This window comes from Gemella cuniculi DSM 15828, from assembly GCF_000425665.1.
GTDB lineage: Bacteria > Bacillota > Bacilli > Staphylococcales > Gemellaceae > Gemella > Gemella cuniculi.
This window is the reverse complement of the sequence record NZ_AUDW01000011.1, coordinates 1-57,671: the sequence shown is the minus strand read 5'-3', so window position 1 is coordinate 57,671 and position 57,671 is coordinate 1. Positions and strand designations below refer to the sequence as shown.

General features: G+C 28.8%; 48 protein-coding genes. 36 read left to right on the top strand and 12 right to left on the bottom strand.

What is annotated here, in order from left to right; all coding sequences use genetic code 11:
• Positions 1-53: 53 nt before the first annotated feature.
• The 6 genes from H612_RS0101795 (at position 54) to H612_RS08910 (ending at position 6,775) form a co-directional block, all read left to right on the top strand.
• Positions 54-1,049 carry a DUF2232 domain-containing protein gene (locus tag H612_RS0101795; protein ID WP_027129908.1) on the top strand — a complete coding sequence of 332 codons (996 nt, stop codon included), beginning with the start codon at positions 54-56 and terminating at the stop codon, positions 1,047-1,049.
• 1 nt (position 1,050) lies between these two features.
• On the top strand, positions 1,051-3,003 hold the full coding sequence (locus H612_RS0101790; protein WP_051210088.1) for a DHH family phosphoesterase: 1,953 nt from the start codon (positions 1,051-1,053) through the stop codon (positions 3,001-3,003).
• Between the two features lie 111 nt (positions 3,004-3,114).
• Positions 3,115-3,561, top strand: a complete 447-nt coding sequence (rplI, locus tag H612_RS0101785; RefSeq protein ID WP_027129906.1) for a 50S ribosomal protein L9 — start codon at positions 3,115-3,117, stop codon at positions 3,559-3,561.
• Between the two features lie 21 nt (positions 3,562-3,582).
• Entirely contained in the window at positions 3,583-4,944 is a 1,362-nt protein-coding gene (gene dnaB, locus H612_RS0101780; RefSeq protein ID WP_027129905.1) for a replicative DNA helicase, read from the top strand.
• A 183-nt stretch (positions 4,945-5,127) separates the two neighbouring features.
• Entirely contained in the window at positions 5,128-6,102 is a 975-nt protein-coding gene (gene sppA, locus H612_RS0101775) for a signal peptide peptidase SppA (protein ID WP_027129904.1), read from the top strand.
• 10 nt (positions 6,103-6,112) lie between these two features.
• Positions 6,113-6,775 carry an RDD family protein gene (locus H612_RS08910; RefSeq protein ID WP_035500139.1) on the top strand — a complete coding sequence of 221 codons (663 nt, stop codon included), beginning with the start codon at positions 6,113-6,115 and terminating at the stop codon, positions 6,773-6,775.
• Between the two features lie 194 nt (positions 6,776-6,969).
• Here H612_RS08910 and H612_RS0101765 read toward each other — a convergent pair whose 3' ends face one another.
• Together H612_RS0101765 and H612_RS0101760 are read right to left on the bottom strand one after the other, a co-directional pair.
• Complete coding sequence (locus tag H612_RS0101765; RefSeq protein ID WP_027129903.1) at positions 6,970-7,806, bottom strand: DegV family protein; 837 nt, start codon at positions 7,804-7,806, stop codon at positions 6,970-6,972.
• A 260-nt stretch (positions 7,807-8,066) separates the two neighbouring features.
• A complete protein-coding gene (locus H612_RS0101760) occupies positions 8,067-8,912 on the bottom strand; it encodes an aldo/keto reductase (protein ID WP_027129902.1) in 846 nt (281 codons plus the stop codon).
• Between the two features lie 264 nt (positions 8,913-9,176).
• On the opposite strand from H612_RS0101760, the gene H612_RS0101755 reads away from it, so the two are divergent.
• Entirely contained in the window at positions 9,177-10,937 is a 1,761-nt protein-coding gene (locus tag H612_RS0101755) for a 1-deoxy-D-xylulose-5-phosphate synthase (protein WP_027129901.1), read from the top strand.
• A gap of 217 nt (positions 10,938-11,154) precedes the next feature.
• Here the strand turns inward: H612_RS0101755 and H612_RS0101750 are convergent, their stop codons facing one another.
• Entirely contained in the window at positions 11,155-14,388 is a 3,234-nt protein-coding gene (locus H612_RS0101750) for a YhgE/Pip family protein (RefSeq protein WP_027129900.1), read from the bottom strand.
• A gap of 583 nt (positions 14,389-14,971) precedes the next feature.
• On the opposite strand from H612_RS0101750, the gene H612_RS0101745 reads away from it, so the two are divergent.
• From H612_RS0101745 to H612_RS0101705, 9 genes are all read left to right on the top strand, one after another.
• On the top strand, positions 14,972-16,882 hold the full coding sequence (locus tag H612_RS0101745) for a BglG family transcription antiterminator (protein WP_027129899.1): 1,911 nt from the start codon (positions 14,972-14,974) through the stop codon (positions 16,880-16,882).
• A 15-nt stretch (positions 16,883-16,897) separates the two neighbouring features.
• Positions 16,898-17,338 carry a transcriptional regulator GutM gene (locus tag H612_RS0101740; RefSeq protein ID WP_027129898.1) on the top strand — a complete coding sequence of 147 codons (441 nt, stop codon included), beginning with the start codon at positions 16,898-16,900 and terminating at the stop codon, positions 17,336-17,338.
• An 18-nt stretch (positions 17,339-17,356) separates the two neighbouring features.
• The gene (srlA, locus tag H612_RS0101735; protein WP_027129897.1) at positions 17,357-17,908 is read left to right on the top strand and encodes a PTS glucitol/sorbitol transporter subunit IIC; all 552 of its coding nucleotides are present in this window, start codon (positions 17,357-17,359) and stop codon (positions 17,906-17,908) included.
• Between the two features lie 12 nt (positions 17,909-17,920).
• Entirely contained in the window at positions 17,921-18,931 is a 1,011-nt protein-coding gene (gene srlE, locus H612_RS0101730) for a PTS glucitol/sorbitol transporter subunit IIB (RefSeq protein ID WP_027129896.1), read from the top strand.
• Positions 18,932-19,033: 102 nt separating this feature from the next.
• Positions 19,034-19,390 carry a PTS glucitol/sorbitol transporter subunit IIA gene (locus H612_RS0101725; protein ID WP_027129895.1) on the top strand — a complete coding sequence of 119 codons (357 nt, stop codon included), beginning with the start codon at positions 19,034-19,036 and terminating at the stop codon, positions 19,388-19,390.
• Between the two features lie 13 nt (positions 19,391-19,403).
• Positions 19,404-20,201 (top strand): SDR family oxidoreductase, encoded by a 798-nt coding sequence (locus H612_RS0101720; protein WP_027129894.1) that lies wholly within the window; start codon positions 19,404-19,406, stop codon positions 20,199-20,201.
• Between the two features lie 197 nt (positions 20,202-20,398).
• Positions 20,399-21,061: an HAD family hydrolase gene (locus H612_RS0101715; RefSeq protein WP_027129893.1), complete on the top strand. Its 663-nt coding sequence runs from the start codon at positions 20,399-20,401 to the stop codon at positions 21,059-21,061.
• The gene (locus tag H612_RS0101710; RefSeq protein ID WP_027129892.1) at positions 21,054-21,728 is read left to right on the top strand and encodes a transaldolase family protein; all 675 of its coding nucleotides are present in this window, start codon (positions 21,054-21,056) and stop codon (positions 21,726-21,728) included. Before H612_RS0101715 ends, H612_RS0101710 begins: the two co-directional genes overlap by 8 nt.
• Positions 21,729-21,906: 178 nt before the next feature.
• Positions 21,907-22,902 carry a D-2-hydroxyacid dehydrogenase gene (locus H612_RS0101705; RefSeq protein WP_027129891.1) on the top strand — a complete coding sequence of 332 codons (996 nt, stop codon included), beginning with the start codon at positions 21,907-21,909 and terminating at the stop codon, positions 22,900-22,902.
• A gap of 189 nt (positions 22,903-23,091) precedes the next feature.
• Here the strand turns inward: H612_RS0101705 and mscL are convergent, their stop codons facing one another.
• The 4 genes from mscL to H612_RS0101685 all read right to left on the bottom strand — a co-directional run bounded on the left by mscL (position 23,092) and on the right by H612_RS0101685 (position 31,480).
• Positions 23,092-23,469 (bottom strand): large conductance mechanosensitive channel protein MscL, encoded by a 378-nt coding sequence (gene mscL / locus H612_RS0101700; protein WP_027129890.1) that lies wholly within the window; start codon positions 23,467-23,469, stop codon positions 23,092-23,094.
• A 581-nt stretch (positions 23,470-24,050) separates the two neighbouring features.
• Positions 24,051-24,578, bottom strand: coding sequence for a DUF948 domain-containing protein (locus H612_RS0101695; protein WP_027129889.1), 528 nt, complete (start codon positions 24,576-24,578; stop codon positions 24,051-24,053).
• A 52-nt stretch (positions 24,579-24,630) separates the two neighbouring features.
• A complete protein-coding gene (gene murC / locus H612_RS0101690) occupies positions 24,631-25,944 on the bottom strand; it encodes a UDP-N-acetylmuramate--L-alanine ligase (protein WP_035500137.1) in 1,314 nt (437 codons plus the stop codon).
• 334 nt (positions 25,945-26,278) lie between these two features.
• The gene (locus H612_RS0101685; protein ID WP_027129887.1) at positions 26,279-31,480 is read right to left on the bottom strand and encodes a hypothetical protein; all 5,202 of its coding nucleotides are present in this window, start codon (positions 31,478-31,480) and stop codon (positions 26,279-26,281) included.
• A gap of 492 nt (positions 31,481-31,972) precedes the next feature.
• On the opposite strand from H612_RS0101685, the gene H612_RS0101680 reads away from it, so the two are divergent.
• The 3 genes from H612_RS0101680 to H612_RS0101670 all read left to right on the top strand — a co-directional run bounded on the left by H612_RS0101680 (position 31,973) and on the right by H612_RS0101670 (position 36,238).
• Positions 31,973-32,584, top strand: a complete 612-nt coding sequence (locus H612_RS0101680) for a ribonuclease H1 domain-containing protein (RefSeq protein ID WP_027129886.1) — start codon at positions 31,973-31,975, stop codon at positions 32,582-32,584.
• A 176-nt stretch (positions 32,585-32,760) separates the two neighbouring features.
• Complete coding sequence (locus H612_RS0101675) at positions 32,761-34,521, top strand: ABC transporter ATP-binding protein (RefSeq protein WP_027129885.1); 1,761 nt, start codon at positions 32,761-32,763, stop codon at positions 34,519-34,521.
• Positions 34,511-36,238, top strand: coding sequence for an ABC transporter ATP-binding protein (locus H612_RS0101670; RefSeq protein WP_027129884.1), 1,728 nt, complete (start codon positions 34,511-34,513; stop codon positions 36,236-36,238). Before H612_RS0101675 ends, H612_RS0101670 begins: the two co-directional genes overlap by 11 nt.
• Before the next feature lie 61 nt (positions 36,239-36,299).
• Here the strand turns inward: H612_RS0101670 and H612_RS0101665 are convergent, their stop codons facing one another.
• The gene (locus H612_RS0101665; protein WP_027129883.1) at positions 36,300-36,617 is read right to left on the bottom strand and encodes a DUF1904 family protein; all 318 of its coding nucleotides are present in this window, start codon (positions 36,615-36,617) and stop codon (positions 36,300-36,302) included.
• A gap of 423 nt (positions 36,618-37,040) precedes the next feature.
• Between H612_RS0101665 and H612_RS0101660 the strand changes: the two genes are divergently transcribed.
• From H612_RS0101660 to H612_RS0101650, 3 genes are all read left to right on the top strand, one after another.
• Complete coding sequence (locus H612_RS0101660; RefSeq protein ID WP_245570432.1) at positions 37,041-37,418, top strand: VanZ family protein; 378 nt, start codon at positions 37,041-37,043, stop codon at positions 37,416-37,418.
• 88 nt (positions 37,419-37,506) lie between these two features.
• On the top strand, positions 37,507-38,181 hold the full coding sequence (locus tag H612_RS0101655) for a response regulator transcription factor (RefSeq protein WP_027129881.1): 675 nt from the start codon (positions 37,507-37,509) through the stop codon (positions 38,179-38,181).
• 7 nt (positions 38,182-38,188) lie between these two features.
• Positions 38,189-38,455, top strand: a complete 267-nt coding sequence (locus H612_RS0101650; protein WP_027129880.1) for a UPF0223 family protein — start codon at positions 38,189-38,191, stop codon at positions 38,453-38,455.
• 159 nt (positions 38,456-38,614) lie between these two features.
• On the opposite strand, the gene H612_RS0101645 is transcribed toward H612_RS0101650, so the two are convergent.
• Positions 38,615-39,373: a class I SAM-dependent methyltransferase gene (locus tag H612_RS0101645; protein ID WP_027129879.1), complete on the bottom strand. Its 759-nt coding sequence runs from the start codon at positions 39,371-39,373 to the stop codon at positions 38,615-38,617.
• Positions 39,348-39,914: a 5-formyltetrahydrofolate cyclo-ligase gene (locus tag H612_RS0101640; protein WP_027129878.1), complete on the bottom strand. Its 567-nt coding sequence runs from the start codon at positions 39,912-39,914 to the stop codon at positions 39,348-39,350. The genes H612_RS0101645 and H612_RS0101640 overlap by 26 nt, the downstream gene beginning before the upstream one ends.
• A 140-nt stretch (positions 39,915-40,054) precedes the next feature.
• Between H612_RS0101640 and H612_RS0101635 the strand changes: the two genes are divergently transcribed.
• From H612_RS0101635 to guaB, 11 genes are all read left to right on the top strand, one after another.
• On the top strand, positions 40,055-40,414 hold the full coding sequence (locus H612_RS0101635; protein ID WP_027129877.1) for a GntR family transcriptional regulator: 360 nt from the start codon (positions 40,055-40,057) through the stop codon (positions 40,412-40,414).
• Between the two features lie 10 nt (positions 40,415-40,424).
• Positions 40,425-40,580, top strand: coding sequence for a hypothetical protein (locus H612_RS08905; protein WP_169515550.1), 156 nt, complete (start codon positions 40,425-40,427; stop codon positions 40,578-40,580).
• Positions 40,555-41,427: an ATP-binding cassette domain-containing protein gene (locus H612_RS0101625; RefSeq protein ID WP_027129876.1), complete on the top strand. Its 873-nt coding sequence runs from the start codon at positions 40,555-40,557 to the stop codon at positions 41,425-41,427. The genes H612_RS08905 and H612_RS0101625 overlap by 26 nt, the downstream gene beginning before the upstream one ends.
• Positions 41,420-42,802 (top strand): ABC-2 family transporter permease, encoded by a 1,383-nt coding sequence (locus H612_RS0101620; RefSeq protein WP_027129875.1) that lies wholly within the window; start codon positions 41,420-41,422, stop codon positions 42,800-42,802. The genes H612_RS0101625 and H612_RS0101620 overlap by 8 nt, the downstream gene beginning before the upstream one ends.
• A gap of 589 nt (positions 42,803-43,391) precedes the next feature.
• Positions 43,392-44,588, top strand: coding sequence for an ATP-binding cassette domain-containing protein (locus tag H612_RS0101615; RefSeq protein WP_051210086.1), 1,197 nt, complete (start codon positions 43,392-43,394; stop codon positions 44,586-44,588).
• Positions 44,588-45,412, top strand: a complete 825-nt coding sequence (locus tag H612_RS0101610; RefSeq protein ID WP_027129873.1) for an ABC transporter permease — start codon at positions 44,588-44,590, stop codon at positions 45,410-45,412. Before H612_RS0101615 ends, H612_RS0101610 begins: the two co-directional genes overlap by 1 nt.
• A gap of 30 nt (positions 45,413-45,442) precedes the next feature.
• The gene (locus H612_RS0101605) at positions 45,443-46,624 is read left to right on the top strand and encodes a helix-turn-helix transcriptional regulator (RefSeq protein WP_027129872.1); all 1,182 of its coding nucleotides are present in this window, start codon (positions 45,443-45,445) and stop codon (positions 46,622-46,624) included.
• Between the two features lie 224 nt (positions 46,625-46,848).
• Positions 46,849-47,616, top strand: coding sequence for a type III pantothenate kinase (locus tag H612_RS0101600; protein WP_027129871.1), 768 nt, complete (start codon positions 46,849-46,851; stop codon positions 47,614-47,616).
• Between the two features lie 52 nt (positions 47,617-47,668).
• Entirely contained in the window at positions 47,669-48,544 is an 876-nt protein-coding gene (hslO, locus tag H612_RS0101595; RefSeq protein ID WP_027129870.1) for an Hsp33 family molecular chaperone HslO, read from the top strand.
• A 110-nt stretch (positions 48,545-48,654) separates the two neighbouring features.
• A complete protein-coding gene (locus H612_RS0101590; RefSeq protein ID WP_027129869.1) occupies positions 48,655-49,245 on the top strand; it encodes a xanthine phosphoribosyltransferase in 591 nt (196 codons plus the stop codon).
• A gap of 15 nt (positions 49,246-49,260) precedes the next feature.
• A complete protein-coding gene (gene guaB, locus H612_RS0101585; RefSeq protein WP_027129868.1) occupies positions 49,261-50,724 on the top strand; it encodes an IMP dehydrogenase in 1,464 nt (487 codons plus the stop codon).
• A gap of 43 nt (positions 50,725-50,767) precedes the next feature.
• On the opposite strand, the gene H612_RS0101580 is transcribed toward guaB, so the two are convergent.
• Positions 50,768-52,111, bottom strand: a complete 1,344-nt coding sequence (locus tag H612_RS0101580) for a sodium-dependent transporter (RefSeq protein ID WP_027129867.1) — start codon at positions 52,109-52,111, stop codon at positions 50,768-50,770.
• A 610-nt stretch (positions 52,112-52,721) separates the two neighbouring features.
• Positions 52,722-54,173, bottom strand: a complete 1,452-nt coding sequence (gene aldA, locus H612_RS0101575) for an aldehyde dehydrogenase (RefSeq protein ID WP_035500132.1) — start codon at positions 54,171-54,173, stop codon at positions 52,722-52,724.
• A gap of 370 nt (positions 54,174-54,543) precedes the next feature.
• On the opposite strand from aldA, the gene gnd reads away from it, so the two are divergent.
• The 3 genes from gnd to H612_RS0101560 all read left to right on the top strand — a co-directional run.
• Positions 54,544-55,956, top strand: coding sequence for a decarboxylating NADP(+)-dependent phosphogluconate dehydrogenase (gene gnd / locus H612_RS0101570; protein WP_027129865.1), 1,413 nt, complete (start codon positions 54,544-54,546; stop codon positions 55,954-55,956).
• The gene (gene zwf, locus H612_RS0101565; protein WP_084167228.1) at positions 55,928-57,319 is read left to right on the top strand and encodes a glucose-6-phosphate dehydrogenase; all 1,392 of its coding nucleotides are present in this window, start codon (positions 55,928-55,930) and stop codon (positions 57,317-57,319) included. Before gnd ends, zwf begins: the two co-directional genes overlap by 29 nt.
• 153 nt (positions 57,320-57,472) lie before the next feature.
• On the top strand, positions 57,473-57,671 hold a 199-nt coding region (locus H612_RS0101560), incomplete at its 3' end, for a helix-turn-helix domain-containing protein (protein WP_027129863.1).

Genomic DNA, 57,671 nt, shown 5'->3' with positions numbered 1-57,671 from the left:
AGAGGTATTTTTACTCACCAAGTTCTTAATAAAATATAAAAAGGAGTGTTAAATTGGACGATAACATTTCACGAAAAATAAAAGAAGAATTAGAAAGGTTACTTACTAATAAATTTTTCTTTAGAGAACCTAGTAATAATAAGGTAGTTGCTTATGCTGTAAGTTTTATACTCTCAGTTGTACTAGGTGCACTATGTCATGTTGAAATAATTGCAGCCTTTTTATCAGTTTTTCCACTTACATATGTTCTTGGAGCAAAAGGTGAGAAGGTCTATATACCCTTAGTAATTATAGGAGCATTAATATTATTGTTTTTATCAACACCACACATGTTGTTTTGGTTTGTAATGCATATGTTGCTCTCTTATATAATGTATCAAATAATAGTAACACGAAATTCTAAAATAGTTATGGTTATGTCAGTTTCAACTTTTTTATTTTTAGGGTTAGGAATTTATTTAGTATTATTAATAAAATATGGGGTTATAAGTATTAATAAAGATAGAATTTTAGAACTAATTAATAGTAATATAGATGCTATACTTGCGACTAATCAAGGTATAGATAAGAATTTATTGTTATCAAATTTTGAGAATTTGCAAAAAACTTTTCCAGTTACGATTTTTATATTTATATTAATTTATAGTTTAGGGTTGGTGCAATATACACTTTCTATGCTTTCAAAAGAGTATATTATAATTCCGACGTTTCCTAAGTTTAGTAGAGTGATGTTGAGTACGAGAGCAGGATATATATATATAGGTTTCACTTTAATAGAGTTACTTTTAAGAATACAATTAGGAGAAAACTCATACAACTTTTGGTATATATTGGTTCAAAATGCTACAAGTATTTTAGCATTAGTATTTATTTTGAACGGATTATTTACAGCATTTTTCTTTTTAGAAGAAAAGAGCTCTTCTAAGGGTTCAAAAATTTTATTGGTGATACTTATGTTTTTGGTGAGCTCGTTGTTTGAATTGATAGGTTTTGTTGATAGTTTATTTAAACTTAGAGAAAGTTACATAATTATGAGGAAAGGAAGATAGTATGGGTATAGAGAGAAAATATGAATTGACTATTTTAGCGATATTTATATTAGGTGCCATTTTGATAGGTGTATCTAGTGTAGTGAGTTTGGTAGTATACTTAGTAGTAGGGATTTTTATGCTCATTCCTTTTTATTACCATAAAAAGAACGTTTCAGAGCAAACTGTAAGGTATATTAATAAACTAACCAATCGTATAAAAGATTCTACGGAAAAAGGGATCAATAAATTTCCAATTGGTATAGTAGTTGTAGATGAAAATAAAAATATAGAATGGGCAAATAATTTTATTTATAAAAATATTAAAGTTGAAGATATAAAGGGTGTTAATATTTTAAAATTGATGCCAGAGTTAGAAAAATTATTTGATGTTGAAACGCCTGTTGATAATCAATTTGAAATTTTTGGTAAACATTATAAAGTTAATTATCAAAAAGATAGTGGCTATATTTATTTCTTTGATATAACTGAAACAAAGGTTGTGATGCAAAGGTTTCGGGATACAAGACCAATTATCTTAAATTTAAGTTTAGATAATTATGAAGATGTTTATGATTCCCTTGATGATGAGGTAGCCAGCAGATTAGATGCAAATATTGTTGTTACATTAACAGAATGGGCCAAGAAAAATAGTATTTATCTAAAAAGAATAGATGAAGATAGGTTTATAGGTCTTTTAAATGTAAAAGATTTAAAAAAAATAGAGAAGGATAAGTTCCAAATTTTAGATTCAATAAGAAATTTAAAAGAAGATTTTGATGCACCAATTACTTTGAGTATAGGAGTAGGAATGGGGACGGATTTTCTTCCTGAGTTAGGAGAACTTGCTAAAAGTTCATTAGATCTTGCTTTAGGACGTGGAGGAGATCAAGTTGCTATGAAGGACGTTGATGGAACTATAAAATTCTATGGAGGAAAAACAAATCCTCAAGAAAAGAGAACACGTATAAAAGCAAGAGTAGTTTCGAATGCATTGGCTGATATAGTAAATGATAGTGATAAAATTATCGTTATGGGGCATAAACGTCCTGATTTTGATGCTATAGGTGCTTGTATAGGTATATGTACATTTTCAAAGATAATTGGAAAGGAATGTTATATAATTTTAAATGAAAGTGATCAAGATGAAACTATAAGAAAAATTATGTTGGAGATAGAAAATACAGATGATTTGCTATCAAAAGTATTTGTTACTAGTGATGAAGCCTGGGAGCTTATGACACCACAAACGACATTAATAGTAGTTGATACTTCTGATGCGTCACGTGTTATAGATGTAGCTATTTTATCAAAAGCTAATAAAAAAGTTATTATTGATCATCATAGACGTGGTGAGGATATAATTACAAATCCATTACTAACATATATAGAACCATATGCTTCATCAGCTTCTGAACTTATAGCTGAATTAATAGAGTATCAAACTAAGATTGAAAAAATCACTCCGTTAGCAGCTACAGTTATGTTAGGTGGTATTGTGGTGGATACTCAAAACTTTTCTATAAGAACTGGTTCTAGAACTTTTGATGCAGCGGCATATTTGAGAAGTAATGGGGCAGATCCAACTAAAGTAAAAACTATATTGAAAGAACCTATTGAAAACTTCATGAATAGAGTAGAAATTATTAATAATTCTATTCAAAAAACTGATGAGATAATAATTGCATGTGCTCCAAAAAACAAAATGTATACAAATGTTATGTTGGCACAGAGTGCAGATTTACTTTTAACGCTTAAGGGAATAGAGTGTAGTTTTACAATTGGGTATTTAGCAGAAGATAAAGTTGGCATTTCAGCAAGATCTTTAGGAAGTATGAATGTTCAATTAGTTATGGAAGAACTTGGAGGTGGAGGACACCTTGCTAATGCTGCGACACAGATAGAAGGAATAGACTTAGATGAAGCAGTAGTTCGTTTAAATAAAGCTATTGATAAAGTTTTGATACAGCAATAATGATTTTAATTTCAGATTTTATGACAATTTGGAATGTCAAAATAGAGTTTGGATTTACAATTTATTGAAAGTTATAAAGATAATATATTGAAGAAAAAGGAGTTTTTAGTGATGAAAGTTATTTTTTTAGAAGATGTAAAAGGAAAAGGTAAAAAAGGAGAAGTTAAAGAAATTGCTGATGGGTATGCAAAATTTTTATTAACTAATAAAAAAGCCGTTGCAGCAAATAATGCTAATATGGCAGCTTTGAAAGGTCAACAAAAAAGAGTGGAAAAAGATAAACAAGAAGAGTTAGTTCAAGCTAATTTGTTGGCGAAACAACTTGAGGGGATAGAAGTGAAAATTTCTGTTAAGGCAGGAGAAGGAGGTAGATTATTTGGTTCTGTTTCTTCTAAACAGATTGTTGATGAGTTGAAAAAGCAACATGATTTGAAAGTTGATAAGAAAAAAATAGATCTGCCACAAGGTATTCAATCTTTAGGATATACAAATGTAAAGATTAAGTTACACAATGAAGTACAAGGAACTATTAAAGTTCATGTGGTGGAAAAAAATTAAAGATAATGTAGAGGTGGGAGTATGAGATATCATATAGATTCTGTTATTATGGCAGAACAATCTCTTCTTGGTGCTCTTATGCAAGAGCCTGAAAAGTTAGTAGAAGTAAAAGCGACTGTTGATGTTGAGGATTTTTATGATGGGCGAAATAAGGATATTTATAGTGCTATTTTACGCTTAGACGAAGCGCAAATAATACCAGATACCACTACTATATTTGAAGAAATAAATGGTAGTGGGGCATTCAGAAATGTGGATGCCTCATTATACATAGTGGATATTTACGATATAACACCAGGTTCTCGTAATATAATGCATTATGCCAATCTTGTTAAACGTTATTCTATTTATCGTGAAATAAGAGCTGCTCTTTTGAGTAGTACAGAAGAAATGAACGAGGGGAATGCAGATATAGATTCTCTAACTTCAACTTTGTTTGATCAAGTAGAACGTGCTATGGAAAGAGCTAAAACATCACATTTCAAAAATATGAAAGATGTAACTGATGAAGTATTCAAAGAAATTTTGGCAAGAATGTCAGGAGAGGGACAAAATATTGCTACACCAACGGGATTCAGTACATTAGATCAGTTGGTAGGACTTGGGAAAGGTGATTTAGTTATTTTAGCTGCACGACCATCTATGGGGAAAACTGCATTTGCATTAAATATTGCATTAAATATCGCTGGAAAAAATCATCGTTCAGAAGAAGAGAAGAAAACTGTGGCACTATTTTCATTAGAAATGGGGGCAGATCAACTTGTTTCTAGGATGATTTGTAGTGAAGGTATGATAGACTCTGATAAAATTAAAAAAGGGAATCTTGATAAAGATGATTTATTTAAATTAGAAACTGCAGTCCATTTTTTAAACCAAAAGAATATTTTTATAGAAGATAGTGCATTTATTAAGGTAAATGAAGTTAAGGCAAAATGCAAGCTATTAAAAAATGAGCATGGACTAGACTTAGTTGTTATTGATTATTTACAGTTACTTCAAGGTAGTAAAAGAACTGATAATCGTCAACAAGAAGTATCGGAAATTTCAAGAAGTTTAAAGCAGATGGCAAGAGAATTGGAATGTCCAGTTATTGCACTTTCTCAATTATCACGTAGCGTAGAAGCAAGGCAAGATAAACGTCCTATGATGAGTGATCTTAGAGAATCTGGGAGTATTGAGCAAGATGCAGATATAGTTTCATTTCTGTATAGAGGAGACTATTATAGGAGAGAGGATGCAGACGAGGATGAAATTCAGGAAACTAGTGATGTATCAACAGTGGAAGTAATAGTTGCCAAAAACAGAAATGGTCAAACAGGTACAGCTGAGTTGGCATTTATGAAACGATACAACAAATTTGTTGCCAAAAGTTATCATGAATAAAACATAAAAGCAGTATCGGGGATGGTGCTGCTTTATGTGAATAAAAATTTTAATAAAGTATTGTGTTTGATTGAGTAGGGTTAATATCCAACTAGAGGTGATAATGAAATACTAGGTAATTTACTATAAAATTTTTAAAACACATTGACTTTAGTACAAATAATAATTAAATGGAGAAAAAAGATGAATAAAAAAAATAAAAGATTATTTTCAATAATAACAGTTGGAGTGTTAGTTTTATTTTCTTTATTAAAAGGAACGTTATCAACAAGTAGTAAGAAAACAGAAGATAGTACTAGTAGTAATTATTTGTGGTCATTTGTGCAAAATCAATCTGTTACTAAATTAACACTGAAAAATGGAGATAGTAGTGAAGTAATTCAAAAGATTTCTGTTAATGGTGAAATTGGGTCAGAGATGATAAATAGTTATTCTAGATCATCAATTTTGAATCAAATAAGAGCGGCAAAAGAAGATCCAAGTGTTAAAGCAATATTATTATCAGTTAATACACCAGGTGGGGGTGTTTATGAAACGGCTGAACTTTATAAAGAACTAGCAGAAAGTGGAAAAGATGTATATGTTTCAATGAAAAAACAAGCTACTTCTGGAGGATATTATATTTCCATGGCTGCTAAAAAAATATATGCTAACGAAGAAACTACAACAGGTTCAATTGGAGTGATAATGAGTTATGTTTCTGCACAAAAATATCTAAATGATAAAGGAATTAAGCAAGAAACAGTTCGCTCTGGAGAACAAAAGGCTGTCGGAGGATTTGCTGAAGACTTACCAGAAACAACGAGAAAAATTCTTCAAGAGCAAAACAAAGAATCTTTTGATAGGTTTGTTTCTGTTATTGCAAAAGGAAGAAATATGAGTGAGGATGAGGTTAGAAAACTAGCTGATGGGCGTACATATAGTGGGGTGCAAGCTGTAAACAATAAACTTGTTGATAAAATTGGAACAGAAGAAGATTTAGTCAATTTTATAAAAGAAGAAAAAGGTTTGACAAATCCTAGTGTAGTAGAAATAAGAAGTGATAAAACTACTGAAAATTTAATTTCAAGATTTATTAAAGCAACAACCAAAGCAATTGTCTCAGAATTAAATAATGAAGCAACTTCTAATAAAGTAGAAAAAAGTTATTTAGGTTAGGAGGATTTATATGGGAAATAAAGAGTTAAATTCTAATAACCAAAACTTTGAAAAAATAAACCAAAAAGAAGTTTTGAAAAATATAACTGTTAATCAAAATTTAGAAGAACAAAATAATTTTAATGGAAATGACCAGTCTAATCTTACAAATCAAAAAAATGATTTTTCATTACCAACTTCTTTAAATGATTATCTAATTTTATCGAAAAACTTTTATGCAGGATTTTGGTTAAGATTTATAGCATATATAATAGATTTAGTGGTTATACTTTCTATATCTAGTTTGGTAAATACATTCTCGTTTAATTTGTTAAATATAAACATCAATGTTCCTATAATAGGAGAAAGAACATTAAGTTATATAATCATAATGTTTAGTTATTTTATTATAATGACCTATTTTTTTTCACAAACACTAGGAAAAATTATTATGAAAATTAAAGTAGAACCTAATAAGAGTGGGAAATTAACTTTTAGTGAAGTTTTTTTCAGGGAAGTAATAGGAAGATTATTAACTATAGCGTTGGTATATCTTCCATATTTGGCAGTAATATTTAATTCTAAGAAAAAAGGATTACACGACTATATCTCTGATACTGTTGTTGTTAAAGAAGATTTTTCTAATTTAAGAAGTCAGATGAATAAAAAAATAGAAAGTATGAATCAAAACTAAAAAAGAATTTAAATATTAAAACTTGTAACTCAAGTGAGAAAAGGATTCGTTCTTATTTTACTGACTTAATTTGAAAGGTCCCAAATAAAAATTATTTAAGACAATAGATAATAATTTTTGAAAAATTCAATAAAAAATATATAAAATCTACTACAGTATACTATTTTGATGTAGTAGATTTTATTATAAATATTTTACTTTTCATATTGTAAATAGCCTATCCCTACTGCTTTAGGACCAGCGTGACTACCAATAACAGGAGAAACTATTTCGGTAATAATTTCAATATCTCCAAATACCTTTTTTATAGCATCTTGTGCTTTTTGTAATAATTCATCGTTAGTATATAAAATAATAAGTGTTTTAGGATTCTTTTCCTTGATTTCTTCACATATTTTGGTAAGAGTTTTATTAATTCCTCTATGTTTGCCATTGACAGCTAACAGACCATCTTTAATGGTAATTATAGGAAGAATATTTAAAAGGTTTGATAGAACGAATTGAGCTTTAGTAAGACGACCACCTGCATAAAGATGTTCCATAGTTTCCACTGTTACTAAGATATTTTGTTGATTATAAAGTTTATAGTATTCATCTTCGATTTGTTCATAAGAAATTTTTCCGTTTGAAAAATCTTTAATAATTTTTTCTACGGCATAGCCAACAATTTTTGCTAATTGCTTGGTATCTATTATTTTAATATCAATATCACTTATAAGATCTCTAGCTTGAGAAAAGGATGAGTAAGTACCAGATAATTTATTTGAAATACTAAAGGCAACGATACGTTTGACGCCGCCTTGTTTTAAGTCTTCAAATACTTTTAAAATTTTCCCGACAGATGGTTGGCTAGTACTAGGTTTCATTCCATCGTTAATTTTAGAATAAAATTCTTCAGGAGTAATGGTTACATTGTCTTCGTAAACCTCATTATTCAATCTCACTTCTAAAGGAATTATAGTAATTGGATTGTTTTCACAAAATTCTTTGCTGACTTGTAATGTAGAATCACATACAAAAGCTGTTTTCATAATTAATTTTTTACCTTTCTATTTATAAGATAATATTTTTAGTAGTTTTACTACAATATAATAATATACTAAAAAATAAATTTTTTCAAATAATAAATTCAAAAAAAGGTAACTATTTATTATTTTTTTTTTAAAATAAAAACTTTTATTTCAATATTTACAGTTTTTATAAAAATAAAAAGAGATAGAAAAGTTACTTTTAATATCTCTAATTATATTTTTATTTTTTACGGAATTATTGTACGTTCTGAAAATAATTGTTAGTCTGCTTTTCTTGAAGCAAGATTTCTAATAGTATCAGGATTTTTATGGTCAAAAAATTGACTTTCCCCTCTGTCAAGATTTGATATTTTTTTTATATCTTCTCCATCTAATTCAAAATCAAATACATTAAGATTCTCTTTCATTCTTTCTGGATTAGATGATTTTGTAAGAACTACAATATCTTGTTCGACAAAGTAGCGAATAATAATTTGAGCAACTGATTTTTTATGTTTATTAGCAATATCAACTAACGTTTTATTAGAGAATATATTATCTTTCCCACGTGCAAAAGTTGACCAAGCTTCAATAATAGCTCCTTCTTTTTTTAATAATTCTACATTTTTCTTTTGTTGGAAAAATGGATTTAATTCTATTTGATTAATTACAGGTGCTTCTGTACTAAATAAAGATAAGTCAACAAATTTATCAACTCCAAAATTTGAAACACCAATAGCACGAATTTTACCCTCATTTTTAAGTTCTATCATTGCACGCCATGCACCAAAAGTATCATTATAAGGCTGATGAATTAGTAACAGATCAACATAGTCTAAATTTAATTTTTTTAGTGAATGTTCAAAAGAACTACGTGCATTTTCATAGTTAGTATTGTTTATCCAAAGTTTTGTTGTAATAAATAATTCCTCACGAGGGACACCCGAGGCTTTAATACCCTCTCCTACTCCTTTTTCATTCAAATAAAGTTGAGCAGTGTCAATGTGTCGGTATCCAGCCTTAATAGCATTTGCCACAGCATCTTTAGTTTCTTCATCACTAATATTAAAGACGCCGAATCCTAAAATAGGAATATTAACCCCGTTATTTAGCTTTAAAGTTTTCATAGTAAATCTCCTTTTATAAAGTGATATAATATATTACAATTATATAATAAATATTAATAGAAATAAAATAATTAATAAAGAAAATAAATAATAAGGAGCATGTATTCAATGTTTAACTTATAATAAGAGATACTACATAAAAGATTAGTAAAAAATGATTTTACGAATATATATATAATAAAAATATATTAAATAATACTTGACTTAGAGTTAACTCTAAGAGGTATACTAAAATGTAAAGAAAAAAATTAGGAGGGCTTTTAGATGATTTTAAAACAAATTAGAGAGCCAAAAGATTTAAAAAAATTAACAAATGAACAATTATATACGTTGGTAGATGAAGCTCGTACAGCATTATTAGAAAAAGTAAGTAGTCATGGTGGACATAATGGACCGAATTTAGGCGTAGTGGAAATGACGATTGCACTTCATTATGTTTTTAATTCACCAGTAGATAAATTAATTTTTGATGTATCTCATCAAAGTTATATTCATAAAATGTTGACTGGTAGACAATATGCATTTACAGATTCAACACATTATGATGATGTTTCTGGATATACCAATCCAAAGGAGAGTGAACATGATTTATTTACAATAGGTCATACTTCTACATCTTTGTCGCTAGCAAGTGGTGTTGCAAAAGCACGAGATTTAAAAAAAGAACAAAGTAATGTTGTAGCGGTAATTGGTGACGGTTCATTGTCTGGAGGGATGGCTTATGAGGGATTAAATACGATTGCTACTACAGGGACAAATACTATTGTAATAGTTAATGATAATGATCAATCAATTGCTAAAAATCCACAAGGTGGAATTTATACAGCATTAAGAAATTTAAGACAAACAAAAGGAAAAGATGAGAATAATATTTTTAGGGCATTAGGGTACGAATATTTTTATTTGGATGAGGGAAATGATTTGGAAAAATTAATTGCGTTATTTGAAAAAGTAAAAGATGTTACTCACCCTGTACTACTTCATATACATACAGAAAAAGGTAAAGGTTTTGCTCCAGCTGAAAAAGACCACGAAACTTTCCATGCAGGGGGACCATTTAGCCTTGAAACTGGAAAATATATTTTATCTGACACAGATAAAGACACTTACAACAGTGTAACTTCAAAATATTTGGCAAATAAAATTAAAAAAGATCCATTGACGGTAGTTGTGAATGCTGGGACACCTATGATAGTATTTGATAGACAACAACGAAAAGAGGTTGGTGAGCAATTTATAGATGTTGGTATCGCAGAAGAACAAGCAGCAACTATGACAACAGGGCTTGCTAAAAATGGAGTTAAACCAATTTGGGCGGTATTTTCTACATTTTTACAAAGAACATATGATCAACTATCACATGATATGGCATTAAATAATCAGGCGGGTGTGGTTTTAGTTTATGGAGCATCAATTAATTCAATGAACGATGAAAGTCATTTAGGATTTTTTGATATTCCGTTTTTAGCCCATATTCCAAATTTTGTGTATTTAGCACCAACTAATAAAGAAGAGCATTTAGCGATGTTAGATTGGGCTATTGAACAAAAAAATCATCCAGTAGCAATTCGTGTTCCGGTTGGACCTTTAAAAGAGGTAGGAGAAATTGATGAGACGGACTATTCAGTACTAAATAAAAATAAAGTAACAAAATCTGGGCGTGAAGTAGCGATATTTGGTTTGGGTAATTTTTATGAATTGGCAGAAACAATAGCAGGAGAATTATTTAAAAAGTATAATATAGGAGCAACTGTGGTTAATCCAAGATATATTACAGGTTTGGACAATGAACTTTTAGATTCATTAGAAAAGAATCATAAATTAGTGGTAACGCTTGAAGATGGGATATTAGAAGGTGGATATGGTCAGATGATAGCAAGTTATTTAGGAAATTCTAACCTTAAAGTACAAAATTATGGAATCAATAAACAATTTCATGATCGTTATAAACCAGAAGAGTTATTGGAAGAAAATGGGATTACGGTAGATAATATTGTTAAAAATATTATTGATGTTTTAAAATAATCTAATAAAAGTGAATAAAATTAATAAGTGTTTTAATTTTATTCACTTTTTCACTGTTAGATTTTGTAAAAAAGTAAGATAATGATAAAAGAAAATGGTTTGAAGAGATCGCCTGAATAAATAAAATATGGTTATCCGGAGAACGATTTTTAAATAGATAAAATCTCTCAAAACATGTTAAAATTTTGAGAGATTATTTTAGTTAATAGTTTTAAGTTTATACCAATGAATTCACAACTTTATTTTTCTTATTATATACAACATAGGTAAGAGCTAAGAATATAACCCCTAATATTCCTAAAATAAGAATAGCATTGTTGTAAATACTATTTGTAAGTCCACCTAACACTGCATGTCTAACTGCCATATCACCATAGTAAACAGGAGTGAAAGGAATCAAACCACTATATAGTGTTGGCAGCATTTCTTTGGGGAATAATGGAGTAGTTAATACAAATTGTAAAGCGACAAAAGCAATACCAATTCCATTTCCAATTTTTCCGAATGTAAATGATAAGAAATGCATTATTATCATAAACACGATAGCAGAAATTAATAATCCAAAGAAATACATTCCAAAATATTCCACAGAAAAATTAAAGAATAGTTTCATGACGATAACTTCAATAATTACTTCCAAGAATGCGAATAATAACATAACTAACAATTTGCTTGTAAACCACGAAGTAGTAGAGATATTATTTTCTTTTTTATGAATTGGATAAAGAATGTTAAATGCTAATGCACCTATTAATAATCCAAATACTAAGAAGAATGGAGCCATTGCATTACCATAGCTTGTTTCAGAACTAATATCAGAAATATTTGTTTTAATTGGGTTTGCTAACATTTCAGAATTCTTGTCCCCAGTGTTGGCTGAATTTAATCGTGTAGAGCCATCAGAAAGTTTTTCAGTTAATGTAGTTGAACCATCTTTAAGCTTTTGAACACCATTAATAAGTTCAGGAGTTTTATCATAAAGTTGATTAATTCCATCAGCTAAGCGTAATGCACCGTTTTGAAGTTTAGGAGTATTAGTTGCAAGTTTTTGAACTCCTTGTGCAAGTTCTCCAGTAGTAACAGTAGAGATAAGTGTATTAACTCCATTTTTATACTGTCCAAATCCGTTAACAAGAGCGGGTGTTTTTTCATTTACCTGAGAAAGGGCTTGATATAATTTATTAGAACCGAAACTAAGTTTTTGAACACCATTAATAAGTTTAGGAGTTTTAGCTTGCATATCTGTCAATCCTTTATAAAGTTGTTTACCACCATTATCCAGTTTTTGAATACCGATAGTGAGTTCAGGAATTTTTGAATTGAGTGTAGCAAGCCCCGCATTTATTTTTTTGAATCCATCTTGAATTTTAGGGGTATTGTCCGCAAGTTTTTGAACCCCTTGTGCAAGTTCTCCGGTAGTCATGGATGTAGTTAAACTATTAACACCATTTTTATATTTTTCAAATCCACTTGTAAGTTGAGGTGAGTTATCAACAAGTTGTTTAATCCCATTAGCTAATTTTCCATTAGTAAGAGAGGTAACAGTTTTATCGACACCAGCTTTGTATTGAGAAAAACCGTTAGTTAAGGTAGATGATTTTTCATTCATTATAGACAATCCAGCCTTTAGTTTTCCACTACCATTGGCCAATGCTGTAACTCCAGATTTAATTTTAGAGTATCCAACAATAGAAGCGTTAAGCTCAGACTCTAATTGGTTAACATCTACAGCTTCTACTTTTTTACTTAAAGATGCTAAAGTTTTAAGTGGATACTTAATATTTGAGTATTTAGATGAAATATTATTTAAGATAGCAGAAAGTTCATCTTTTAACTTGCTGTTGTTGTTAGAAATTGTTTTTCCATTATTATTGTTGATGTCAGTTTGTGCTGCAGCAAGAATATTATTTTTTTCAGCATCTGTTAGAGATGTTGAATCGAGTTGCTGTTTTAGAGAACTAAAATTAACTTTTGTAGGTGTAGCAGGATTGCTAACGTCTAGTTTGTTTATGGTTGCTTTTAAGTTTTCAAGTTGGGTATTTAGTTCTTCGAAATTGTTAGAAAGCTTACTATTTATTCCTCTAAGGCTTATTTTTAAGGCTTTAAGTTTACTTGCAAGCTCTTCAATTTTTTCTTTTTTATCAGCCAACTCTTTATCGGAAGGCAATTTGTTGTTCAAGGAATTTAATCCATCAAGTATTTTTTCAGAGCCAGCAAATAGTTCAGGAACGCCTTTACCTAAAAGTGAAATTCCATTTTCTAATGCTGAACCACCTGTAGTTAGTTTTCCTAACTCCCCTTGATTGGAGATGAGTCCCTGATTAATTAAATTAACACCACCAGTATATTTAGAAATTCCATCAGCAAGTGAATCTCCACCTGCGGTTAATTTATTCAAATCATCTCTTTTTGAAATTAATTTTTCGTTAAGTGTAAGAAGACCGTTGGTATAAGTCAATAATCCATTTTGAAATTCATTTCCTCCATCATTAAGTTGTTTGACACCATTAACAAGGGTATCTTTATTTTGATTAAGAGTGTTTAAACCATTTGATAATTGACCTGCTCCATTTTGTAATTGCTTGACACCATTAGCTAATCTTTGTCCTCCATCATTAAGTTTAGTAAGACCATTGCTTAACTGTTTAGAACCGTCTGTAAGCTGTGGTACGGCACTAGATAAAGAATTAACACCTGATGCAAGAGTATTTCCTCCTTCAGCGAGTTTATTTAAATCGCCTCTTTTAGCAAATAATTTTTCATTGATAGTAAGGATACCATTAGTGTATTGAAGTAAACCATTTTTTAATTGGCTACTTCCGTTATTTAATTTACTGATTCCATCACTTAATTTTTCTCCTCCATTATTGAGTTTAGTAAGACCATCACTTAGTTGGCTAGAACCGTCAGCAGCTTTTTTTAGAGAAACTCCTAATTCGGAAAATTTATTGTATAAAGTAGTGCTATAAGTTTTTACAACTTGATCTTTTACAGTGTTTGTTAAATTAGAAGCAACAGTCTCCATAATTTTTTCCCCGTTTTTACTTTTGGTAAAGTTAGTCTTAAAATCTATGTTCATTTTTTGGGGATTTTCATTAGAAAGTGTAGTTGCATTTTTAGAGAAGTCCTTTGGGATAGTAACTACCATATAATAATCACCTTCACGTAGTTGTTTATCAGCGGTAGCTTTGTCAACAAATTGCCAATTAACTTTTTTATTCTCTTTGAGTTTATTTACCATTGAGTTTCCAACTTCAAATTTTTTTCCTTCGAATTTTACACTTTCATCCATATTAACAACACCAACTTTTAAATTTTTCGTATTGTCATAAGGAGTCCATACCGATTTTAAAAATGTTCCTGCATATAAAATCGGAATTAAAAGTGTAATAGCCATAGTTATAAGTAATTTTTTACTTTTAACTAGCTGTTTAAATTCTTTTTCTATCATAATTTATCCTCCTTTAAGAAATATAGATTAATAAAATTGTATTTTTTATTATTAATCTTAATAGTTCTTTGAAATAAAACTGTGTAATATAGTTTTTATACTACGTAGGTTATTTTAACTCTTATTTAACTAAAAGTCAAAATATTTTCTGTTAATAACGAACTTTATAGTTTTAATTAGTGAGTATAAAAAATATAATGGAGATAAATAAAATAACTTTTTAAAATGAAAAAAATATATAAAAGTAAGTAAAATAAAGTTTTTTGTAAGAAATTTAAAAGTTTAAGTAATCTAATAAAAAAATATATATTGATTAAATTAATTTTTTAAATTATATTGAAAAATTAATTAGTTGGATAAGGAATAAATACTTGTTTCATAACGGAAAAAAAAGGTTTATAATATATATATTACAATTTGGAAATTAGTAATTAAAGAGGAGTAAAAAGATTTTATCGTTATCTAAACTAGTTTTGAAAATATATCCTTTGGTAAGAAATAAAGCGTTTTTCTCTTTAAGAGAAAATGACTGTATTAATTTTTAATAAGTGACAAAGTATAATGAATGTAGGTGGTGAAGTAAATGGAGATTTTTAATTACGACAATAGAAGTTTGAGACTTCTTAATATGTTAGAATCGAATTTTTTAGTTCAAGAAAAATATTTGATAGATGTATTAAAAGTGAGTGCAAAAACTATTAGTAATGAAATAAAATCTTTAAATGAAATATTTGAAACTTGTGCATATATAGAAAGTAAAAATTCAATTTTTAGTCTTTATATAATTAAACTGGAAGAATATTTAGAAAGAAAAAGAAAAATTTATGAAGCTGGTGAAAATTTCGACTCTAGCAAGGTAAGATTAGTATATATTTTTAAAAAATTAGCCTCATCAAAAGAAAGTTATTTAATAGATGACTTGGCTTTTGAGATGATAGTCAGTAGAACGACTCTAAATACTGATTTGAGGAAATTGAATGATATTATAAAAGAATATAATCTTATAATAAAAGGAAAACCAAATACAGGTATTAAAATAGTTGGGTCTGAAAAGGATATCAGAATTTTTATTTTGGAAAATATTTATAACTATGTGTATAAGGAAGATATTTTTGACAAAGATGATAATGATTTTTTTGATAAAATGTTTATAAAATACAAGATTGATGAACAAGCAAAAGGTGAGTTTTTAAAATACTTAACGCTATCATTGGATAGATTTGCGAATGGAAATAATCTTGATTTTGAAGAAACTTTATATGATGAATTACTAGAAAGTTATGCAAAAGACTTTATTATTGAGGTTTGTAATTATGTTCTTAGAAAATATAATATAGACTTATCAACTGATGAAATCAAATTTTTAGCAATTTGCTTCGCTACTATGAGAGTTCCTACTAAAATAACGAAAATAAGGGAAAACCTAAAATATACGGAAGAATATAAAAAATTAGTTCAAGAAATTTTAGAAATAATTGTTTATGAATATGGACTTGAATTTGATACTTCAGATATTATTGAAGAATTTATTTATCATATTTACTTTTTAATGGAAAGATTAAAATATGGTGTTAGATATAACAATAATATGAAAGAAAAGATTAAGGAGCAGTTTCCTGTTTCTTATAAAATAGCAAAAACGGCAAGTACAGTTATTTATGATAAGTACGGCTATAATGTTTCGGAAGATGAAGTAAGTTATTTAGCAATATACTTTGAAACATTTTTGAAAAAAATAAAAGTTCAAACTGAAAGTCTTAAGGTTTTATTGGTGACAAATTCTGGACCAGCTTTTAGGAAACTTATGATTAAAGAATTAGAAAATATAGTGACAAATTCTGAGATAACTACAATCACCACTTACGAAAATGTAGTGTATGATAATTTTGATCTTATAATTTCAACTGTTAACAAAGAATTTTCTACAGATGTCCCTGTCATTTTTCAGAATGAAATTTTAGATAGCATTTATTTGAGAAAGGAAATTAATTTTTTGCGCTATGTCAATAAGATGAGCACACCAATAATAAGAGGAATGGAATCTGTACTTCTAAGTTCAATATCAGAACATACATTTTTCAAATGTGACTCTACTAAAACTTACCGAGAGAATTTGGAGATAATGATAGAAAAATTATATTTGGAAAGTATGATTGATAGTGAATTTTTAAGTAGAATAAGGGAGCGTGAGCAAAAATCTTCTATGATTTTCGCAGAGAGTGTTGCTTTCCCACATACGGTAAATAAGATAGAAAATAGTTTAATTATTGCTCTAGGTGTTAGTAAAGATGGTTTTAAAGATAATAAAGATTTGAAATTGGTATTTTTGGCGTGTGTACCGACAAACGAGGAGCGAGGTTTACTTTTGGCAAAAACCTATGATGAGCTTATTTCTATTATTAAAGATAAAAAATTAATTGAGGATATATCAAAAATTGATGACTATAATTTGTTGGTAAATTATTTTATTAAGAATACGAATTTATATAGATAAACTTTAGGAGGACTTATGAATATTTTAGTTTTAGGAATACTCTTTATTTTGGCATTTATCTTACAATATGCACTTACCTATGTTCAATTAAATAGCTTTAAACGAAGTTATAGTAAACTAAGAAAACATGGTAGAGTTGTTATTGGGAGAAAAAAAGGTGCTGCACGTGCAGGGGCGATAGTGATGCTGGCGATAGATAATAATGATAAAGTTATCACTGGTGAAGCTATGCAAGGTGTTACTGTTCTTGCGAGATTTAAAAACTTTGATTATTTTAATGGTTTAAAAGTTGGAACAATAAGTAGGGAAGATTGTAAGGCTATTAAGCTATCAAAATCTTTAACTAGTGCAGTATTAGATGGTGTTTTGAATTTCAAAACAATTTCTGCAGGTGGAACTGTTGATCCTGTTGATAGTCCATTTGGAAAATTAGCAAAAAAATTAAAATTTAATTAAATATAAAAGGAGGACAATATGGATTATATTGTTAAAATAGCTTCAGGCTTTACAGGTTTATTCGATGAAGGTGCAAAAACCTTCGTAAGTTGGGTAGGAGGAATCGTACCGAAAGTATTATTACTTCTTGTTTTTATGAATGCTTTAGTTGCCTTTATAGGACCACACAGAGTAGAAAAATTTGCTAGAGTTTGTTCTAAAAATGTTATTTTGGCCTATGGTATTTTACCATTTATTTCAGCGTTTATGTTAGCAAATCCTATGGCATTATCAATGGGTAAATTTTTACCAGAACGTATGAAACCAAGTTATTATGCTTCAGCATCTTATCATTGTCATACTAATAGTGGTATTTTCCCACATATCAATGTAGGTGAAATTTTTATCTATTTAGGAATTGCTAATGGTATTACACAATTAGGATTGGATGTTACACAATTAGCCTTAAGATACTTACTTGTTGGATTGGTAATGAACTTCTTTGCAGGATGGGTTACAGATTTTACAACAAAGATGGTTATGAAACAACAAGGAATTGAGTTAAGTAATAAATTAAAAGTTCAAGATTAGGAGATATAAAAAATGACATACGGAACAATTAAAATTCAAAAAGGTAGTGGTGGTTTCGGTGGGCCTTTAATAGTTACTCCAAAACCAGGTAAAGATAAAATTTTATATATTACAGGTGGTGGTGCTGAACCTGAAATCGTAGAAAAAATTGTTAAATTAACAGGAGCTACACCAGTTAATGGTTTTAAAACATCAGTTCCTGATGAAGAAATCTTTTTAGCAATCATTGATTGTGGAGGAACTTTGCGCTGTGGAATTTATCCACAAAAAAGAATTCCAACTGTAAATATTATGCCAGTTGGACCTAGTGGACCACTTGCAAAATTTATCAAAGAAGATATTTATGTTTCAGCGGTAGGATTAGATCAAATTTCTGCAGCAGAAGGAAGTGAAAGCGTAGAAGTTGTAGCTGATGAAACAAAAGAGGAACCAAAACGTGAATTTAAATATAGTGCTGATAAAAAGGTTTCTCAAAGTCTAGCAGAAAATTCAAAATCGTCTGTTATTCAAAAAATAGGTATGGGTGCTGGGAAGGTAGTTCATACTTTATATCAAGCAGCAAGAGATGCAGTGCAATCTATGATTACAACAATTTTACCATTTATGGCATTTGTTGCAATGTTAATTGGTATTATTCAAGGATCTGGATTTGGTAACTGGTTTGCAAAATTATTAACACCCCTTGCAGGAAATATTTTTGGCTTAATAGTTTTAGGATTTGTTTGTTCTATTCCATTGTTATCAGCTCTACTTGGACCTGGTGCCGTTATTGCACAAATTATCGGAACATTAATTGGGGTAGAAATTGGAAAAGGAAATATTCCACCGCAATTAGCATTGCCAGCATTATTTGCAATTAATACTCAATGTGCTTGTGATTTTATTCCTGTAGGGTTAGGTCTTGCTGAAGCAGAACCAGAAACTGTAGAAGTTGGTGTAGTTTCAGTACTATATTCAAGATTTATAATTGGGGTACCTAGGGTTATTGTAGCATGGCTAGCTAGTTTTGGAATGTACTCATAAAATTTATAGAAAGCGAGTTATTCGCTTTCTACATTTACGACATAGTCGACCGAAAAAAATTCTAGGAATATATTCCTAAATAAGATGCAAAGGAACGATATTATGATTATTTATGAAAATATAGTAAAAAGTAAAGGAAATCTAGTTGGAGAATTTGGTGATGGAATGTTTATTTTATTTGGTGATAATGCACCAGATATGTTGAAAGATTATTGCTATGGTATAGATGTAATTCCAACTAATGCTAACATAGAAGTTGGTCAAATTTTAACAGTTGATGGTGAAAAATTTGAAATACTTGGAGTTGGAGATGTAGCAGAAAAAAATTTAGTAGACTTAGGGCATTTAACAGTACATTTTTCTGGTGATTTAGAAAATTTATTGCCAGGAGCAATAGTTGTAGAAAATAAAAGTTGTCCAAAAATAGATATAAATACAAGAATAACTATAGAAAAATAGGAGGGAAAATATAATGAGTTGGTTAAATTTGACAGGTAAAACAGTAATAGTAACCGGAGGTGCTTCAGGAATAGGGGCAGCAGTGGTGGAAGAATTTTTAAACCAAGGTTGTAAAGTAGTAGTTAGTGACTTGTCAGAAAAAGAATCAAATAATGAAAATTTATTGTACGTAAAATGCGATGTAACTAAGAGAACCGATGTGAAAAGTGTAGTAGAAAAAACTCTAGAAAAATTTGGAACAGTAGATATTTTGGTTAACAATGCTGGTATAAATGTTCCGAGACTTTTAGTTGATAAAAAAGACCCAGAAGGTAAATACGAATTTAGTGATGAAATATACGATAGAATTATGGACATTAATGTCAAAGGATTATTTATTTTTTCACAAGAAGTTGGACGAATAATGGTGAAAAATGGTAATGGGGTAATTGTTAATATGTCTTCAGAATCTGGTTTAGAAGGTTCAGAAGGACAAAGTATTTATGCAGCCAGTAAAAATGCGGTAAATTCTCTAACGCGTTCATGGGCAAAAGAATTAGGAAAATTAGGAGTAAGAGTAGTAGGAGTAGCACCTGGCATTTTAGAAGCAACAGGACTTAGAACATTAGCTTATGAAGAAGCACTAGCATATACTCGTGGTGTTACGGTAGAAAAAATTCGTGAAGGATATACTAGTACTAAAACAACTCCGCTAGGTCGTGATGGAAAATTATCAGAAGTAGCAGATTTAGTAGCATACATAGCAAGTGATAGAGCAAGTTACGTTCACGGTGTTACATATAATGTAGCTGGTGGAAAAACAAGAGGGTAATAAAAAAAATATGGGTTACAAATCGAAAAAGTAGAATTCGAGAGTAACTCTATTTTTATATTTTTTAAAGAATCTAAAAATAATGAACTTATAAGAAGCGTTTGCAAAGAAGTTATTTTTAAATTATAATTAGAATATTGGAAAAAGAATCTTTATTCTGATTAAAGTAAATAAATGTGATTTTAAAGGAGAATAAAATGAAAATAGAAGCGGTGTTATTTGATATGGATGGATTAATGGTTGACACGGAAAGTTTGGCTACAAAAGCGTTTATAAAATCTGCCAAAGAGCAAGGATATAACATGTCAGAAGAAGAAACTTTTAAAGTTTTAGGTTTTACAAAAGCAAGTATATATTTATTTTGGGAAGAATATTTTAAAAATTCAAAAATTGATGGAAGAAAACTTGTAGACGATCATTATGAATATATAGAAAAAGTATTATTTTCGACTGGACCAGATAAAATGCCATTTGTAGAAGAGTTATTGAAATATTTAAAAGAAAATAACTATAAAATTGCTGTAGCTTCTTCATCAGACTTAGATCATATAGAAAATAATTTAGAAAAAACAAATCTTAAGCAATATATTGATAAAATTGCTAGTGGAGCAGAAGTGGAAAATGGGAAACCTGCCCCAGATGTTTTTCTTCTAGCAGCTCATCGATTAGGAATAGATGCGAAAAATTGTTTGGTATTAGAAGACTCTAAAGCAGGGATAAGAGCAGCAAAAGCAGCAGGTGCAACTGCTTTTATGGTTCCAGATATGGTTAAGATAGATGATGAGTGTTTGAAAACAGCGGATAGAATAGTGGAAAACTTAGGAGAGGTAATAAAAATATTGGAGGAAGAAAATGAATAAGATTTTATTAGATAGTGCAGATATAAAAAAAGCTAGTGATATAGAAAAATACTATAAAATAGCAGGAATAACAACTAATCCAACAATATTATCAAAAATAGATATTTCGTTAGATGAAAAATTAAAAGAAATAAAAGATTTTACGTTTGGCAAGTACGAAGTTCATATACAGACTACCGAAAATTGTGTAGAAGGAATTCTAGAAGAAGCAAAAGTTTTAAAAGATTACTTTGGTGAAAAATTTTTCATAAAAATACCTGTAACAAAAGAAGGATTAGAAGCAATCAAATTATGTGATGAAGCTGGGATAAATGTCACGGCTACTGCGGTATTATCTTCAATGCAAGCATTAGCAGCAGCAAAAAATGGAGCAAAATACGTAGCACCATACATAAATAGAATGGAGAATGTAGGGCAAGATGCAGAAGAGGCTATTATAGAAATAAGAGAATTGTTAAAAGAATATAAAACTGAAATATTAGCAGCAAGTTTTAAAAATGTAAAACAATTAAGAAATATTTTACTTTGTGGAGCAGAAGCAGCAACTGTTGCACCTGAAATATTAGAGGCAAGTATATGGCATCCATATACTGACAAATCAGTTAATGACTTTGAAAAGGACTGGAAAAATAAGTTTGGAAATAACAAAATTATAAGTGCAATATGAAGAATTCAATAAGAAAGTAGATAAAAAAACAAGAAATTTTTTAATATAATTTAAAAATATTAAAAAAGGTTGCGAGTTTTATTTTTTGTGATAAAATTGAATTATGAAGATAATAAAACAAAAAATTGCGAGAGAGCTAAGTTTTGTAATAGTTCTACATAGTTAGGAGGATATTAATATGAAATTAGTAGTATTTAATTTAAGAGAAGATGAAAAGAGTGCGTTAAAAAACTGGATAGCAAATCATCCTGAAATTGATGTGGATGCTTATTCAGAAGAACTAAATATTTCTAACAAGCATTTATTAGAAGGAAAAGATGGAGTAGTTCTTGCCCAGAATAAGCCTTTTGAAAGTGAAGTATATGAATATGCTAAGGGGCAAGGTATAAAAGTTTTTGCAACTCGTTCAGCAGGATTTGATATTTACGATTTAGAGTTGATGAAAAAATTAGATATTAAAATGACTAATGTTCCATCGTATTCTCCTAATGCAATAGCTGAACATGTATTAACATCAGCACTTCGTATTAGTAGAAATACTAATAAAATTCAAAGAAGTATTGAAAATCATAATTTTACTTGGAATCCTGGGATTTTATCACGAGAATTAAGAACTTTAACAGTTGGGGTAATCGGGACTGGAAGAATAGGAACTCAAGCAGCAAGATTATTTAAAGCACTAGGTGCTAAAGTTATTGGTTATGATATCTATCAGAATGAAGCGGCAAAAGAAGTTTTAATTTATGTTGATAATTTAGATGAACTTATTTCTTCATCAGATATAATCACAATCCATATGCCAGCAATAAAAGAATACAATCATATGGTAAATGATGAATTTTTGTCAAAAATGAAAGATAACTCTATACTACTGAATGCAGCAAGAGGTATGTTAGTTGATACTCGTGCTTTACTTCGTGCTTTAGATAGTGGAAAACTATTAGGAGCAGGATTAGATGTTTATGAAAATGAGAGTAAGTATGTACCTAAAAATTTTGAAGGAAAAGAATTTGATGATGAACTTTTGCAAATATTAATAGATAGAGATGATGTAATTTATACACCACATACAGCGTTCTATACAGAGACTGCAATTCAAAACTTAGTAGAAGGTGGTTTAGATTCTGCAGTAGAAGTAATAAAAACAGGTGCATCAGACAATATTGTAAATTAAAGTAAAAGGGAAGAGTATAAATTTTTATACTCTTCCCTTTTTTTAAAATCGAATTTTATAAAGTGTTATTTTAAGTGAAAAAGAAAGTAAGTTTCATGTATAATACAATAATAAAAAACCAAGTAAAGTTTTTTTACTTGGTTCTAGGATAGAAGTAAGATAAGACATCTACCTTACTTTTATTATGTGTTATTTTCCTTCTTTTAATAAATCACGGATTTCTTTAAGAAGTTCTTCTTTAGAATCAACTTCTGGAGCTGCTTCTTCAGTTTCTTCTTGTTTAGACATTTTGTCTTTAGCACTATTAATACCTTTAACAAATATAAAGATAGCGATAGCCGTAATTAAGAAATCAATAATAATTTGGATAAAGTTACCGTATTTAATACCATTCCAAGCGATATCACTAAAATTAGGTTTAGCTGGGAAAAGAAGGGCGATAAGTGGCATCATAATGTCAGTTACTAATGAACTAACGATTTTTCCAAAAGCTGCCCCCATAATTACCCCAATAGCAAGATCTAATACGTTACCTTTAAAGGCAAATTTTTTGAATTCATTTAACATAATATTTTTTCTCCTTTATAAAAAATTAAAATTACATCCCTACATATATTATAAAAAATCAATATAAAATGCAAATGATATGCATACTTTTTTATAAAAAATATTATAATTATTTATTTCCTCCTAGTACTTTGTCTTTAACTAATAAAACTTTAAGTAAAAGTTAAGCTTTTTTCTTTCTGTACTTTGAGCAACAAAGTCATTAGATATTAATTTAATCAATTGTGAATATACCTTACTATTAAATATATATTCTTGAGTATATTTATGCATGCTAGCATTATTTTTAAATTTTTCCAATTTTTATAAAAACACTTTTGTTATTTAAAATATAAGATAGTTAAAAAATAAGGAGAGGGTGAAAGATGAAAGAAAATAAGAAGAGATAACAAGTTTAAACCACTTTTTATAGAATTATGATTTTTAAGTGGATTGATTTAAATATTAGATTCTTTTTGTATATACTTAAGTAATCTTATGAAATAACAATTATACCTATTTGATTTGCTAGTAAAATTATGCAATGTTAAAAAATAAAACCCTACAGTAAATTATTTTACTGTAGGGTTTTATTAATAATTTTATATTAGATTATCTTTATCTTTTTGATTCTCTTTTTTAAAAAATTTGTTTAGAAGTTTTGAAGCTTTTGCTTTATTTTCTTCAACTTTTTCTGCCATATCTTCAACTTTTTTGTCAGTATTTTTTTTGAAACCTGTTACATTATTTTTCATATTGTCGACTGAACTTTGAAGATTATTGATAGATGTTGCTAAGCCTTCTGCTGAATTAAATAAAGGATCTAATTTTTCCGATTTTACTTGAATATCTTCTGCGAGAATATTCGTATTTTGAAGCAGAATATTTGTTTCAACCATGATAGGTTCAAGATGTCCTTCAACTTTTTTTATAGTTTCGTTTAAATCTTTTGCAAGGTCTAGTGCCTCTTCTGCCATATCAGTAACATCTTCAATACATTCAGTGGCAGATGTAACAGATTTTCTGACAGTACCTAAAGTTCTAGCTGCACTAATGCAAACAATAAGAACACCCAACCCTGATAGAAAAATTCCAGCATAAGCTAAAACAAGCCAATTAATATCTAGCATTTACATTCCCTCCTTGAGTTACTACATTAATTATATTTTAAGATAGAATTAATTACAACTGTTTGGTTGATTTTTTTTCTAAAAACTTATGACAAATTTTATTAATATTGCCAGCACCCATGAATAAATAAACGCTATTATTAAAATTAAGTTTATCAAAATCTTCTTCACCACGAATAATATCTGAATTAGGGGTTACTTTTTGTAAATCTTCAATTCCAACAATTTTCTCTTTTTCGCGAACAGAAGAAAAAATAGGAGAAAGGAATACTTTATCGGCAGTTAACAAACTTTCAGAAAATTCATTCAAGAATTTTGCTGTTCTACTGTAAGTATGTGGTTGAAAAATAGCGACTATTTGCTTGTCAGGATATTTCCTACGTGCACTATTAATTGTTGCTTTTATTTCACTAGGATGGTGTGCATAATCATCTACTACTACATTATCATCTATTTTATGTTCACTAAATCTTCTTTCAGCAGGTTTATATAAATCAAGAGATTTTTGAATTTCTTCTATATTTATATTATTAATATCGGCAATAGCGATTGCTGAAGTGGCGTTTGCTATATCATGAAGTCCAAAAATTGCCATTTTAAATGTTGCAAAGTATTTTGAATCTTTATAGATATCAAAAGTGCTATATTCAGAAGAAGTAGTTAAGTTTTTTATTTGGTAATAATTTCCATCGTTAAAACCGTAAGTAATTACTTTAGCGGTTGTAGGTTTTAATTTAGATGCAAGTCGATCATCCCCACAAACAACTACCGTGTCTTTAACTTGATTTACAAAACTTTGAAATGCATCAAACATATCATTTTCATCATTAAAATAGTCAGGGTGATCAAAATCAATATTTGTTACGATTGCATAGTCGGGATGGTATGCTAAAAAGTGACGATAATACTCGCATGCTTCGGCAATAACATAATCAGAATTTTTTTCTCCATGACCTGTTCCATCACCAATAAGGAATGATGTAACAAAATTATGTTTGAAAATATTACTAACCATTGTGGTTGTTGTAGTTTTTCCATGTGCACCAGTAACAGCGATAGATGGTGTATCACTTAAAAGTTTCCCTAGAAATTGTGCGTATGTATAAATTTTTAAACCTAGTTCTTTGGCACGAATGCATTCAACATGTGTTTCATCAAAGGCATTTCCCAAAATAATTTCGTATCCTTCTTTAATATTTTCTGCACTGTAGTAAAAAATAGGAATATTTCTTTGATCTAATTTTTCTTGTGTAAAAAAGTAGGTAGTTTCATCAGAACCTTGGACAACATGTCCCATGTCATAAACTATTTGAGCAAGAGAGCTCATTCCAGATCCCTTAATACCTATAAAATGATAATTACTCATTATTATTCTCCTAAAAATTTCGTTGATTCAAATAAAAAATTAATAAAAAATTGACTTTTAAAAATTTTTATAAGCACTACAATTCTACCTTAAAATAGAAAAAAATTCAACTGTTTACACTCTAAACGCAGGTGTAATAAATAAAAATATTAATGATATTTTTTTAAAGTTAGTAAAAAAATACATTATTTTATAAGTACATAAACAGGATTAAAGAATTTAAATTTTCTTTAATCCTGTGTGAGTTTGAAATTTTAGAATTTTTTGCTACATCGTGAACTAAATAATATTATAGTGCCAAGATGTATTAATAAATGTTTAATTTAATTAGAAATTAACGTTTATTTTTTCTTGTTAGCAGAAGCAAGCCGCTTAAAGCAAGAACAAATGCACCAGCAATAGCTGTATTGTAATTTTGCAAACCAGTTTTGCTTAATATTTTTTGTGAAGTAACATCATTAGACGTTTTATTATTTTGAATACTTGCTAATGAATTTCCTGGTGTTTGTGTTTGATGAGTTCGAGCTGTTTCATCCTGAGATTTTCCTTGAGAAGAATTTTGTTTTCCTTTGTTACTATTTTCTGGATTTTTCTCAGAAGGAGTTTTTTGTTTTTTAATTTTACTATTAGAAACAATGGCAAATTTACTAAAATGATTTATTTCAAATTTTAAAACATTTCCTTCTACTTTGGAATTTATAAGTTCTAACTCACCGGTTTCTTTTATGTGATAAACAGAAACATCTTTTTCATCAGATTGAAGAACTATTGCAACAGTACGTTTTGCATTTGAATTAACAACTTTATTATTTTTATCAACAAGTTTAAGATCTAAAACTCTGACTTTATTGGTTGAAGGTAATTCTAACTTATCTAAGATATCCTTGATAAGATTGTTGTCTTTTACTTCTGTGGTTTCAAGTTTAGCAGCAGGTGTTTTGGTTTGGAATTCAACTTTAACACCATTTTTCAAATCTTCAAAAATTTGTTGTGCTATTGGTTTGTCATTATTATTGTTTCCAGGTTTGTTTTGATTATCATCCTTTGGAGGTGTTTGCTTGTCAGTATCATTAGAATTGTTTTTGTTATTTTGATATTCTGTTAAGGCAGTTCCAAGTTCTACAATAGCTTTTTTTATTTCCTCAATAGATTTTGAATGTTCATATGTTTCTTTAGCTTTTTTTACAGCTGTTTTAAATTTGTTTAATGCTTTTTGATTGATTTTAGGATTTTTACTATCATCAGCAATTAAAATGTCAGCAGCTTGAAGTGGTATGTATAAATCTAATTTAGCTGACTCTAATGCTTTATCTTTTTCTGAAGGATTTTCAGGTTTTTTTGGTGTATTTGGATTTTTTGGATTAGGAGTATTAGCTGATGGTAAGCCTTTAACTGCATTATTTAATGATTCTAATAACTCTTTTCGTTTATCTGTTATATTCCTAGTTGTTTTTGCTTTTTCGATAAATTCATTAGTTGCCTCGATAGCTTTTTTAACTGGTTCTTTTTGTGCATCCGTAAGGTTATTAGCTTTTAATCTGTCATTAGCGATTTTAACGGCATCTTCTAATGCAGAGGTGTTATATCTAAGTAAAGTGTAGTAATTTTGAACGTCTTCAAATAATTTTTCTATTTCAGAAGATTTTGGATTATTGTGTACGAGTTCTTCTAATCTATCAATTTTTTCTTGTAAATATTTTTCTACTCTATTTAGGCTTTCTTTACTATAATTGTTTCCTTTTTTGTCACTCTTGAAGTTGGCTTCAGCTTCTGCATTAGCAGTTCTAAGTCTTATTAATAAATCATATTGCAGTTGAATGCTGCGAAGTTCATTGAATGCAGTGGTAATTTCTTTTTCTGTAGCATTATTATTTTTTAAAACACTCTGTGCTACGTTAACTTTTTCGTTAAATTTATTCACAATGGTCATATCTTTCGGTATTCTAGCCGACTCAAATATTCTAGTCCAACTTTCATAATACTTACTAGTTGTAGCTTTAAATAGTTTTTGAAGTTCTTCTTTGTCTACATTATTTTGATTATCTTCATTATTCGGATAAGATAATGATAGAATTGCAGCATTTGAGTGTGCATTATTACCAAAAATAGTGCTACTTGCATAAGTATTAACTTTCATGGTGTTAGGTTTTCCAGTTACTGGAATTCTAACTTTAGTAGGATATTCGTAAGTTTTTGTTTGTCCATCATATGTAATATCTACATTACTTTTGCTTAATACTTCTACGTTTTCTACTTCAGTATTACCGTCAAAGGTAGTTAGTTTACTTAATACAGCAACAGGTTTGTTATTATTGTACATAGGTTGAAGAGAAAGTTCGATATAGCTTTTACCATTTTCTGTAATGTAATAAGCATCTTTAAGTACGGAATTTGCTATAGAAAGTTGATCGGAATTTATTTTTTTCAATTCTGCTCCTATTTTTACTCTATTGTCTTCGGGGCGATTGTTATCTGGCTCATTAGGTTTTTCATCTGGACTTGGTTTGGGAGTAGGAGGTGTTTGAGAATTATCCTCTCTATCTTTTGATTTATTAAAGGTTTCTATAGCAGCACTTAATTTTTCAAATGCTTTTTTTATTTCTTCGGCACCAGCATTATCTTTATTAGCGATTTTTCTGGCTTCTGCCATTTCGTTTTTTAGTGCATAGAATGCTTCCTCAGTTTTATTTCCGATAGTAATAGCTTCTGCTTCTTTTATTTTATTTTGTAAATCTTCCTTACTAATCACTTTATCCTCTTTAGGAGGTACTTTAGACAAATCCTTAATGGCAAAGTTTAACTGCTCTGTATAATAGTCAGTAAGATTAGTATTGACTTGGTCATCAGTTCCATGAGAATCAGGAGTAAGTTTAGTATGTTCAATATATTTCTTTATTTTATCAATAAGTTTTTGAAGTCGTAGCTTAGCCTCTTCATTATTACTTCCTTCGGCAAGTTTTTTCTCTGCTTTTTTAACCTCCGCTTCAAGTTTTGTTGTATCTATTCTTAGGTAATCACTAAGTCCTTGAAGTTGACCGGTTAATTGATCTATAGTTTTATAAACTATAATTTCTTTAGTTATTCCATGTTCATCAGTAGATGCTTCTTTAGTTCCTTCAATATCGCTATTATCAAGTTTTTTAATTTTATCTTCAAGTTTATCTAATCTAGATTTCACATCGATTTTACTTTCTTTAGTATAGTCGGTGTTGTTTTTCCAGAAGTTTTCATAAGTATCTTTAGCAGCTTGAAGTGCTTGGTATAAATTAGAAAGTGCATCAAGTTTACTTGATTCCTCTAACAATTGATTAGTAAGCTTTTCTACTTCATCTTTTTCTAGATTATCTTTAGAAAGCAGGGTATTAGCTTTTGTAGTTAATTGGTTAAGGTTTGTTTTTAGGTTGTCTGGAATATTTTTATAATTTTCTTTTATTTGTTTAGATTCTATATAGTTAAGTCGTTTTTTCAATTGTTCTTTTAGTGGATCTTTTTTAGTTTCACTTTCAGATTTATTATTGTAGTCAAGGAGAAGATCACTAGTAAATGAAGATTTATTATTAGCAAGACTATATTCGTCAGCAATTTCCAAATCTACAGCAATATCTTTTTTATCTTTATCAACTAATAGTTTCACTTTTTTATAGTATGTAAAAGAAGTTGAATTAATATTACCTTGTTCTTTTTCTAATATTTCAGGAGTAGAAAGAACACCAGATTTATTATAATCGAACTTAGTAACAGCCTTACTGATGTTACCAGCATTATTTCGGATAACTTTAAATGTAATAGTTAGCTCATTTTTATCTCCTTTATTAACAACACTAATGTTTTGTATTAAATCAGAAAGCTGACCCCCATATGAACTTAATGGATTAGTAGTACCACGGTCAACTAATTTTCCACTAATATTATATGCTTTGGAATTTTCTTCTTTTTTATTTGATTTATCAGCAGGAACTTGTTCTCCTTTATCACCATTTGTTTTTATCAAATTATTAATGCTATCACGTAGCTGTTTAACAAGCTCAGGAGTATCGTTAATTTGAGGATGATATTCTTTGTTTTGTTTAATCCAATCTTTGGCGTGTCTAAGTGCTGTAGAAAATTTTTCCCAAGTAAGAGGTGTATATTCACTTTCTATTTTTGTGTCACCTATTTTTATTAATCTTTCCAAAGCACTAGTATTATATTTTAAATATGTAACATTTGCATTATCAAATTCTTTAATAAGTTGGACAAGTTCTCTTAGATTTTTTCCATTTTTTAATTTTGGAATACTTTGAATATACTCTTTAAATTTCCTAATACTTTCTTCAGTGTAAATATCTGGAGAATAAAGGTTAAATGATTCTAAGAATTTCGCCACTTTTATATCTAAAATTTCTCTTAATGTGGCAATATTTTCTGCTTCATGAATAGGAGGAGTAAGTTCATAAAGTTTATCATAACTTGCATCAGGATTTCGTTTTAACTCTTCTAATTTTGTAACAGCTTCACTAACTTTTGCTCTTTGTGAAAAATCAGAAAGTGTATCAAGGGTATTCTCTTTAGTAAGTAGCCACTCGTTTACTTGTCTACCTCGATTAATCCATTTTTGAATTTTTTCTTCCAAATTTTTTCTATAATTCGGAATGCCATTGCCATCTTTATCTGGTTTAGGTACAAGTTTTGAGTAGTCAATATCTAATGCGAAAGGACCAGTTTCCTTTTTGTTACCATTTTTGTCAAGGTATGTCATGTTTGTAACGACTAACTGCTCAGCTTTTAGTTCACCTGGAACATTAAATGCAACTTGTGTTTGATTTTGAGAAGATGGACCTAAATTAACCTTAGGTGTTATCCCAGAAATATTATTTACTGTAAATGAAGTGATTTTACTAATTTTATCAGAATTTGCAACTAAATTAACTTCAATATCTTGACCTTGTTTGTAAATGCCAACTAATTTATCTTTGAATAATTCTTTAATTTCTTCTTTTGGCTCTCCAACTGCTTTTTTATAAAAGTCTTGATGGCCATCGCCGCCACTTCTTACCATAGTTGGTGTAGTGAAATTAGAAGTTGTATAGAAACCATCTTTTTTTAAAGATCTCCCTACTTCAAAATTATAAAGTTGTGAATAATAGTTTAAAGTATTTATTGCATTTCGTGCAGTTTTTTCTGTATAAGAGTTGGCATCTAATTTTACTTTTGCAGCTGCTGCTTCACTCCACATATTATACCAAGGAGTTGTGTCAATAACATCGTCTGGTATAGAATGGTTTTCAAAACTAACGTGATAATAAGGGAATTTGGATGTTTTATGTAAATAAGATGTCCCTAAGTATCTGTTTGTTAAGTTTTTATCATTGAATACCTTATCGATAATTGATCTTAACTCTGCTTTTGTCTGTTCGCTAGCAGCTTGATCCCCAAAGTCAGCTTTAGCGATATTTTGTCCATTGGAAGTAGTTGGCCAAGCTTGTGCAGTAACTGCCCCTATAGTCATAGCGAAAGCGACACTCATGCTAGATTTTAATATTTTTTTTGTTTTCATTTTGTTCTCCTTTATAATATATATTTTTTTTGTTTAAGAAATTTTTTATAATAAGAATAAAAAAATAATATGGAGATTAATTTCGTTTCCAAATTATAAAAAACCTTTTAAATAGCTTTTTTAAGTTTAATCAACATTTATAATATATCATAAAAACGATTTAAATGAAAGAGATTATCAATATCTTTTAGAGATTTTTATATATAGATAAAATAAAAATTTAAAATTTAAAAAAATTATATTTGTTATTTTTAATTTTTATAGAAATTTTTAGGTACAATAAAAAAGCAATATAAAAAGAGAGGTGGGAAGTTTGCTAAGTAAATACAGAAAGATTATAATTAAAAAATGTATATTTTAAATTGAAATTTTTGAAATATATTTAGCTTATCATTTAACTTAAGATATACTGTGAATATTTATTGAAATAAATTTACTATTAAATATCAATATAGTATAATTTAGTTGATAAAATTAATGTAGGAGATGAAAATGGCAAAATTTTATGCAGTAAAATCTGGAAAAAAAACTGGAATATTTTTAACATGGGATGAATGTAAAGAGCAAGTTTCAGGATATAAAGGTGCAATTTACAAAAGTTTTAAAACAAAGGAAGAAGCGGAAAATTATTTAGAAGATAAGGAGAAAATAGTAGATAATATTACGGAAGTGGAGGGAATTTATGCTTATATAGATGGAAGTTTTGATAGAAAGACAGGTGTTTATGGTTCAGGAGTAGTTATTGTTGATAAATTTGGTAAACATGAGTATAAGCATGCAGGTAATAAAGTAGAATATGCTCAACTTCACAATGTGGCAGGAGAATTAGAAGCGGCAAAGTTCGTAATGTGGTATGCAGTTGACAAAAAAATTTCTGAGATAACTTTATTTTATGATTATCAAGGGATAGAAGCTTGGGCAACAGGAGAGTGGAGGGCTAACTTGGAATACACCAAGGAATACGCACAATTTGCAAAAAAAGTTTCATCAAGGGTTAAGGTGAATTTTGTAAAAGTAAAAGCTCATACTGGTGTAGAGCTAAATGAGCTTGTCGATAATTTGGCAAAAAAGGTTATAGAAGAATTTAAACAGAAAAATTTGTAAAAAGTATTTTGTAAATAATATAGATTAAATTTTTAAGATTTTTTATTCAATAAAAAATAGATTCAGTGGTAAATGCTAAAAAGGATAGTTTTTCTATCTTTTTTATTTTGTATTAAATATATTATTTTTATTTATGGTATAATTAGGTAATATTGCATTGGAAAGTAGGTGAATTTATGAAAGAAAAGATAAGTAATAAAGTAATTATAAAAAAAATATTAGAGCTTGTATATAAAGATAGGGTAAGAATATTTATTGCCTTAATTGCCTCTGTGGTATCTTATTATCTTACACTATATCCAACGGATAGACTTAATATAATAGTTGATGGAATATCTAGTGGGAAAATTAATTTTGATGATGTTGTTTCTGAAATTACAAAAATTATTTTTGCTGGAGTCCTTCTTTATATAGTCTATTATTTTAAAGAATATTATACTTTTATTGGTCATGACAAGATTATAAAAGATATTACTTACAATCTTCAATATGATATTTATAGACATACCCCGGTATTTTTTAATAAATTTAGTATAGGAGAAGTTATTAGCCGATCTACCAATGATATTACTAATTACATAGCTCCATTTTTTGGATATGGATTATTACTTATTTTTGATGGAATTATCTATAATATTTTTATAAGTGTTCTTATTTTTAATAAATCAAATTGGAGTTATTTGTTATTAATTCATGTTCCTCTGATAGTTCAAGCTATCTATTTAATTAGTAGAAGAGAAATTCAGGAAAAATATTATAATGAAATGGCTGCTACTATGGATAAGATTACTGAGGAAACATTAGAGAATGTCAAGGGGATCAGAGTTATAAGAACTTACGGGTTATTACAAAAGGTTAGAACTAGTTTTATTGCAAAGTTAAGAAAATATTCACACAGTAATGCTGAGTACATGAAAAAAATTTTACTTTATCAACCACTCAATACCGTTTCTGTCGCAATTAGTTATGTTATTGCAGTAGGTTATGGTTTCTATCTTATTAATTTAGGAGCAATGACATTGGGAGAACTTGTTGCAGTTTGTGTTGTGGTTGGTATGTTACAGTGGCCGTATATTGCAATATCAGAACTTGTTGTTATGATGATTGAAGTCAAGGAAGCAACGAAGAGAGTGATAGAAATTTCAGGTAAAAATCCTGAAGTTAATAATGAAAAAGCAAAATATATTTTTGAGTTTAATGATGGTATTAGGTTTGAAGATTTTAATTTTTCTTATGATGAAAATGAAGTTCTGAAAAATATAACTTTTACTATTCATAAAGGAGAGACGATTGGTATCGTAGGGAAAACTGGTTGTGGAAAGACGACTTTAGTAAAACAGTTGCTGAGATTATATCCTATTCGTGAGAAAACTTTGTTTTTTGATGGAAGAGGTATTGAAGAATATTTCGATTATTCGGTAAGAGAAAAGATAGGTTATGCACCACAAGAATATCAACTTTTTTCAAAAACAGTAAAGGAAAACATTTTATTTTATCGAGAAAATCTTGAAGAAAGATTGGAAAGCGCACTAGTGCTCGCTGATGTGAAAAAAGATATTGAAAGATTTAAGGACGGTTTGGATACGTTAGTAGGAGAAAATGGAATTTCTCTTTCAGGAGGGCAGAAACAACGTTTAGGAATTGCACGTGCTATTTTGTCGAATCCAGAAATATTGATTCTTGATGATAGCTTGAGTGCAGTAGATGCTAATACAGAAAAAAATATTATAGAGAATATAAAGCAGACTCGTCTTGGGAAAACAAATATTATAGTTTCACATAGAATTTCGGCATTGAGGCATGCAGATAAAATTTTGATTTTGGAAAATGGTAGTATTTTAGATATAGGAACTCATGAAGAATTATTGGGAAGATGTTCATGGTACAGTCAGTTAGATGAATATCAAAATAAGGAGGTAGAAGAAAATGAAGAATAAAAATCCATTATTGCAGTTTCTACCTTACATAAAGAACGCTAAGAAGGAATATATTTTAGGTTCTATTTATTCGGTTCTAAATGTTCTACTTGGCGTAATAGGAGTTTATGTGTTATCAAAAGTTTTTGATGGAATAGAAGGAAATGTAACACGGCAAATAGTTCTGAAGTCACTGGTAATTGCTGTAGGATATGGTTTAATACTGTTGTGTTCAGGAATTTCTAATTATCTTAGAAATGTTTATTTGGTAAAAGGAGCCAATGAAATATATGTTCGTATTCAAATGCAAGTGTACGATCATATTCAAAGCCTACCAATAAAATATTTTGATAATATGCCAGCAGGTTCTGTTGTGTCACGCGTTACAAGTGATGTAAATCAAATAAGGGTATTTTTTGTATCAACGTTTGTTCAAATTATGATAATAATTATGAAAGTTATTTTTTCTTACATCGTGTTATTTTATGTAGATTATAAATTTGGATTGTTTATGCTTATACTTTTACCAGTTATGTATATTATTTTAAAATTTTACAATAGATTAACTATTGATAGTATAAAAGGATATCGCAAAGAATTTTCTAGAAGTAATGGTATTATTAACGAAAATTATCAAAATTTAGAAATTATAAAAGCATTTAATAGAGAGAAAGAAAGTATAGAGGACTGGAATAAATACAATGTAAAACGCTATAACCACTGGAAAAAATTAAATGTTATTGATAGTTTGCTTCTCCATAATATTACTGGTGTATTTAGAGTAATAATTTTTATTGGAATTGTATATTATTATGCTTATTCAAATTTTAATAATATTTATGGTGTGACTTTAGGTATGGTTTATCTATTTATAAATTACACAACGGATATTATATATAGAATCGCTGATTTTACAATGGGAATTTCTAATTATGTTAGGGCTATTGGAGCAGCAAACAACATTCAGGAAATACTGAAATTAGATGTTGAAGCGGATATTGAAATGAATAAGATAGAAGATTTCCGAGGAAATATTGAATTTAAAGATGTATATTTTGCTTATAATGAAGATAAATATGTGTTGAAAAATTTGAGTATGTGTATAAAAGAAAATCAGACTGTTGCTTTTGTTGGACATACAGGAAGTGGAAAAAGCACGATAACGAACTTAATAGTGAAGTTTTACGAAATAAATAAGGGTGAACTTAAAATAGGCAGCAAAAACATAAGTGAATATAGCAGGGAATTTTTGAGGAGAAAGACTGCGATAGTTCTTCAAGATTCATTTTTATTTGAAGGGACACTTTTAGAAAATATTACAACAAGTGGTGATGAAGAGATTGCTAGGCAAGTGTTGTCTAGAGTAGGAGGAGATTTTATTTTAAAAACTCGTTCACTAGATTCAAAAGTAGAAGTAGGTGGAAGTAATTTTTCTACTGGAGAAAAACAATTGATATGTTTAGCGAGGGCTTTAGCTAAAAATCCTAAGATTTTGATTTTAGATGAATCAACTGCTAATGTAGATAGTGAAACCGAACAAAATGTAGGTCGTGCAATAGAAAAGATGAAACAAGGTAGAACCACCTTGATAATTGCTCATAGATTATCGACTATAAAAAATGCAGACATAATTTATGTTCTTAGCAAAGGAAAAGTAGTAGAGAGTGGAACACACGAGGAACTTTTAGAATTTAGTGGAATGTATAAAAAAATGTATGAAAATCAAATCAAGGGATAAAAAATATAGGTAGCGAGAAAATTCAACTTTTTTGCTACCTATATCTCATTTATTAAAATTATTATTTTGAATAAGAAAATTCGTATGCTAAATCAATATTTTTAAATGAAATCATTACAGCATCGTACCCAAAAGGTTTAATAAGTTCGTGGACCTCACTCGCCACTTTTTCACAAACTTCAACAGGACGAGATACCCAACTAATTTCGATATTAGCTCGATTCAATTCTTCACCGTCTAATATAGCAGTACTTTCAACTAAATCAAGGGTAAATGCTTCTCTTGGACGATCTATGATTTTTGAGATTGTATCAAAAAGCTCTTTGCTAACTTTTTTCAAATCATTTTTTTTAACCCCTCTAACAACTATTCTTGGCATAATATACCTCCCAAAATTTGAATTCGTTTTCTATAATTATAGCACATTATAAAAAAATTTTCTTGTACAAATTAATATTTTTATCTATAAGTTTACTTGAGTGAGGGAAAGGAAAACAAAAAAAATTATAACTTTTTATTATCTTTTTGCTAATCTTTTTCTAATTAAAAGGTATACTTTTGATATAACTATTGTAAAGAAAAATAGAAAATAATTAAATTATATCTGTAAATATTAAAAAATACTATGTTTTTTATCCTTGTGAAGTTTCTTATTTTTAAAGAAAAGTATTTTTTTGCTTATTTTACTTACAATTAATATGAATTACTTCAATAATATGTTATGATTAATATAGAGTGACAAACTTCAAAAAATAATAAAGGGGAAATTTTTATTAAACTTTTATATAAAAAATACTTCTCATTGAGTATTCTTACAATTATATGTATCACAATATTTTTATTTTCCAGTCAATCTGGATATGAGTCGTCACAAATATCAAATAATATCTTTATAAGAAAGTTAGGACATTTCAGTGAATATGCAGCATTAGGATTCTTTACTTTTGCATATTTATCTAATATATTTGTAAAAAATATTAAAAAGTCGGAAGTTAGTTTTACTTTGATGATGAGTTTTTTGTTTTCAGTAATGTATGCTACTAGTGATGAAATTCACCAAATATTTGTAGCAGGACGTGATGGAAATTTGAAAGACGTATTGATAGATAGTAGTGGTGCTTTTTTTGGTATTGTGATTTCAGGTATTTTATTTTACTTTTTATTTTTCAAAAAAAAGTAAAAAATATTTCAGTTTTTAGTTGTATTTTTCAATTAAAAGTTATAAAATAGTTACTTAGGGTAAATAAAAATAAAAGGAGGAGTTCTTAATGCTTAAAGCACTTGTAATAGAAGATGATAAATTTTTAGCTGCTTCATTAAAGGCTGCTATTTCCGAAAAATTTGATGCTGATATTTGTTATAATGGAATTGATGGGATAAAACTTATAGACGAAAGTGTTTATGATTTCGTAATTGCGGATAGTATTTTGCCTGGAAAAGGTGGAATAGATATTTTAGATTATATTAGAGAAGAAAAACAACAAAAAACTCCTGTAATTATTCTTACTATTGCAGAATCAACTGAAGAAAAAGCTAGGGTAATGAAACATAGAGTAACGGAGTATCTTCCACGTGTAGCAGATGCTTCTCTAATTAATATTACTATCTCTAACTTATTGCAAAGAGAAAGTAATTTAAAAGCTGAAAATGAGGTATCTTATAAAGACCTTGTTTTAGACTTGAAAAATGAGCTTGTAAAGACTAATAGTATGACACTTAATACTATTAAAGGAAAATATCTTGAGTTATTAGCATTTTTTGTTATTAATAATAATATTATTTTGGAAAAAGAAGAGATATTTGATAGAGTATGGGGTGTAGATTCTGAGACAACGATTAATGCAATAGAAGTTTATATATCTGGACTTAGAAAAGAACTAAGAAAAATTGGTTTTGATAAGAACCTTCGTACAGTTCGTGGTATAGGATACACATTTGAGTAGAATGAATATGGAATTTGATTATCCGATAGATTATTCTTTGTACTCACCTGAGGAAATATCGATTATCATAAATTTTTTGGATACGATAGAAGAGTGCTATACTAAAGGTGTTGAGTTAGAGAAGTATAAAATTAAATATAAAGAATTTAAATCAGTAGTCAGAGCAAAATCAGAAGAAAATAATCTTTATAAGAATTTTAAAGAAATTACAGGATATGATGGTTATTTGACTACAAAAGAAATGAGAACTGAAAAATCAACGATTAAGCTATAGTTATATAAATGAATGCAGAGCATATGGAAAATTTATGCTCTGCATTTTTTTATATGATCCTCTATTAATTGAAGAAAATTAATAAGGATTAAAAGTAATAGTTATTTTTCAAATTTTATTAATTCATCAAATCAAAAATTAATTTTTAAGTTTTAATTATCAGGAATTGCTTTTTATATATCCGTAATGAAACTTTGTGTTTTTTCTAATTATTCTTGTAAATCCAAATTTTTCAAAAATATCGTCTTTGTAATGAGCTTTTATAATAATTTTTTTCTTGGCTACTCTTTTAGCTTCTTTAACTAGTTCAGCTGTCAATGCACTTTTTGTTGCAAGTTTTTCAAGTCCTGAAAGATTTTTAGATTCACTTATGTTATGAGAAAACATTGGATCAAAATATATGATATCAAAACTATTTTCTGTGCAATGTTTTAGGTATTCTAAGTTATTGACACAAATTGTCTTTATGTTTCTCATTGCTTGAGTGATTTTTTCGTTTTCAGAAACATAACTTTTTAACCCATTCGATACTATTAAATGAATAATTTTATTTTCCTCAAGAGCTATAACATTATGTCCATGGTAACTCATTATTGTACTATCTCCCGCAAGTCCCATAGTAGCATCAAGAATATATTGATTTTTTTCTTCTATTATATTTATTAAAGGTTCGTTATCAAAATTTTTAATTTTTAAAGTTGCGGTATTAGGATGGAAAAATAATTCTTCATCTCCTTCGTAATAACTGATTTTGTTTTTATAAATTACCAAAAGTCCAGTGTAAACTTTCAAAATTTCTTTAATAGTTTTTTTCTCTCTTTTAATAAAAGGTAATGCTAGTTTTTTTGAAACTTTTTGTGCATAATCTATAAAATAGTCATTAGTTTTAACGCTAGTTGTTATTGCTATATTTTTCATTAATTATTCGTACCTTTTCTTCTGTAATTAAAATATCAACACTTTTATCGTGAGCAAAAGTTGGAAGATTTTTTTGCAGTAATTTTTCATAGGATAATCCTATACTAATTTTGTAATTATTTTTATCAAAGTATTTATCGTAATACCCTTTTCCATATCCAAGTCGGTAACCATTTTTATCAAAAACGATGCTAGGAGTAATGACTAAATCTATACTTCCTTTATAAAAATCATTTTTTTTAGGTTCCAAAATTCCAAAGTTTCCAATTGAAAGTTCTTCCCAAGAAGAAATTTTTACCAATTCCATGTCATTATCGACTATTTTGGGAACGAAAATTTTTTTCTTGTTAATATATTTTTTTATAAAATTCTCTGTTGTTATTTCACTACCGAAGTTGATATAAATAAAAATACTTTGTGCAGTTTTAAAAAAAATATTTCTCTCAAGTATTTTAAAAATATTTTTTTCAGCAGATAATGTATAGTTTTTATTTAGATTATTTCGTTGTTCTAAAAAATATTTTCTAAGTTCTTTTTTCACTTTTTCACCTCAAATTAATTATACCATAAAGTAATAGTAAAAAAACTAGATAAAATTTCTTGAAGTGTATGACTTTATATGGTACACTTAAAGAGATAAGTGTATGGTTCAAGGTGGTACATTAGAAAGGAGGAAAAACTATGTTTAAGATAGATAACGCATTACAAAAACCAATATATAAACAAGTAATTGATGAAACTAAAAATTTAATTGCTAAAGGAATGTTAAAAGAAAATGATAAAATGCCATCTGTGAGAGAATTTGCCAAGATGTTAAATGTCAATATAAGTACAATTCAAAAAGCATATCAAGAGCTAGAAAAAGAAAGAATTATAATAACAATTGTGGGGAAGGGGACATTTATTACTGATAATTTTGATATGATAAAACCAAATTATGAATTGATAGACAGTTTATTAGAAGAATTAGTGAGAGAAGCAAAAATTCGAGGACTTACTAAAAGAGAATTAGTAGAAAAAATAAATGAGGCATTTAAATAAAGGAGCAACTGTGGAAAAAATAGAAAATATAAAATTAGAGTATATTTTAAGGAGAATTTTATTAGAGTGGAAATTTTTAGGTTTATCAAAAGAAAAACTTGAAGAAAAAATTTCTTCTAAATATGAGGAGGGAAATTCAGATGAAACTAGTAGTAAAAAATATTAGTAAGCAATTTGGAAAAACTAAAGTATTAAACAATATTAATTTTGAACTAGCAACAGGGGAGATAGTTTCTTTAATTGGAAGAAATGGAAGTGGGAAAACAACACTGCTCAACCTAATTTCAGGTATTTATAGTTTAGAAAATGGAAGTATTGAAATAAATCAAAAAGATATAGAAAAAAATAATTTAAAAGAGTTATTAATTTATATTCCGGATAAACTGGATTACTTTAGAAATTCTAAAATAAAAAATTTTATAAAATATTATAAGTTAGCTTATTCAAAATTTGACTTGACTTACTTAATGGGAGAATTAAAAAGAAACGATATAGAAATAAATAAAAAAATATCGGAACTTTCAAAGGGGCAGTCAATTATTTTTGGCGTAATTTTGGGTCTAGCATGTCGAACCAAGTTTTTATTATTAGATGAGCCATTAGATGGAATTGATGTGATAAATATTAAATTAATAATTAATTATATAATAGAAGCACAAGAAAATGGAATTGGTGTTTTGGTAAGTAGTCATCAACTAAACTATATAGAAAATATAAGTAATAAAATTATTTATCTTGATAAAGAAGGAGAAAATACGAGGAAAGTTGATAAAAACAAGTACAGTAAATATCAAATAGTTTATGAAAAAGAAATTCCTAAGTGGCTAATAAGTAATAGCAAGATAAAAGTTCTCAGCAACATAGGACGTGTATATGTAATAATTGCTGATGAAAGTTTTAAAGAAATGGATGGATTAATAGAAGAAAGCGGCGCTCTTCAATATGACAGATTACCAGTGATGTTGGAAGATATATTTTTAATAAATGATAAGGGGGATAAAAATTATGAGTAAAGATATTTTAAAAATTGCTCAAATATATATTAGAAGATATTTTGTTTTAATTATTATTTTATTAGTAGGCTTTTCTGTCCTTACAGCAACTAATACTTCTTTAAGATTAACTCAGTTAAAAAGTGGAGTGGCAAGTTATGAGTTTGAGAAAAATATTGGTAGTTTAAAGCGTATAGAATTATCAAAAGTTACAGATTTAGACGAGGTAAATAAACAAGAAACAGAGCTGTATAGACAAAAAGAAACCTATTTAAAGAATTATAATGAAAAGCTAACAGTAGAAAAATTAAATGAGATTAAACATAGATATGCAGTTGGAGTTTATTTAAAAGAACATACAGAGCTTCAAGGGAATATTTTTTATTCAAAAAATGATGATTCCAATTATTTTAGTAATGATAAAACTGAAAGATATTACAAATACCTAACAGAAGAAGAAAAGAAAAATGTAGAAAAATATAAACATATAAGAAAATTATCTCCTGGAAGTAAAGAGTATATTGATAGTCGAGCAGAGATTGAAAAAATATACCCAACAACTTTTAATCAATATAATCCAAAATTATTTGCTTTTATTTTTGAGAATGTCGAAAAAGACAGAATAGAGGTAAAGGAAACTTTTTTTAATGCATTAGCTAGTGGGTACTACTATATTTTTATAACATTAATAGCCTTACTTATTTTTGGGTTAGAGTATCATATTAATTTTGGTAAATTTGTAGCTAGTCTACCGTTTAAAAAAGAGAAAATATACTTTGCAAAATTTATTTTAGCAACATTAATTCTTTTTATTGCATATATCTTGACTGGAGTTGTTAATCTTATTGTTGTAAAAGGAAGTATTTTAGGAAATATTTATGATGTAGTAAATGTTTTTACCGCATACACAAAAATATTTTATTTAGGATTTGGTTTAATATTGTTAGGCGCTATATTTTCTTCTTTTTGTGGAAGTGTCATTAGTATGGGGCTTATGTATATTCCTACTTTAACATTTTACACATATCCAATAGCTATAATAGAAGCGTTAGCAGAGGTGATTTTTGATAAAGGAGTATTTTTTCAAAGTCCTAATTTTTACAGACCAAATTTAATTCCGTTAACATACTTTTTTACATATACGGAGAATAAATATATTCTGATATGGTTGATAATTATTTTAGTATTAATGTTAGTAATGAGTAAAGTGTACAAAATTCATAATATAGAAGAAGAGGGGAAATTTTTTACATTTAAAAAAATAAATGGGGTTATGTACATTATATTCCTATTTGGTCTAGTAGCATTTAAAATGATTTTCTTAGTAAAAGTATTTCTAATTAATAAAGTAATTTCAATAATATTGATTTTAATTTTTTGTCCTATCTTATTGTGAAAATTATCAAATATAAAACTAAGGTTATAGAATTACAATATGAATTTTAATGAAGTAGAATGAAAAATTCTAATGAGATAAATATTTTGTGAAATATAAACTAAAACTGATTTTCAAAAAATTTATCTTTGAATATTCATTCTACTTTGTTTTTGATAGTAATACATAAAATAATTTAAAAGTTAAGTGGTGTATAAATAAGAGATTTAAAATAAAAAATATATTAAGAATAGAAAATATAATTATAAAAACAAATATAGCTATTGTTTGAAAATTTAATTATATAACTTTGAAAAAGAATATATTTTAATCTTTAGAAATTTTAATAAAAAAGTTGTAAAAGTATAATCAATATTTTAAGATATATTTGAAATCTAAATTTAAGATGAAAGCTACCAGTATCTAATTTCGTTTATAGCATTTTGAGGTGCATTTGTATTAATAAAAGAAATTTTAAATTAAGTGTGAAATTTCTTTTTAATTATTTTTTGCAAAATAAAAAATAATTATTTACTATTTAATGGAAATAAGTGCTTAAGTATGTTATAATATAAAAGAAAATTTACAAGAAAGGAATCTTCTACAAATAATGACAAATTTAGATGAAAATAAAGATATATTGGGAAATGATGAAGCTGCAAATAAGGGTGTAAAATCAGAAGATTACTCAAATTTGTTAGAAAAAATAAGACGACAAGTAGATAGTGAAAACTCGACGGTTTCTCTTGAAAAAAATGAACCTGTGGCCATAAAACAACAGATGGAAGATAAATATTCTGAAACGGCTGTATTAGATCGCAAGGATTTAGATAAAGCTATTGAAAAAGAAGAAGTGGGAAATACTAGTACTCTACAAAAAAACATAAAGAATGAGGAAGAAGTTGTTCTTGAAGTTTTGGGATTAAAAAAACGAATAGGGCTAAAAACTATTGTGGATGATATTACTTTCGATATGAGAAAAGGTGAAATTATTGGACTTCTTGGACCAAATGGAAGCGGTAAAACTACAATCATGCGCATGATGGTAGGTCTTACAAAAATTACTAAAGGTGATGTTTATTGTTTTGAAAAGCCATTAGGGTTAGGAAAAACGAGAATGTTAAAAGAAGTTGGTTCTATGATTGAAACACCAGAATTTTACAATTATATGTCGGGTTGGGCTAACTTGAAACAAATTGCGAGAGTTTGTGGAAAAAAAGTAAGTCGTGCTAAGATAAAAGAATTGGTAGAGTTTGTTGGGCTTAAAGATGTTATTAATAAGAAAGTAAAGACATATTCATTGGGGATGCGTCAACGTTTAGGTTTGGCTCAGGCATTGTTAAATGACCCACAAATTTTAATTTTAGATGAACCAGTGAATGGTCTTGATCCACAGGGAGTTCAAGATTTTCGTAATAAGCTTAAAGAAATTTCAGCAACAGGTGTCTCTATCTTAATTTCCTCACACTTACTAGATGAAATAGAAAAAGTTTGTGATAGAATTATCGTTATTGAGCGAGGAAAAATAATTGCAGATGATAAACTAGAAAATCTTAAAGGTGATGATGTAGAGAAAACATTAATTTCTACTTATGATGATGAAAAGTCAGAAGTTTTAATTAAGGAATTGGGTATTGGTTATAGAAAAGAAAAAGAAGGTTTTATCTTTGAGAACCTATCAAGGGAAGATAAATCTAGAATTTTAACATACTTAGTAACCAATAATGTAGAGTTAGATTCTGTGCAGATACTAAGTACATCATTAGAGGATCGTTTCCTAGAAATCACAGGAGGGGAGAATAAATAATGAAACTGTTAATTAATGAATTTATAAAAGATTACAAAAAGAAAACTACTTGGATATATATTCTGCTGATACTTTTTTTAATAGGAGGAGTTGGATATATAAATTATAAATTTGGAAGTACAGATAACTTTAACGCAGCTACAACGCTAGTTAGTATAACAAGAATATCTACAGATTTAGCTTTAATATTTTCTTTAGTAATGCTGGCTAATAATTTATCGCAGGAATATTCAAAAGGAACGATTAAGTTCTTATATACAAAGCCAAAAACTCGTTCAGCAATATTAACAGCGAAGATTATTTTAGGGTTTATTAATTTTATTATTTTATATGTATTAGGAACTGCTTTTGATTTTATTTTGAAATATTACATATTTTATAATAAACGAATTGGTTTAAACCAATTGAGCAATAGAATAGAAGAAGGTTATTTTGGTAGAACAGTAGGGCAACAGTTAGCAATGCATAGTTTAACATCATTAGCAGTTATGATATTCTTTATAGCTATGGTAGTTTTAGTATGTGTGGTATTTAAAACTCAAATTTTATCACTTGTGTTAGTTTTATTGACTTTATTAGGAGGAAGTATTATTCAGAGTCTGACTGTTTTGGCTATTTCAAAATATGAATGGGTAAAATATCATCCGTTTGATGTTACACTATTTAATGCTTATTATTCAAATGAGGCAAGTAGACAGGTAGTAAAAGAAATTTATAAATTTAGTAGTGCTAATAGTTTAATGCTTATGTTAGTAGCTTATAGTGTAGTGTTTTTTGTTATTTCATATATTGTTAACGCTAGACGTGATATTACTATAGATTAAATTTATTAAAAAAGTTAGGAGGTAGGTAAAGTGAGAAGTTCGTTAAAAAAAATAGAGCGTGTAAAAGATATTTTAGATTTAAATGGAAGTGTTTTAACTTATAAGTATACAGATGAAGATATTCGTCTTAATTTAGGTGAAGAGCAATTAAGTAGTATTTTTAGCAGATTTCTAAAAAGAAATTTTCCAAAAATTAAAGAGGGCTTACGTAAAGGTAAGTTAGTAAAATGTCAAAGTGGTCTTGGAATCTCATGTCTATTTATTCCAAGTGATAATGATGAGGAGTTTTATTTAATCACACCTTTCTTGGAGTATCTTATACCAACAAAACTTTTCCAGGAATCTTTAATAAAATATGGGGCTAGTATTAGTGAATTAGTATGTGATGTGTACTTTTCACTACCAATAACGCCAAGGAAAAAATTTAATTATTTAATTGAATTACTAGTAGAAGATGAGGAAGTAGATTTTTTAAATGCTATTATTTTAGTTGAAGATTCTAGTGTGAAAAATGTAAGAAGAAGTTCTGCGAGAAAAAGTAATTATTTGAACAGCATATTAGAAAGTGAAGTAAAATTTAAACGTGAGATTCTTGAAGCGGTTGTGGATGGAAATATTTCAAGAGTCAATATGCTTTTTGACTTAAGACGTAGAAATCATAATGTTGATGAAGAAAGTATAGAACAAGGTATTAATGTAAGACGTAGAAAATCGTATAATATGAATGACCTACTACGATATGCATTAGAGCAACATAGTGAAGATTATTTAGGTGTAGAAGAACTTTGGGTTAAGATAAAAAATAAACTTGACAATTATGATTTATCAGAAGACGTAATAAGAAGTTATTGCCTTCTTGTTGATAGGAATAAATATAAAGATAAACAAGCTGTGGTTCGTAACTGTATTGCTTACATAAATGACCGTATAGCAGAAAAAATCAGTTTAGATAATGTTAGTGATTATTTAGGAGTTAACAAAAGTTATCTATCATCTATTTTTAACAAAGATATGGGTATTAGTATAGTAGATTATATCCATGATAAACGTGTTTCAAATGCTTGTTACTTATTAGCTAATACTGATTTTTCTATTTCAGAAGTTGCTGATTATATTGGATATTTTGATACTAGTTACTTTATTAGAATATTCAAAACATTGGTAAAAGTAACGCCATTAAAATATAGAGAATCACTTTCAAAAAGAAAATAATAAAATATAAAAGTAGTTTTTCGAAATAAAGTTTGATATGTTTTAGTTTGACTTTCGAAAAACTATTTTTATTTTAAAGAGTTATTTTAGAACATATTATTTATATTAAATACTTGTTGTTAATTGATTTGAGATCATTTTATGTTATTAAAAGTATGTTCGTGCTAAATATTTTTTTAAAATTATGATATAATGTAGTTACTTTATAATTTAGGAGATTTAATATGATATTTGCATTAGATGTGGGAAATACAAATATAGTCTTAGGAGTTTTTGGTGATGATTACCAACTTTTGCATTCATGGCGTATTGCGACTGATAATACAAAGACAGAAGATGAGCTTTATGTAATTATTCGTAACTTTTTTATTGATGAGAATATTTCTTTTGAAGATTTTAAAGGTGTTGTTATTTCGAGTGTAGTTCCTAAGATGATGTTTTCTTTAAAGTTGCTTAGCAAAAAATATTTTAAGAAAGAACCGATTATAGTTTCTACTGGTATAAATACTGGAATAAAAGTTCCAGCACCATATAGTAGTAAACTTGGAGCGGATAGAGTTGTTGATATTGTTGGAGCAAATGTCAGTAATTATCTTCCTGCTATTGTTGTTGATTTTGGAACTGCAACTACTTTTGATTGTGTTGATAATAATATGAATTATCGAGGGGGGATTATTTGTCCTGGAATAAATATTAGTGCAGAGGCTCTTTATAATCGTGCTGCAAAACTTCCACGTGTAGAGTTAGAAGCTACTGCAACTTCTCTTGGGATGGATACTACTACTCAAATACAAGCAGGATTATTTTACGGTTTTTTGGGACAGTTTGAAAATATTGTCATGAATTTAAAAAAAGAATTGGGGGAAAGCTACAAAGTAGTTTTAACTGGAGGACTTTCAAAATTCATAGCAAAATATAGTTCTTTAGTTGATGTGGTAGATGAAGATTTAACATTAAAAGGAATAATAGAACTTTATAAATTGAATAAATAATAAAATGAAAAAGGGAGTAATCTGAATTTTAAGAAAGGAATAGGATGTTTTAATGAAAGATTACTTAATTAGAGGACTAGCGTTTAATGACGAAATTAGATTTTTTGTAACGAAGACAACAGATTTGGTAGAGGAGATTAGACAGAGGCATAATGCATATCCGACTGCTATAGCAGCAGTTGGACGTACAGCAACCATTACGACCATGATGGGGGCTATGTTAAAAAGTGGTGATAGAATTGATGTGGCAGTGAGAGGTAATGGATCAATTGGAACTATTTATGCATCTTCTGATGAACTTGGAGAGACAACGGCCTACGCTAAAAATATGCAAGTTCATATTCCAAGTAATTCTCAAGGGAAATTGGATGTAAAAGGTGTAGTAGGTGGAGGTAATATTACTGTCGTTCGTGACTTAGGTCTTAATGAAAAATATACGACAACCTCACCAATAGTATCAGGGGAGATAGCAGAAGATTTTACATACTATTTTGCGGTAAGCGAACAGATTCCATCTTGTGTTTCTTTGGGGGTTCTTGTTGATACTGATAATTCGGTTATAGCGGCAGGAGGATTCGTTTTTCAGGTTTTACCACATGCGACAGATAAAACTATTTCCAAATTAGAAAAGATAATAGGGAGTATCAAACCAATCTCAACGTTAATTCATGAGGGTAAAACTCCAGAAGAAATTGCGGATATTTTATTTGAGGATGAGAAAAATTATAGAATACTTAGAAAAAATGATGTGGTATTTAAATGCACTTGTTCAAAGGAAAAATATGCTGATGCACTAATTACCCTAGGTCGTGAAGAATTGGAAAGTTTATCTAAGGAGCAAACTACAGAATTGGTATGTGCGTTTTGTAAAGAAAAATATCAGTTTTCTCAAGAAGAGATTATTGATTTGTTAGAAAATTTAAAATAAAAGTATGAATAAAGAAAGTTAATGAATAACTTTTCATGAGATACTTGAGTTTTTAAAGAAAGTTTGGTATCATTAATAAAAATTAATTTGATATTATCTAAGGAGAAAATATGAAACTACTGAGGGAAATGATAGTTAAAGATGGAAAAATCTATGATAACAATGTATTAAAAGTTGATTCATTTTTGAATCATCAAATAGATGCTTGCCTTATGCAAAAAATGGCAGAAGTATTTTATAAATATTTTAAAGAAGAAGAAATCACTAAGATTCTTACCATAGAGGCCAGTGGGATAGCACCTGCAATAATGGTTGCTAATTTATTTAAAGTACCCATGATTTTTGCTAAAAAAAGTAAACCATCAACATTAAAAGGCGAAGATGTTTTTACAGCTGAAGTACATAGTTATACCAAAAACAAAACTAACACAGTAGTAGTTTCTAACAAATTTATTACAAAAACAGATAAAGTTCTTATTATAGATGATTTTTTAGCTAATGGGCAAGCGACACTTGGTCTTATTGAGATAGCCGAAAAATCTGGTGCTGATGTAATAGGAGTTGGTATTTTAGTAGAGAAAAGTTTTCAAGATGGAAGAAAACTTTTAGAAGAAAAGAATATTAATATTTGCTCTTTGTGCAGAATAAAGTCTTTAGAAAATAACGAAGTGAAATTTGATATAGCAGATGATGAAAAATAGAAAGGATAAAAAAAGATGTGGGAAAATAAATTTCAAAAAGAAGGTTTAACGTTTGATGATGTACTTTTGGTTCCAGCTAAAAGTGATGTATTACCTAAGAAAGTTGATTTGAAAGTTAGTTTAACAAAAAAGATAAAGTTATCTATACCAGTTGTTTCTGCAGCAATGGACACTGTAACTGAATACAAAATGGCTATTGCGATGGCTCGTGAAGGTGGATTAGGTGTAATTCATAAAAATATGACTATTGAAGAACAAGCAGAGCAGGTTAGAAAAGTTAAGCGTTCTGAGAGTGGAGTTATTACTGATCCTTTCTTCTTAACACCAGATAATTTGGTAGATGAAGCAGAAACTTTAATGCAACAGTATAAAATTTCAGGTGTTCCTGTTGTAAACAATGTAAAAGATAAAAAAGTAGTAGGTATTATTACTAATCGTGATATGAGATTTTTGACAGACTTTGATGTGAAAATTAGTGAAGTTATGACTAAAGAACACTTAATTACAGCTCCAGCTAATACTACATTAGATGAAGCAAGTGTAATTTTAAGAAGTCATAAAATAGAGAAATTAATTTTAACAGATAAAAATGGGAAATTGACAGGGCTTATTACCATTAAAGATATAGAAAAACTAGCTAAATATCCAAATTCTGCAAAAGATGAAAAAGGAAGGTTATTAGTTGCAGCTTCTGTTGGAGTAACTAATGATGTGATAGACAGAGTTGATGCATTGGTGGATGCTGGTGTTGATGCGATTGTTGTTGATACAGCACACGGTCATTCTAAAGGTGTGTTGGATTCAGTTAAAACATTGAGAACAAATTATCCAGACCTAGACATTATAGCGGGTAACGTAGCAACTGCAGAGGCAGCACGTGATCTGTTTGAAGCAGGAGCGGATGTGGTAAAAGTAGGTATTGGACCAGGATCGATTTGTACAACACGTGTAGTTGCAGGAGTAGGTGTACCACAAATTACGGCAATTTATGATTGTGCTACAGTAGCACGTGAATTAGGAAAAACTATTATCGCTGACGGAGGTATTAAATATACAGGGGATGTTGTAAAAGCTATAGCTGCTGGAGGTTATGCGGTAATGTTAGGTTCAATGCTTGCAGGTTGTGAAGAATCTCCAGGGAAATTAGAAATTTTCCAAGGAAGAACATTTAAAACATATCGAGGAATGGGATCGCTTTCTGCAATGGAAAAAGGTTCTAAAGATAGATATTTCCAAGAAGATGGTAAAAAACTAGTACCAGAAGGAATAGAAGGAAGAACACCATATAAAGGTGCTGTTTCAGAAACTATTTATCAAATCATTGGAGGTTTACGTGCTGGAATGGGCTATACTGGTTCAAGAAATTTAGAAGAACTTAGAGAAGAAGCACAATTTGTTCGTATGACGGGGGCTGGACTTGTTGAGTCACATCCACATGATGTCCAAATAACGAAAGAAAGTCCAAATTATTCTAAATAAAATAAAAAACTCAAGATTAATTTAAAATCTTGAGTTTTTTATTTTATAGAAATTGTGCTACGAACACAATTATAATGATAATTGGAAGGATGTATTTAAGAAGGAATAGCCAAGTTTTAAATAATCCGAACTGCAGTTTATTATCTTTTTTTACATGAAGCTGCTCTAGTGCAATTTTTTTATCTAATACATATCCGGTGAAAATAGACAAAGCTAAAGCACCAAGTGGCATAAGTATGTTTGATACTAAAAAATCCATTAGATCGAAAAATGTTTTTTCTAAAATTAATGTATTGGATAACGAACCGTATGAAAGAGCTGAAGGGATACCAAAAATAAATGTTAAAATTCCTATAATGATACTCCACTTGGTACGGTTGGTATTTTTTTGATCGGTAATATTTCCTACATTAATTTCTAACATAACGACCGAAGATGTAATGGTGGCAAACAAGAATAATATTAAAAATAGTATATAGAATAAATTACCGAATGCCATATTGTTAAATAGTTGAGGTAATACTATAAATAATAAACTAGGACCTCCTTCAGATTCCATACCAAATGATGACATAGCTGGGAAAATTGCAAGTCCTGCCATAATAGATACGGCAATGTTCATCAAAACAACAGAAATGCCCGATTGTACCATATTAGTTTTTTTGTCTAAGTAAGATGCATAAGTAAGCATTGCAGTAACTCCAATAGATAGAGCAAAAAATGACTGTCCTAAAGCAAAGAGAATCCCCGAGGCAGTAATACTAGAAAAATCAGGTTTTAAGAAGTAACTAACGCCAGCCATAGCATTAGGTAAAGTAAGGGAACGGATAATTATTACTATAAAGATAATAAACAATAAAGGCATCATAATTTTTGATGCTTTTTCAATTCCTTTTTGTACCCCTTGCGAAACAATTAAAATATTTAATAAAATAAACACTGCTTGTGCACCAAGTGCAATCCATGAGTTTGAGATAATGGAGTTAAATAATGTTGCATAATCATTTGTAGAGAAAATATTTAATAAATTTGCAACTGCAATACCCAAATATACTAGGATCCATCCACCAATAACACTGTAAAAAGATAGTAAGATAAATAATGCAAAACCACCAACGTAACCGATAATATTATATTTTTTATTTTTTCCTAATTTACCAAAAGTTTTGATTGCCGATACTCCAGCCCCACGTCCCAAAATAAATTCCGCAAGTAGCAGAGGAAGACCGACGATAAGGGTAAAGATAAGAAAGATTAATAAAAAACTACCTCCACCATTAGCAGCAGTCATATATGGGAATTTCCATACAGCACCTAACCCTATAGCTGAACCAGCTGAAGCAAGTATAAAACCTAATTTAGAACTCCATTTTGAATTATCTGACATAAAAATTTCCTCCGTATAAAAGTAAATAAATTAAAAAAGCTATTTAGGTATAAAACTAAATAGCTTAAGAAAATATAATATTGATATTATGAACTCATAAGCCATTTAGTTTTAAATATCAATGGCTTGAAGATCAAACTTAACTAGCCATTGTAGACATAAGTGCACTTACATCTACAATGAATAATAGATATAAGTGCTGCTAAAATGGCACAAAAAAGTATTCTCTTTTAGTTAAGTTTAAGATTTTCATTATGAATAGCTCCTTAATTAATGTTGTTAAAATATTATCATTTATCTGACAATTTGTCAATGCAAATTTTTAAACTTTTTTCAAAAAGTTATATAAAATAAAGGAGAAGAGTGCCTCAAAAATCTTGTTTTAAGATATTATAATTTTTGAGGTACTCTATAATGAATCTATATTATGTAGCTAAATATTAAAGGAGCAAAGAATGTATAACTTACGAGAGAAGTTTTTTAAGAAAACTCTAATTCTGAAAATAAAGTGAGATATAAGATTAATGAGTCTTTGTTCAGAAATGACTTGAAAACCTCAGTTGATTGAAATATATTCTTTTCCTTTGTTTTAACTTGAAATTTTACATTTTTATTCGTTATCTAATTGCATATAGACAACTTGAGTAGTTAGGTATTCTTCTAATCCATGTTTTCCATCTGCACCACCAATTCCAGATTTACGGCGTCCAGCATGGAATCCTTGCATTGCTTCAAAGTTTTCACGATTGATGTAAGTTTCTCCAAATTTTAATCCATTTATAGCTTTGAATGCAGTATTTAAACTACGAGTATATACTGAAGAAGTAAGTCCATATTCAGAATCGTTAGCATATTCTAAGACCTCTTCTAAAGTTTTGAAAGTAGCGATAGGAATAACTGGACCAAATGTTTCTTCTTTCATGATACTCATATCATTGGTAACATTTGTTAAAACTGTTGGCCCGTAGAAATAGCCCACCTGTTCTTTGTCCACTTCTCCACCATAAGATAGTTTTGCCCCTTGTTTAACTGCATATGAAACTCTTTCGATTACTTTTTTTAAAGCACGTTTTTCGATAAGTGGACCATAATCTAACCCACGCTCTTTATTTGGATTACCGTATTTTACTTTATCAAGTTCGGAAAATAGTATTTCCTCAAATGCTTCTTTAATATTTTCATGGACATAAACTCTTTCTGCACAGTTACAAACTTGCCCAGAATTTATAACACGAGAAGCAACGATTGCTTTTGCTGCAAGATGTAAATCGGCATCTTCAAAAACTATAGCGGGTGCTTTACCACCAAGTTCCAAGGATACATTAGTTATATTATCAGCGGCGGCTTTCATAACTTCTTGGCCAGCAGCAAGACTACCAGTTAAACTAACCAAACCTACTTTAGGATGTGAAGCTAATCGATTTCCAACAACTGAACCACGTCCATAAATAATATTTAAAACTCCTTTTGGCAAACCTACTTCTACGCAGATTTCAGCAAAAATTTGTGCATTAATAGGGGTTAACTGACTAGGTTTAAGTACTATTGTGTTACCCGTAAGTAATGCTGGAGCAGCCTTTCTTGCGATTAAAAAGAATGGAAAGTTCCATGGAAGTATTCCTGTGGTTACACCATGTGGGCGCTTAAATAGAAAAATATGTTCATCTTTTCTATCGCTTTGAATTATTTCCCCTTCATATCTTCTTGCCCATTCAGCCATATAGTCAAGATAGTCTGCAGTGAACAATACTTCTACTTTTGCTAACTCAAAAGTTTTTCCGCCCTCATTAACGATTGTTTGAGTAATTTCTGGTTCCCTTTGTCTGATTCTATCAGCAATTTTTTTAAGATATGTCCCACGCTCAATAGCTGGAAGTTTCTCCCAATTTTTTTGTGATGCATCAGCAGCATTAATAGCACGGTCTACATCTTTACAATTTCCAGCTGGAATCTTTGCGATTACTTCTTCAGTGGAGGGATTTAGAACTTTAATATAATCGTGATTAGGATGTTCTTCGAATTCTCCATTGATAAACATTTTTAAAACTTTAATTTCACTCATATTGAGATTCTCCTTTACTAAAAAATATAAAAGTAAACGTTATCATTACTTTTATTAAATTATATCACTAAGAAGAAAATAAAAACAACTATTTTGTCCTACTTTTTTATTTTTTTACAGAAAAATATTAAATTAAAGTTAATATTTATATTAATAAAAATAAAACTATAAAAAAATTTTTGAAATGGAATTTTTAGATAAACAATAATTTTTTTTAAGATTAATTTGATTTTAAATATATTATTCTAATTTTGCATATAAAATTAAATAAAACAACTTAATAAAAATAATAAAAAAATTTTTTAAGCAAAAGTATTAGCAAAGAGATGATTTAATGGTATAATGGAGAAAAAAACTAGGAGGCTCATTAATGAAACAAAATATTGGAGTTATTGGATTATCGGTTATGGGGAGTAATTTAGCTTTAAATATAGCTGATAATGGTTTTAAAGTTGCAGTGTTCAATAGAACAACTTCTGTTGTTGATAGTATGTTGGAAGAACATCCACATAAAAATGTTGTGGGGAAATATTCATTACAAGAACTAATAGACAGTTTGGAAAAACCTAGAAAAGTTATTTTAATGGTTAAGGCAGGGTGGCCTGTTGATAGTTTGATAGAACAATTAACACCACTTTTGGATAAAGGTGATATCATTATTGATGGTGGAAACTCATTTTTTAAAGATACTCAAAGAAGATATGATTTATTATTAGAAAAAGGAATAAATTACTTTGGTATTGGAGTATCAGGGGGAGAAGAAGGGGCACGATTCGGACCTGCTCTTATGCCAGGTGGTGATGAAAGTGCTTATGAAGAGATTCGTCCAATTTTAGAAGCTATTGCAGCGAAAGTAAATGATGTTCCATGTTGTAGTTATACCTCAACTGGTGGAGCCGGACATTATGTTAAAATGGTTCATAACGGAATTGAGTATGGTGATATGCAACTAATCTCTGAAGCGTATCAAGTATTAAAACATTTAGGTGGATTTACTAATGAGGAGTTACAGGAAACTTTTGAAGAGTGGAATGAAGGAGAATTAGAATCTTATCTAATAGAAATAACGGCCAATATTTTTAAAGTTAAAGAAGAAACTGGAGAGTATCTTGTTGATAAAATTATGGATAAAGCTAGTCAAAAAGGTACAGGGAAGTGGACTAATGAGCAAGCTATTGATCTGGGAATAGACGTTTCAGTTATTACGAGTGCTCTTAATGGAAGATATATGTCAAATTTAAAAGATGAAAGAATTTGTGCAGAAAAAGAATTTAATCGCAATCCATATAATGTTACTAGTGATAAAAAATATCTTAAAAAAATAGTAAAAGATGCATTATTTATTTCTAAGATCGTTTCTTACGCACAAGGATTTAAACTTCTTCAAGCTGCAGAAAAAGAATATAATTGGACTTTTGATTATGCACAGATAGCCAAAATTTTCCGTGGTGGTTGTATTATACAAGCTAAAATCTTACAAAATATCATTGAAGCATATCAAAACAATCCAGAACTTACTAATCTTATACTTGACCCATTCTTTAAAAATATTATTGAAACTAGACAAGATAGTCTTCGAGAAGTAGCAGGATTAGCTATTAGCAACAGACTACCGCTGAGTGCGATGACTTCTGCGATATCTTATTTAGATATTTATACAACAGCAAACAGTGGAGCAAATTTGATTCAGGCACAACGAGATTATTTTGGAGCACATACTTTTGAAAGAACAGATAAAGAGGGAAGTTACCATTATGACTGGGTTGGAAACAATGAAAAATAGAAGTGCAATCACATTATTCGGGGGAACAGGAGACCTTACCTACAGAAAACTTTTACCTGCGTTATACAACTTAGACGTGTTAGGAAAACTGGATGATAATTTTAAAATTATCGTAATAGGTCGTAGAGCATATACCCCAGAAAAATATATTGAAATTGCACGTGATTGGGTAAAAGAATATGCTCGTACTAAGTTTGATAATGAACAATTTGAATCTTATGCACAAAGAATAATTTATTTTAAAATGGATATGACAAACGAAGAAGAATATAAACTTCTTCAAGATTTTTATACTTTTATGAAAATTGATCAGCATGTATATTATTATGCAGTAGCTCCATCATTTTTTATTACAATAACAAATGGTTTGAAAAAATATTGTGCGAGTAACAACGCAAAAGTGATTATAGAAAAGCCTTTTGGAGAAAATTTAGAAAAAGCTGCGATACTTAATGACAGACTAGCTGAATTTTTTGGGCAAGAAGAAATTTATCACATAGATCATTATTTAGGAAAAGAAATGATTCAAAATATTTTATCACTTCGCTTTAAAAATGTTATTTTCAAAGGAATTTGGAATAAAGATTTTATAGAAAATATTCAAATAACAGCAGCAGAAACTGTAGGCGTTGGAACCAGGGCGAGTTACTATGATAAGAGTGGTGCATTAAAAGATATGGTGCAAAATCATCTTCTTCAAGTTCTATCAATTGTAGCTATGGAAGAACCAACTGAAGAAGGTAGTAAAGGTATACATATAAGTCAATATAATTTATTGTCAGCAATAAAACCTATTGAAGATGTAAATAATAATTTAATAATGGGACAATATATTGGTTATTTGGATGAGGCTAATATAGATCCTGATTCGAAAACAGAAACTTATGCAGCTTTGAAATTATTTGTGGATAATGAACGTTGGGAAAATGTTCCGTTTTTTATAAGAACAGGGAAAAGGCTTGGAGATAGACAAACTCAAGTGGTTGTCCAATTTAAAGCAGTTGGAGATACCCCTGGTAATGTGTTAATCATAAAAATACAACCAGATGAAGGAGTGTATTTCCAATTTAATGCTAAAAAGCCAGGAACAGAGCAAGAGTTACAACCAATTTCATTAGATTTTTGCCAAAGTTGTATATTAGAAAATAGAATAAATACACCAGAAGCATATGAAAGGCTTCTTGGGGCATGCTTAGTAGGGGATAGATCATTATTTTCACAGTGGGATCAGATAGTGGTTTCTTGGGAATTTATTAATAATTTATTAGAAAAATACCATAAACAAGGCTCTTTATTACACAATTATGAACAAGGTTCTATGGGACCGATAGAAGCTGAAAAATTTGTAAACTGGATAAATTAATAGATTAAAAATGTATTGTACAATTTTATACAATACATTTTTTATATTTGATAAGTTGTAAAATAAAGTGCAACAGTAAGACATAAAAAAAGACTCATAAAGAACAATCGTGTAAAATGTTAATAACGACAAAAACATCACGGAGGTTCATATATGAGTTATAAATATCTTACCATAAAACAAAGAAATAATATAGAAATATTACTTGAAGAAGGCTACTCTATGAGAAAAATAGCTAAGAAAATAGGAGTAAATGTATCAACAATATCACGAGAAATAAAGAGATGTAAAGATGGAACTTATACTTCAGAAGAAGCACAAAAAAACTATATAAAATTATCAAAATTGAAAG

What these genes read in the sequence shown, in the direction of transcription:
- H612_RS0101790 (WP_051210088.1), top strand. Translation starts at nt 1,051, where the DNA reads ATGGGTATAGAGAGAAAATATGAATTGACTATTTTAGCGATATTTATA.
- rplI (WP_027129906.1), top strand. Translation starts at nt 3,115, where the DNA reads ATGAAAGTTATTTTTTTAGAAGATGTAAAAGGAAAAGGTAAAAAAGGA.
- dnaB (WP_027129905.1), top strand. Translation starts at nt 3,583, where the DNA reads ATGAGATATCATATAGATTCTGTTATTATGGCAGAACAATCTCTTCTT.
- sppA (WP_027129904.1), top strand. Translation starts at nt 5,128, where the DNA reads ATGAATAAAAAAAATAAAAGATTATTTTCAATAATAACAGTTGGAGTG.
- H612_RS08910 (WP_035500139.1), top strand. Translation starts at nt 6,113, where the DNA reads ATGGGAAATAAAGAGTTAAATTCTAATAACCAAAACTTTGAAAAAATA.
- H612_RS0101765 (WP_027129903.1), bottom strand. Translation starts at nt 7,806, where the DNA reads ATGAAAACAGCTTTTGTATGTGATTCTACATTACAAGTCAGCAAAGAA.
- H612_RS0101760 (WP_027129902.1), bottom strand. Translation starts at nt 8,912, where the DNA reads ATGAAAACTTTAAAGCTAAATAACGGGGTTAATATTCCTATTTTAGGA.
- H612_RS0101755 (WP_027129901.1), top strand. Translation starts at nt 9,177, where the DNA reads ATGATTTTAAAACAAATTAGAGAGCCAAAAGATTTAAAAAAATTAACA.
- H612_RS0101750 (WP_027129900.1), bottom strand. Translation starts at nt 14,388, where the DNA reads ATGATAGAAAAAGAATTTAAACAGCTAGTTAAAAGTAAAAAATTACTT.
- H612_RS0101745 (WP_027129899.1), top strand. Translation starts at nt 14,972, where the DNA reads ATGGAGATTTTTAATTACGACAATAGAAGTTTGAGACTTCTTAATATG.
- H612_RS0101740 (WP_027129898.1), top strand. Translation starts at nt 16,898, where the DNA reads ATGAATATTTTAGTTTTAGGAATACTCTTTATTTTGGCATTTATCTTA.
- srlA (WP_027129897.1), top strand. Translation starts at nt 17,357, where the DNA reads ATGGATTATATTGTTAAAATAGCTTCAGGCTTTACAGGTTTATTCGAT.
- srlE (WP_027129896.1), top strand. Translation starts at nt 17,921, where the DNA reads ATGACATACGGAACAATTAAAATTCAAAAAGGTAGTGGTGGTTTCGGT.
- H612_RS0101725 (WP_027129895.1), top strand. Translation starts at nt 19,034, where the DNA reads ATGATTATTTATGAAAATATAGTAAAAAGTAAAGGAAATCTAGTTGGA.
- H612_RS0101720 (WP_027129894.1), top strand. Translation starts at nt 19,404, where the DNA reads ATGAGTTGGTTAAATTTGACAGGTAAAACAGTAATAGTAACCGGAGGT.
- H612_RS0101715 (WP_027129893.1), top strand. Translation starts at nt 20,399, where the DNA reads ATGAAAATAGAAGCGGTGTTATTTGATATGGATGGATTAATGGTTGAC.
- H612_RS0101710 (WP_027129892.1), top strand. Translation starts at nt 21,054, where the DNA reads ATGAATAAGATTTTATTAGATAGTGCAGATATAAAAAAAGCTAGTGAT.
- H612_RS0101705 (WP_027129891.1), top strand. Translation starts at nt 21,907, where the DNA reads ATGAAATTAGTAGTATTTAATTTAAGAGAAGATGAAAAGAGTGCGTTA.
- mscL (WP_027129890.1), bottom strand. Translation starts at nt 23,469, where the DNA reads ATGTTAAATGAATTCAAAAAATTTGCCTTTAAAGGTAACGTATTAGAT.
- H612_RS0101695 (WP_027129889.1), bottom strand. Translation starts at nt 24,578, where the DNA reads ATGCTAGATATTAATTGGCTTGTTTTAGCTTATGCTGGAATTTTTCTA.
- murC (WP_035500137.1), bottom strand. Translation starts at nt 25,944, where the DNA reads ATGAGTAATTATCATTTTATAGGTATTAAGGGATCTGGAATGAGCTCT.
- H612_RS0101685 (WP_027129887.1), bottom strand. Translation starts at nt 31,480, where the DNA reads ATGAAAACAAAAAAAATATTAAAATCTAGCATGAGTGTCGCTTTCGCT.
- H612_RS0101680 (WP_027129886.1), top strand. Translation starts at nt 31,973, where the DNA reads ATGGCAAAATTTTATGCAGTAAAATCTGGAAAAAAAACTGGAATATTT.
- H612_RS0101675 (WP_027129885.1), top strand. Translation starts at nt 32,761, where the DNA reads ATGAAAGAAAAGATAAGTAATAAAGTAATTATAAAAAAAATATTAGAG.
- H612_RS0101670 (WP_027129884.1), top strand. Translation starts at nt 34,511, where the DNA reads ATGAAGAATAAAAATCCATTATTGCAGTTTCTACCTTACATAAAGAAC.
- H612_RS0101665 (WP_027129883.1), bottom strand. Translation starts at nt 36,617, where the DNA reads ATGCCAAGAATAGTTGTTAGAGGGGTTAAAAAAAATGATTTGAAAAAA.
- H612_RS0101655 (WP_027129881.1), top strand. Translation starts at nt 37,507, where the DNA reads ATGCTTAAAGCACTTGTAATAGAAGATGATAAATTTTTAGCTGCTTCA.
- H612_RS0101650 (WP_027129880.1), top strand. Translation starts at nt 38,189, where the DNA reads ATGGAATTTGATTATCCGATAGATTATTCTTTGTACTCACCTGAGGAA.
- H612_RS0101645 (WP_027129879.1), bottom strand. Translation starts at nt 39,373, where the DNA reads ATGAAAAATATAGCAATAACAACTAGCGTTAAAACTAATGACTATTTT.
- H612_RS0101635 (WP_027129877.1), top strand. Translation starts at nt 40,055, where the DNA reads ATGTTTAAGATAGATAACGCATTACAAAAACCAATATATAAACAAGTA.
- H612_RS0101625 (WP_027129876.1), top strand. Translation starts at nt 40,555, where the DNA reads ATGAAACTAGTAGTAAAAAATATTAGTAAGCAATTTGGAAAAACTAAA.
- H612_RS0101620 (WP_027129875.1), top strand. Translation starts at nt 41,420, where the DNA reads ATGAGTAAAGATATTTTAAAAATTGCTCAAATATATATTAGAAGATAT.
- H612_RS0101615 (WP_051210086.1), top strand. Translation starts at nt 43,392, where the DNA reads ATGACAAATTTAGATGAAAATAAAGATATATTGGGAAATGATGAAGCT.
- H612_RS0101610 (WP_027129873.1), top strand. Translation starts at nt 44,588, where the DNA reads ATGAAACTGTTAATTAATGAATTTATAAAAGATTACAAAAAGAAAACT.
- H612_RS0101600 (WP_027129871.1), top strand. Translation starts at nt 46,849, where the DNA reads ATGATATTTGCATTAGATGTGGGAAATACAAATATAGTCTTAGGAGTT.
- hslO (WP_027129870.1), top strand. Translation starts at nt 47,669, where the DNA reads ATGAAAGATTACTTAATTAGAGGACTAGCGTTTAATGACGAAATTAGA.
- H612_RS0101590 (WP_027129869.1), top strand. Translation starts at nt 48,655, where the DNA reads ATGAAACTACTGAGGGAAATGATAGTTAAAGATGGAAAAATCTATGAT.
- guaB (WP_027129868.1), top strand. Translation starts at nt 49,261, where the DNA reads ATGTGGGAAAATAAATTTCAAAAAGAAGGTTTAACGTTTGATGATGTA.
- H612_RS0101580 (WP_027129867.1), bottom strand. Translation starts at nt 52,111, where the DNA reads ATGTCAGATAATTCAAAATGGAGTTCTAAATTAGGTTTTATACTTGCT.
- aldA (WP_035500132.1), bottom strand. Translation starts at nt 54,173, where the DNA reads ATGAGTGAAATTAAAGTTTTAAAAATGTTTATCAATGGAGAATTCGAA.
- gnd (WP_027129865.1), top strand. Translation starts at nt 54,544, where the DNA reads ATGAAACAAAATATTGGAGTTATTGGATTATCGGTTATGGGGAGTAAT.
- zwf (WP_084167228.1), top strand. Translation starts at nt 55,928, where the DNA reads ATGACTGGGTTGGAAACAATGAAAAATAGAAGTGCAATCACATTATTC.